50 protein-coding genes and 1 pseudogene (2 of these 51 running past the window's edge) are annotated in these 56,616 nt (G+C 66.1%); 23 read left to right on the plus strand and 28 right to left on the minus strand.

The genetic code is table 11. The annotated features are described in order from the left end of the window. Positions 1–1,066, minus strand: partial view of an ExeM/NucH family extracellular endonuclease gene (locus IM760_RS01075; RefSeq protein WP_204426695.1) — the 5' portion only. Its footprint begins 1,349 nt before the window's first position; the window shows 1,066 of its 2,415 coding nt (coding positions 1–1,066); the start codon lies at positions 1,064–1,066; its stop codon lies beyond the left edge, outside the window. A 288-nt stretch (positions 1,067–1,354) separates the two neighbouring features. On the opposite strand from IM760_RS01075, the gene IM760_RS01080 reads away from it, so the two are divergent. Further along, on the plus strand, positions 1,355–2,725 hold the full coding sequence (locus IM760_RS01080) for a WS/DGAT/MGAT family O-acyltransferase (protein ID WP_204426696.1): 1,371 nt from the start codon (positions 1,355–1,357) through the stop codon (positions 2,723–2,725). A 206-nt stretch (positions 2,726–2,931) separates the two neighbouring features. Further along, a complete protein-coding gene (cspE, locus tag IM760_RS01085) occupies positions 2,932–3,135 on the plus strand; it encodes a transcription antiterminator/RNA stability regulator CspE (protein WP_204426697.1) in 204 nt (67 codons plus the stop codon). A 93-nt stretch (positions 3,136–3,228) separates the two neighbouring features. Here cspE and gdhA read toward each other — a convergent pair whose 3' ends face one another. The 6 genes from gdhA to IM760_RS01115 form a co-directional block, all read right to left on the minus strand. Then, on the minus strand, positions 3,229–4,560 hold the full coding sequence (gene gdhA, locus IM760_RS01090) for an NADP-specific glutamate dehydrogenase (RefSeq protein WP_204426698.1): 1,332 nt from the start codon (positions 4,558–4,560) through the stop codon (positions 3,229–3,231). A gap of 84 nt (positions 4,561–4,644) precedes the next feature. Next, positions 4,645–5,319, minus strand: coding sequence for a M48 family metallopeptidase (locus tag IM760_RS01095; RefSeq protein ID WP_204426699.1), 675 nt, complete (start codon positions 5,317–5,319; stop codon positions 4,645–4,647). Next, the gene (locus IM760_RS01100) at positions 5,319–6,416 is read right to left on the minus strand and encodes an efflux RND transporter periplasmic adaptor subunit (protein WP_204426700.1); all 1,098 of its coding nucleotides are present in this window, start codon (positions 6,414–6,416) and stop codon (positions 5,319–5,321) included. The genes IM760_RS01095 and IM760_RS01100 overlap by 1 nt, the downstream gene beginning before the upstream one ends. A 192-nt stretch (positions 6,417–6,608) precedes the next feature. After that, positions 6,609–8,243, minus strand: coding sequence for a fatty acid--CoA ligase (locus tag IM760_RS01105; protein ID WP_204426701.1), 1,635 nt, complete (start codon positions 8,241–8,243; stop codon positions 6,609–6,611). Positions 8,244–8,457: 214 nt separating this feature from the next. Next, positions 8,458–9,834: a class II fumarate hydratase gene (locus IM760_RS01110; RefSeq protein WP_204426702.1), complete on the minus strand. Its 1,377-nt coding sequence runs from the start codon at positions 9,832–9,834 to the stop codon at positions 8,458–8,460. A gap of 116 nt (positions 9,835–9,950) precedes the next feature. Next, entirely contained in the window at positions 9,951–10,982 is a 1,032-nt protein-coding gene (locus IM760_RS01115) for a GGDEF domain-containing protein (protein WP_204426703.1), read from the minus strand. A 348-nt stretch (positions 10,983–11,330) separates the two neighbouring features. Here IM760_RS01115 and IM760_RS01120 point away from each other — a divergent pair, with 348 nt between their 5' ends. Continuing rightward, entirely contained in the window at positions 11,331–12,623 is a 1,293-nt protein-coding gene (locus IM760_RS01120; protein ID WP_204426704.1) for a nitrate- and nitrite sensing domain-containing protein, read from the plus strand. A gap of 36 nt (positions 12,624–12,659) precedes the next feature. Here IM760_RS01120 and IM760_RS01125 read toward each other — a convergent pair whose 3' ends face one another. Continuing rightward, entirely contained in the window at positions 12,660–13,136 is a 477-nt protein-coding gene (locus IM760_RS01125) for a MaoC family dehydratase (protein WP_204426705.1), read from the minus strand. A 113-nt stretch (positions 13,137–13,249) separates the two neighbouring features. Here IM760_RS01125 and IM760_RS01130 point away from each other — a divergent pair, with 113 nt between their 5' ends. Then, on the plus strand, positions 13,250–14,509 hold the full coding sequence (locus tag IM760_RS01130; RefSeq protein WP_204426706.1) for a DUF2254 domain-containing protein: 1,260 nt from the start codon (positions 13,250–13,252) through the stop codon (positions 14,507–14,509). Positions 14,510–14,527: 18 nt separating this feature from the next. On the opposite strand, the gene mnmE is transcribed toward IM760_RS01130, so the two are convergent. From mnmE to rpmH, 5 genes and pseudogenes are all read right to left on the minus strand, one after another. Beyond that, positions 14,528–15,904: a tRNA uridine-5-carboxymethylaminomethyl(34) synthesis GTPase MnmE gene (gene mnmE, locus IM760_RS01135; protein WP_204426707.1), complete on the minus strand. Its 1,377-nt coding sequence runs from the start codon at positions 15,902–15,904 to the stop codon at positions 14,528–14,530. 95 nt (positions 15,905–15,999) lie between these two features. Then, positions 16,000–17,739 carry a membrane protein insertase YidC gene (yidC, locus tag IM760_RS01140; protein WP_204426708.1) on the minus strand — a complete coding sequence of 580 codons (1,740 nt, stop codon included), beginning with the start codon at positions 17,737–17,739 and terminating at the stop codon, positions 16,000–16,002. Between the two features lie 42 nt (positions 17,740–17,781). Beyond that, on the minus strand, positions 17,782–17,919 hold the full coding sequence (locus tag IM760_RS18780; RefSeq protein WP_239549550.1) for a hypothetical protein: 138 nt from the start codon (positions 17,917–17,919) through the stop codon (positions 17,782–17,784). A gap of 3 nt (positions 17,920–17,922) precedes the next feature. Further along, positions 17,923–18,171: pseudogene (locus tag IM760_RS18785) on the minus strand (ribonuclease P protein component); the annotation flags it as partial. A 42-nt stretch (positions 18,172–18,213) separates the two neighbouring features. Continuing rightward, positions 18,214–18,348, minus strand: a complete 135-nt coding sequence (gene rpmH, locus IM760_RS01150; protein WP_204426710.1) for a 50S ribosomal protein L34 — start codon at positions 18,346–18,348, stop codon at positions 18,214–18,216. Between the two features lie 484 nt (positions 18,349–18,832). On the opposite strand from rpmH, the gene dnaA reads away from it, so the two are divergent. From dnaA to gyrB, 4 genes are all read left to right on the plus strand, one after another. Beyond that, positions 18,833–20,224 (plus strand): chromosomal replication initiator protein DnaA, encoded by a 1,392-nt coding sequence (dnaA, locus tag IM760_RS01155; protein WP_204426711.1) that lies wholly within the window; start codon positions 18,833–18,835, stop codon positions 20,222–20,224. 29 nt (positions 20,225–20,253) lie between these two features. Next, positions 20,254–21,354, plus strand: coding sequence for a DNA polymerase III subunit beta (gene dnaN, locus IM760_RS01160; protein WP_204426712.1), 1,101 nt, complete (start codon positions 20,254–20,256; stop codon positions 21,352–21,354). Positions 21,355–21,432: 78 nt separating this feature from the next. Then, positions 21,433–22,530, plus strand: a complete 1,098-nt coding sequence (gene recF / locus IM760_RS01165) for a DNA replication/repair protein RecF (RefSeq protein ID WP_204426713.1) — start codon at positions 21,433–21,435, stop codon at positions 22,528–22,530. A gap of 9 nt (positions 22,531–22,539) precedes the next feature. Continuing rightward, positions 22,540–24,954 carry a DNA topoisomerase (ATP-hydrolyzing) subunit B gene (gene gyrB, locus IM760_RS01170; RefSeq protein WP_204426714.1) on the plus strand — a complete coding sequence of 805 codons (2,415 nt, stop codon included), beginning with the start codon at positions 22,540–22,542 and terminating at the stop codon, positions 24,952–24,954. A 55-nt stretch (positions 24,955–25,009) separates the two neighbouring features. Here the strand turns inward: gyrB and IM760_RS01175 are convergent, their stop codons facing one another. From IM760_RS01175 to IM760_RS01205, 7 genes are all read right to left on the minus strand, one after another. Continuing rightward, a complete protein-coding gene (locus IM760_RS01175) occupies positions 25,010–25,375 on the minus strand; it encodes an H-NS histone family protein (protein WP_204426715.1) in 366 nt (121 codons plus the stop codon). Between the two features lie 86 nt (positions 25,376–25,461). Then, a complete protein-coding gene (locus IM760_RS01180; protein WP_204426716.1) occupies positions 25,462–26,223 on the minus strand; it encodes a lysophospholipid acyltransferase family protein in 762 nt (253 codons plus the stop codon). Beyond that, a complete protein-coding gene (gene gmhB, locus IM760_RS01185) occupies positions 26,220–26,771 on the minus strand; it encodes a D-glycero-beta-D-manno-heptose 1,7-bisphosphate 7-phosphatase (RefSeq protein WP_204426717.1) in 552 nt (183 codons plus the stop codon). Before gmhB ends, IM760_RS01180 begins: the two co-directional genes overlap by 4 nt. Positions 26,772–26,828: 57 nt before the next feature. Then, positions 26,829–27,623, minus strand: coding sequence for an SDR family NAD(P)-dependent oxidoreductase (locus IM760_RS01190; RefSeq protein ID WP_204426718.1), 795 nt, complete (start codon positions 27,621–27,623; stop codon positions 26,829–26,831). Between the two features lie 79 nt (positions 27,624–27,702). Beyond that, positions 27,703–28,467, minus strand: coding sequence for a GntR family transcriptional regulator (locus tag IM760_RS01195; protein ID WP_204426719.1), 765 nt, complete (start codon positions 28,465–28,467; stop codon positions 27,703–27,705). Continuing rightward, positions 28,464–29,363, minus strand: coding sequence for a polysaccharide deacetylase family protein (locus tag IM760_RS01200; protein ID WP_204426720.1), 900 nt, complete (start codon positions 29,361–29,363; stop codon positions 28,464–28,466). Before IM760_RS01200 ends, IM760_RS01195 begins: the two co-directional genes overlap by 4 nt. Further along, entirely contained in the window at positions 29,360–29,800 is a 441-nt protein-coding gene (locus IM760_RS01205; protein ID WP_228232713.1) for a nuclear transport factor 2 family protein, read from the minus strand. Before IM760_RS01205 ends, IM760_RS01200 begins: the two co-directional genes overlap by 4 nt. A gap of 277 nt (positions 29,801–30,077) precedes the next feature. Here IM760_RS01205 and IM760_RS01210 point away from each other — a divergent pair, with 277 nt between their 5' ends. From IM760_RS01210 to IM760_RS01220, 3 genes are read left to right on the plus strand one after another with little or no spacing between them, the layout of a single operon-like run. Further along, positions 30,078–31,262, plus strand: coding sequence for an ABC transporter substrate-binding protein (locus IM760_RS01210; RefSeq protein WP_204426722.1), 1,185 nt, complete (start codon positions 30,078–30,080; stop codon positions 31,260–31,262). Positions 31,263–31,272: 10 nt separating this feature from the next. Next, a complete protein-coding gene (locus IM760_RS01215; protein ID WP_204426723.1) occupies positions 31,273–32,157 on the plus strand; it encodes a branched-chain amino acid ABC transporter permease in 885 nt (294 codons plus the stop codon). Then, complete coding sequence (locus IM760_RS01220; RefSeq protein WP_204426724.1) at positions 32,154–34,655, plus strand: branched-chain amino acid ABC transporter ATP-binding protein/permease; 2,502 nt, start codon at positions 32,154–32,156, stop codon at positions 34,653–34,655. Before IM760_RS01215 ends, IM760_RS01220 begins: the two co-directional genes overlap by 4 nt. Here IM760_RS01220 and glyS read toward each other — a convergent pair. Both glyS and glyQ read right to left on the minus strand, forming a co-directional pair. Further along, positions 34,636–36,714 (minus strand): glycine--tRNA ligase subunit beta, encoded by a 2,079-nt coding sequence (glyS, locus tag IM760_RS01225; protein ID WP_204426725.1) that lies wholly within the window; start codon positions 36,712–36,714, stop codon positions 34,636–34,638. The two genes, IM760_RS01220 and glyS, sit on opposite strands and share 20 nt — an antisense overlap. Beyond that, positions 36,711–37,697 carry a glycine--tRNA ligase subunit alpha gene (glyQ, locus tag IM760_RS01230; RefSeq protein ID WP_204426726.1) on the minus strand — a complete coding sequence of 329 codons (987 nt, stop codon included), beginning with the start codon at positions 37,695–37,697 and terminating at the stop codon, positions 36,711–36,713. Before glyQ ends, glyS begins: the two co-directional genes overlap by 4 nt. A 115-nt stretch (positions 37,698–37,812) precedes the next feature. Between glyQ and IM760_RS01235 the strand changes: the two genes are divergently transcribed. From IM760_RS01235 to rloA3, 6 genes are all read left to right on the plus strand, one after another. Continuing rightward, complete coding sequence (locus IM760_RS01235) at positions 37,813–38,373, plus strand: DNA-3-methyladenine glycosylase I (protein WP_204426727.1); 561 nt, start codon at positions 37,813–37,815, stop codon at positions 38,371–38,373. Positions 38,374–38,465: 92 nt separating this feature from the next. Beyond that, entirely contained in the window at positions 38,466–39,188 is a 723-nt protein-coding gene (locus IM760_RS01240; RefSeq protein ID WP_204426728.1) for a glutamine amidotransferase, read from the plus strand. Between the two features lie 117 nt (positions 39,189–39,305). Further along, a complete protein-coding gene (locus IM760_RS01245) occupies positions 39,306–39,926 on the plus strand; it encodes an acyltransferase (RefSeq protein WP_204426729.1) in 621 nt (206 codons plus the stop codon). A 92-nt stretch (positions 39,927–40,018) separates the two neighbouring features. Continuing rightward, positions 40,019–40,660, plus strand: coding sequence for a TetR/AcrR family transcriptional regulator (locus tag IM760_RS01250; RefSeq protein ID WP_204426730.1), 642 nt, complete (start codon positions 40,019–40,021; stop codon positions 40,658–40,660). Continuing rightward, positions 40,657–42,528 carry an MFS transporter gene (locus IM760_RS01255; protein WP_204426731.1) on the plus strand — a complete coding sequence of 624 codons (1,872 nt, stop codon included), beginning with the start codon at positions 40,657–40,659 and terminating at the stop codon, positions 42,526–42,528. Before IM760_RS01250 ends, IM760_RS01255 begins: the two co-directional genes overlap by 4 nt. A 19-nt stretch (positions 42,529–42,547) precedes the next feature. Then, on the plus strand, positions 42,548–43,102 hold the full coding sequence (rloA3, locus tag IM760_RS01260; protein WP_228232727.1) for a retropepsin-like aspartic peptidase RloA3: 555 nt from the start codon (positions 42,548–42,550) through the stop codon (positions 43,100–43,102). A 60-nt stretch (positions 43,103–43,162) separates the two neighbouring features. On the opposite strand, the gene IM760_RS01265 is transcribed toward rloA3, so the two are convergent. Next, positions 43,163–43,852: a fumarylacetoacetate hydrolase family protein gene (locus tag IM760_RS01265; protein WP_204426733.1), complete on the minus strand. Its 690-nt coding sequence runs from the start codon at positions 43,850–43,852 to the stop codon at positions 43,163–43,165. Next, a complete protein-coding gene (locus tag IM760_RS01270; RefSeq protein ID WP_204426734.1) occupies positions 43,845–45,239 on the minus strand; it encodes an FAD-binding oxidoreductase in 1,395 nt (464 codons plus the stop codon). Before IM760_RS01270 ends, IM760_RS01265 begins: the two co-directional genes overlap by 8 nt. Before the next feature lie 115 nt (positions 45,240–45,354). Here IM760_RS01270 and serA point away from each other — a divergent pair, with 115 nt between their 5' ends. From serA to IM760_RS01300, 6 genes are all read left to right on the plus strand, one after another. Then, on the plus strand, positions 45,355–46,584 hold the full coding sequence (gene serA, locus IM760_RS01275) for a phosphoglycerate dehydrogenase (RefSeq protein ID WP_204426735.1): 1,230 nt from the start codon (positions 45,355–45,357) through the stop codon (positions 46,582–46,584). Between the two features lie 105 nt (positions 46,585–46,689). Then, positions 46,690–48,051, plus strand: coding sequence for a COG3014 family protein (locus IM760_RS01280; RefSeq protein WP_228232730.1), 1,362 nt, complete (start codon positions 46,690–46,692; stop codon positions 48,049–48,051). Beyond that, positions 48,048–48,437: a YcfL family putative periplasmic lipoprotein gene (locus IM760_RS01285; RefSeq protein ID WP_204426736.1), complete on the plus strand. Its 390-nt coding sequence runs from the start codon at positions 48,048–48,050 to the stop codon at positions 48,435–48,437. The genes IM760_RS01280 and IM760_RS01285 overlap by 4 nt, the downstream gene beginning before the upstream one ends. A 33-nt stretch (positions 48,438–48,470) precedes the next feature. Beyond that, on the plus strand, positions 48,471–49,064 hold the full coding sequence (gene lpoB, locus IM760_RS01290; RefSeq protein ID WP_204426737.1) for a penicillin-binding protein activator LpoB: 594 nt from the start codon (positions 48,471–48,473) through the stop codon (positions 49,062–49,064). A gap of 34 nt (positions 49,065–49,098) precedes the next feature. Then, the gene (locus tag IM760_RS01295; protein WP_204426738.1) at positions 49,099–50,406 is read left to right on the plus strand and encodes a CsgG/HfaB family protein; all 1,308 of its coding nucleotides are present in this window, start codon (positions 49,099–49,101) and stop codon (positions 50,404–50,406) included. 4 nt (positions 50,407–50,410) lie between these two features. After that, entirely contained in the window at positions 50,411–52,186 is a 1,776-nt protein-coding gene (locus IM760_RS01300) for a monovalent cation:proton antiporter-2 (CPA2) family protein (protein WP_204426739.1), read from the plus strand. Between the two features lie 96 nt (positions 52,187–52,282). On the opposite strand, the gene IM760_RS01305 is transcribed toward IM760_RS01300, so the two are convergent. The 4 genes from IM760_RS01305 to IM760_RS01320 all read right to left on the minus strand — a co-directional run. Continuing rightward, entirely contained in the window at positions 52,283–52,708 is a 426-nt protein-coding gene (locus tag IM760_RS01305) for an SRPBCC family protein (protein ID WP_204426740.1), read from the minus strand. Between the two features lie 98 nt (positions 52,709–52,806). Then, complete coding sequence (gene ggt, locus IM760_RS01310) at positions 52,807–54,507, minus strand: gamma-glutamyltransferase (protein WP_204426741.1); 1,701 nt, start codon at positions 54,505–54,507, stop codon at positions 52,807–52,809. A gap of 45 nt (positions 54,508–54,552) precedes the next feature. Beyond that, positions 54,553–55,044, minus strand: coding sequence for a pantetheine-phosphate adenylyltransferase (gene coaD / locus IM760_RS01315; RefSeq protein WP_204426742.1), 492 nt, complete (start codon positions 55,042–55,044; stop codon positions 54,553–54,555). A gap of 75 nt (positions 55,045–55,119) precedes the next feature. Then, positions 55,120–56,616, minus strand: the 3' portion of a protein-coding gene (locus IM760_RS01320; protein ID WP_204426743.1) for a GMC family oxidoreductase. 117 nt of this gene lie beyond the right edge of the window; 1,497 of the gene's 1,614 nt are visible here — the last part of the coding sequence; the start codon falls outside the window, past its right edge; it ends in the stop codon at positions 55,120–55,122.

The following is a 56,616-nucleotide window of genomic DNA, read 5'->3' on the forward strand; positions in this document are numbered from 1 at the left end:
TGGGGTTGAACAGGCGGCCGTCGCTCAGCGTCACGCTGCCGTAGCGGGCCAGCTCGTAGTTGTCGCTCACGGTCAGCGGCTGCTCCACGCTCACCAGCATGCCCTCCAGGGCCTCCCGGTTGGCCAGGTCATCGAACGGCAGGGTCAGCACCACCGGCGTCACGGTGACATTCTGCTCGCAGACCGCCCGCTGGTCGGCGCTGATCTGGGTCAGGCCGTAGTACTCGCCGACGGTGCCGCTCACCCGCACCCGGTCACCGGCGACCACGTCCGCGTCCGGCTGATAGACGAACAGACCTTCAGAGGTGGCCGGGTCGTCGTCCCGATGCGCCTCGGTCTCCATCACATAGAAGCCATCGAAGGCCGGGTACACGGCGGTCACCACCGCCTCGATCACCTGGCCCTCGCCGTCCAGGGGGGAGACATCGCCGTCGCCCTGAATGGCGGCGATGCGGGTCACCGCCTCGCCGCAGGCGCCCAGGGGCACCGGCTCACCAGCGTCGCCACCGCCGCCGGTGCCCGGCTCACCCAGGCCGTCCAGGGTGTCCGAGGGGAAGCCCACCCACTCCACCGACGGATCGAAGGCATCGTCGATCACGGTATCGCCACCGGTGACGCTGGCCTTGCGGCGCAGGGTGCGGTCCGCGGTGCTCAGGCCACCGCCGGTCCAGGCGCTGCCCGGGTCCTCGCCCACCCGGCCGAAGCTGTCCACCACGCCGTCGGCGTTACGCAGCACATAGGCGTCGTCGCCGTTGTGGTTGATGGTGGCGCTGGTGATGTCCGCCAGCCCGGCCAGGCTGCCGGAGGCCTGGCTGGTGGCGATCACCAGCACATCACCGCCGGCCAGGGTCCGGCCGTCCAGGGCCAGGCTGCTGCTCACCGTGGTGGCGCCGTTGCTGTAGCGCTCCAGCACATAGCCGTTCAGGCTCTGGCTGGTGTCGCCGGCGTTGTACAGCTCCAGCGCTTTGTTCTGGCCGCTGCCTTCCACGTACTCACTGATCAGGATATTGCCCTGGGCGCTGCAGGCCATTCCCAGCCCGGCCAGCCCCATGATGAAGATGCGCATGACCCGCTCCACGAAAATTGGTGGGAGTACCCTGACAAGGGGCCATGACCAAACCATTTCACGGGTATGGCAACCTTCTTGCAGGCACTTTGGCATCGGCCATGGCAGCGGCATTGGCAAGCTCCTGATCAAGGTGTAATCGCGCATACCGTGGTGGGCTCCAGGGCCAAGCCTCGTTTACCACAAGGCACATTCAGGACCCGGGTCGCTCTGCTAAGATGACCCGTAACGCCAAGGAGATAGCGCGTCCTGTTCCCGAGCGGGACGGCGATAAAAAGTGAGGATGGCATGAAAACCCTGAGTCCGGTGGATCAGTTGTTCCTGTATCTGGAAAAACGACAGCAGCCCATGCATGTGGCGGGTCTGCAATTGTTTTCCTTCCCCGAGGGCGCCGGCCCCAAATACGTCAGTGAACTGGCCCAGTCGATCCGTGATTATTGCCGTCCCGAACCGCCCTTCAACCAACGCTTGCGGCGCCGCTGGGGCCAGTGGCACTGGGACGAGGACAAGCAGTTCGACATCGATCACCATTTCCGCCACGAGGCGCTGCCCAAGCCGGGCCGTATCCGCGAGCTGCTGTCGCTGGTGTCCGCCGAGCATTCCAATCTGCTGGACCGGGAGCGTCCGCTGTGGGAGGCGCACCTGATCGAAGGCATTCGCGGCCGCCAGTTCGCCCTCTACACCAAGGTGCACCACTCCATGGTGGACGGCATCTCGGCCATGCGCATGGGCATGCGGGCCCTGTCCCCGGACCCGGACGAGCGGGATTTGCCTCCGGTGTGGGCCTACAAACCCAACAAGCGCGGGCGGGGCGTGAGCAGCCCGGTGGACGCGGTCAGCAGTCTGGCGCGCCTGACCGCCGGCGCCAGCCGCCAGATCGCCACCGTGCCGGCGCTGACCCGGGAAATCTACCGGGTCACTCAGAAAGCCAAGGACGACCCCAATTTCGTGTCCATCTTCCAGGCGCCGGACACCATCCTCAACCAGTGCATCACCGGCTCACGGCGGTTCGCCGCCCAGAGCTATTCCCTGCCGCGCCTGAAAAAGCTGGCCGGAGCCTTCAACTGCACCCTTAACGATGTGGTGCTGAGCATGTGCGGCCACGCGCTGCGCGAGTACCTGATCAGCCAGAATGCCCTGCCCGACCAGCCGCTGATCGCCATGGTGCCCATGTCCCTGCGCAAGGACGACAGCGCCGGCGGCAACCAGATCGCCATGATCCTGGCCAACCTGGGTACCCATGTGTGCGACCCCGCCAACCGGCTGCGCGTGGTGCAGGCCTCGGTGAAGGAGGCGAAGCAGCGCTTTTCGCAGATGAGCCCGGAGGAGATCCTCAACTTCACCGCCCTGAGCATGGCTCCCACCGGGCTCAATTTGCTCACCGGCCTGGCGCCGCGCTGGCGGGCGTTCAATGTGATCATTTCCAACGTGCCCGGCCCCAAGGAGCCGCTGTACTGGAACGGCGCCCAGTTGAAGGGCCAGTACCCGGTGTCGGTGGTGCTGGACCGCATCGCCCTGAACATGACGCTGACCAGCTACCGGGATCAGATCGAGTTCGGACTGATCGCCTGCCGCCGTACCCTGCCCTCCATGCAGCGCCTGCTGGACTACCTGGAACAGTCCATTCGCGAGCTGGAAATCGCCGCTGGCCTGCGCTGAGCGGGTCGTCGGCGGGTGCCCGGGAGAGCCGCCAAAAAAAGGTTGGTGTGGCGGCATAAAGGGGGTAAAGTCAAAAAGGCTGCAGATTGTGGCAGTGGTTTGTTTTGGTAGTTGCCTTCCTCCGCGTGAAGCTCAAGAAGTCTCCGAACACCCCTCCCCTGGTTTGCATGCACACCCTATTGAAAAGTTTTGAGGTATAGATTCACATGGCTACTGGTACCGTTAAATGGTTCAACGAATCCAAGGGTTTCGGTTTCATTTCCCAGGATGACGGCGGCGCGGATGTCTTCGTTCACTTCAGCGCGATCACTGGCTCTGGCTTCCGTACTCTGGCCGAAGGCCAGAAAGTAAGCTTCGATATTCAGCAAGGTCCGAAAGGTCCGCAGGCGGCCAACGTCGTCGCTGAGTAAGGCCTGAACGCGCGGGCCGGGGTCGGCCCGCCGCCCGCCGTTTTCAAGGTCGGAAAAACCCCGCCGAGGCGGGGTTTTTTTTGCGGTTCCGGCTCAGAGAATACCCTGGCCGACCATGGCTTCCGCCACCCGCAGGTAGCCGGCCATGTCCGCCCCCACCAGATAGTCCGGCCGCTCCCCGTCACCGCCGTGATCCAGACAGCGCTGGTGCACCCGGGCCATGATGTCGCGCAGCCGACGATCCACTTCCTCGGCGCTCCAGCTTTCCCGACGGCTGTTCTGGCTCATTTCCAGACCGCTCACCGCCACGCCGCCGGCGTTGGCCGCCTTGCCCGGGCCGAACACCACCCCGGCGTCGCGCAGCCGTTTCACGGCCGCGCCGGAGCAGGGCATGTTGGCGCCCTCCACCACCCAGCCGCAGCCGTTGTCGATAAGCCGGTCCGCGTCCTCTTCTTCCAGTTCATTCTGGGTGGCGCAGGGCAAGGCGATGTCACAGGGAAGATCCCAGGGACGTTCGCCGTCCCGGTATTCCACCCCGTCGAAGCGATCCGCCAGATCACCGACCTTGCCGCCGCCGTTCTTGATCTCCGCCACCGCCTCCAGGTGGTCCCGGGTGAAGCCGTCCTTGATGTAAATGCTGCCCCGGGAGTCGGACAAGGTGACCACCCGGGCGTCACGCTCCAGCGCTTTCTCCAGAGCGTGACGGGCCACGTTACCGGCCCCGGAAATAGCCACCGTGCGGCCCTCCAGCGTCTGATCCCGCTGGTTCAGCATGGCCTCCAGAAAGTAGATCAGCCCATAGCCGGTGGCCTGGACGCGCAGGGCGCTGCCGCCAAAGGAGAGCTGCTTGCCGGTGAAGCCGCCGTCGTGCCGACGGCCGAGCTTGCGGTACATGCCGAACAGGTAGCCGATTTCCCGGGGGCCCACGCCCATGTCACCGGCCGGCACGTCGGTGTCGGCGCCCATATGGTGGTGAAACTCGGTCATGAACGCCTGACAGAAACGCATCACCTCGGCATCGCTGCGGCCCTTGGGATTGAAGTCCGAGCCGCCCTTGCCGGCGCCCAGCGGCAGGCCGGTAAGGGCGTTCTTGAGGGTTTGTTCCAGCGCCAGAAAGGTGAGCACATCCAGGTTCACCGAGGGGTGGAACCGCAGGCCACCTTTATAGGGCCCCAGAGCTCCGTTCATCTGCACCCGGAAGCCGCGGTTCACCCGGGTACGGCCGTCGTCGTCCACCCAGGGCACCCGGAACACCAGCGTGCGTTCCGGCTCCAGCAGTCGCGTCATCAGCGCGTCGTCGTCGACGTCCGGGTGGTCCCTGAGTGGCCCCTCGATGCTCTCCAGCAGCGACCGGGCGGCCTGCTGAAAGTGCGTGTGGTGGGGGTCCCTTTCCTTGATGCGGTCGAGTATCGATTGAGTATCCATGGCCCCCATGAAACCGGCCCGGCCATCAAAGACAAGTCATCGCCGCTTCAAAAAAAGTAAAAAGCCTCGGGGCCGGGCGCGGATTCAGCCCTCCAGCAGGGTCTTGCGGCGGCGCCAGTCGGGCATGCGGCGGTCCATCAGGGCGTGAAATTCCGGCCCGTGGTGCATGTGCTCCAGATGGCAGAGCTCGTGCATCACCACATAGTCGATGGCCGCCGGCGGGTACTTCATCAGCAGCAGGTTGAGGTTGATGTAGCCCCGTGGCGACAGGGACCCCCAGCGGGTGCGCATTTTCTTGACCCGCAGCGTGGGGCGGCGATGGCCGCCCTCCGCGAACCAGGGAAACTGGCGTTCGATGCTGTCCTGAAAGAAGGCCCGCGCCTGAGCGCGCCACCATTCGTACAGCGCCTCCCGCACCTGACTCTCATCGTCGGGGCGGGGCACGGCGATGCACAGCCGATCGTCCTCCAGATTCACGCGACCCCGGGCCGGGCCGGTGGACAAGGCACGCACATCCAGCGTGCGCGGCGTTCCCAGGTGCGGGCAGGGCTCGCCGTGGCGCCAGTGCTGGCGCGGGCGGTGGGCCATGTCGCGACGCTGGCGGGCAATCCAGTCACGGCGTTCGTCGACGAACGCTTCGATATGGCGGCCCGCGAGGCGCAGCGGCGCGCGCACCTGAACGCGCCCGTCCGGGAACACCCGCACCTCCAGCGAACGGCGCCGTGAACGAACCAGTTCATATTCCACCGGCCAGGTCATCAGACCGGCGCTTCCAGCGGCGTTCTCCAGGACGGCAACCACGCGCCCCGGTCCAGGCCGTCGGGCAGAACGGTGACCGGGGCGCCGCTGCCCAGCCCGAGATGGCCGCTGACGATGACCGGCTCCGCCTCGCTCAGGCCGGCGACCACTTCCACCCAGCCGTCCCGGCGGCCGCCCAACTGCACCGCGCGGCGCTCGGCGCGCTGCGTCGTGGTGATGGTGAACACAAAGCTCCGCGCGCCAGAGGTGACGATGGCCTGCTCCGGCACCAGCAGGGCGGCGTGCTCACCGAACAGCATCGAGACCCGCAGAACCTCGCCGGGACGCAGCAGCGCCTCGCCATTGTCCAGCATGGCCTTGATGGCAAGACCGGCGCCGTCGCCATCGGCCTGGCCGTTGAACACCATCACCTTGCCGGCGAATTGTTTGTGTGGATGGGCGTCGCTGCTGAAGGTCACGTCCAGTCCGGGGCGCAGCGCCACCCGGTAACGCTCCGGCGCCTGAAAGCTCACCTCCAGATTGCGCACGCTGTCCAGGGTGGCGATGGGGTCGCCGCTGCGCAGGTAGGCGCCCGGGTGCACCTGACGCAGCCCCATGACACCGTCGAACGGCGCGCGGATGCTGTGGTCCTCCAGGGCCACCCGGCGGGCATCCAGCCCGGTCCGGGCGTCTTCCAGGGCGGTTTTCAGCGTGTTCACCTCGGCCTGGGAGACGGCCCGGGTGCCCAGCCGGCGGGCGGCCTCCTGATAGTCGGACAGCGCCCCCTGGTAATCAGCACGTGCCCGTTCCAGATCCATCCGGGCCTGACGGTCGTCCAGGGAGACCAGCAGGGCGCCGGCTTCCACGCTCTGCCCTTCATGGAAGTGCAGTTCGGTGACGCGCCCGTCCACCTCCGTGACCAGGGTGATGGCGCGACCGGCGCGGGCGGTGCCCGTTACTTCCAGACGGTCGATCAGAGGACGTATCACCGCCGCGGTGACATTCACCTCGGCGGGCGGCCCGGTCACCGCGTCGTCGTCGGGCGTACCCTGGTACCACCCGGCGATACCCAGGCCCAGGGCGGCCACGATCAGCAGGCTGGCGATCACTCGCAGCATGGTCTTCTCCAGAATGGGGAGCACGCCGGTTCCGCGAAGGGGCCAGCCCAGGGCGGGGGAGACACGGAGTGTCAGCGTTGTCGGTGGCCGATCGGCGGGGACACCGGGCGGCTTCGGGCAGGGTACACGCTTGCCGGGCGGCGGGATAGGAGGCGGGAAAAGAACGGGGCCGGGTTGACCGGCCCCGTGGGATCACACCAGTTCGGCGCGCATTTTCTTCTTGTCCAGTTTGCCCACCGAGGTGCGCGGCAGCTCGTCCACGAACACCACCCGGTCGGGCACGCCGTAGCGGCTGATCACCCCATCGTCCGCGTAGCCGCTGAGCAGCGTCTTGATGGCGTCCTCGTCCACCTCGCCGCTCTTGACCACCAGGGCCACCGGGCGCTCGCCCCATTTCTCGTCGGGTACGCCGACCACCGCGCACTCGGCCACGGCGTCGTGCTGCAGGATCAGGCCTTCCAGGTCCAGGGAGGACACCCACTCACCGCCGGTCTTGATCACGTCCTTGATGCGGTCGGTGATCTTCAGCCAGCCGTCGCCGTCGATCACACCGATGTCGCCGGTGTGCATCCAGCCGCCGCGCCACAGTTCCCGGGAGTTGTCCTCGTCCTTCAGGTAGCCCTGGGTCAGCCAGGGGGCGCGCAGCACCAGCTCGCCCTGGCTTTTGCCGTCGTGGGGCACATCGTTCATGTCGGTGTCGACGATGCGCCACTGCACCATGGGCACCGGCCGGCCGGTGCGGCTGCGGTAGTCCGCCTGGGTTTCCGCGTCCGCCTTCTCCAGTTCCGGCGTCAGCAGCGCCACGGAGATCAGCGGGCAGGTTTCGCTCATGCCGTAGCCGGCATAGATGTCGATGCCCCGGGCCAGGGCCGCCTTGGCCAGGGGCTTGGGCAGCGCCGAGCCGCCAATGATCACCTTCCAGCCGCTCAGGTCGATGCTCTTGGCGGCTTCCGCCTGCAGCAGCATCTGGATGATGGTGGGCACGCAGTGGGAGAAGGTCACCTTTTCGGTGAGCAGCAGCTTGAGCAGGGTTTCCGGCACATAGCGGCCCGGGTACACCTGCTTCACGCCCAGCAGCGTGGCCACGTAGGGCACGCCCCAGGCGTGCACGTGGAACATGGGCGTGATCGGCATGTACACGTCGTCCTGGTTGAACCGGCCGTGGCCGGAACCGGACAGCGCCGCGCGGCCGGCGAAGGTGTGCAGCACCAGCTGACGGTGGGAGAAGTACACGCCCTTGGGCAGGCCGGTGGTGCCGGTGGTGTAAAAGGTGGTGGCGCGGGTGTTCTCGTCCAGCAGCGGAAAGTCGTACTGGTCCGGTGCCTTCTGCAGCAGCGCTTCGTACTCGCCGGCCAGATCCAGCTTGCTGTCCAGATTGCCGCCTTCGTCGTCCAGCAGAATAAAGGTCTTGGCGGTTTCGATGCGGTCCTTGAGCTCTTCCAGCACCGGCAGGAACTCGCGGTTCACCAGGATCACGTCGTCCTCGGCGTGATTCAGGGTGTAGAGAATCTGCTCCGGGCTGAGACGCACGTTCACGGTATGCAGCACGGCGCCCATCATCGGGATGGCGAAGAAAGCTTCCAGATAGCGGTGGCTGTCCCAGTCCATGACCGCCACGGTGTCGCCGGGCTTGACGCCGCAGGCGGCCAGGGCGCCGGCCAGCCGGTGCACGCGGCGCTCCAGTTCCCGATAGCTGTAGCGGCGCTGATCGGCGTAGACGATTTCCTGTTCGGGGGCGGAGCGGACGCCGGATTCGAGAATGCCGTGGATCAGCAACGGCGACTCCACCGCCTCCGGGGTGCGATCAATGGTCAGGTCTTTGCTCATGCTTGCTCTCCATCACCAAAAAGTCCGAGCCGAAGCGGAGCCACGCGGCGCCGGATAAACGCCGGCGACCCTCGCCGTCCGGCCCGGGATTGCTTTGTTATAGCAGGCTGCTGAAACACCCTTGGGGTGCTCAGCCTGGCCTGCGGGGCGGGCAAAAGATTGGCACAGCCCGCCGCCGGCGTCACCCCGGCGGCGTGACCGGTGCGTCGCGTGGTCAGGAGCCGGACGGACCGGTGAGCTTGAGCGGGTCGAGCAGTTTTTCCAGTTCGTCGCGGCCCAGGTCGGTGTGTTCGGCGGCCACGTCGATCACCGCCCGGCCGCTGGCGAACGCTTCCTTGGCGATGGCGGCGGCTTTCTCATAACCGATCACCGGGTTGAGGGCGGTGACCAGGATCGGATTGCGCCCCACGCCCTCGGCCAGGCGCTCCTTGTTCCAGGTCATGCCGTGGATCGCCTGGTCGGCCAGATTGCGGCAGCTGTTGGCCAGCCATTCGGTCATGTCCAGGAGGTTGGTGGCCACCAGGGGCAACATCACGTTGAGCTGGAAGTTGCCGCTCTGGGCGGCCACCGTATTGGCCTGGTCGAGACCGATCACCTGGGCCGCCACCATGGTGGCGGATTCGCAGATCACCGGGTTGACCTTGCCGGGCATGATCGAGGAGCCGGGCTGGGTGGCGGGCAGCTGCAGCTCGCCCAGGCCGTGGATCGGGCCGGAGTTCATCCAGCGCAGGTCGTTACTGATCTTCATCAGCACCACCGCCAGCCCGCGCAGGGCGGCGGACAGGTGCAGCGGCGCATCCACCGCGCTCTGCGCCAGGGCCGGGTGCGGCAAGGCGGTGAAGGGCCGGCCGGTGTCGTCGGCGAGGGCCTCGGCGAAACGCTCCGCGAAACGCGGATCCGCGTTGATGCCGGTGCCCACCGCGGTACCGCCCTGGGGCAGCGCCTGCAGGTCGTCCCGGGCGCGGGCCAGGCGCTCGCTGGCGCTTTGCAGCTGCAGCACCCAGGTGCGCAGCTCCTGCTCCACGGTCACCGGCATGGCGTCCATCAGATGGGTGCGGCCGGTCTTCACCAGGGTTTTGCCCTCGCCGGCGCGCAGCCCCAGGGTGGCGATCAGATGTTCCAGATCGGGCAGCAATTGCTCGGTGACCGCCATCACCGAGGACAGGTGCAGGGCGGTGGGAATGGTGTCGTTGCTGCTCTGCCCCAGATTGACGTCATCGTTGGGGTGGATCTCCGTGCCCGCCTCGCGGCACAGGTGGGCCACCACCTCGTTGACGTTCATATTGGTGCTGGTGCCGGAGCCGGTCTGGAACACGTCCACCGGAAACTGGTCCAGGTGATGGCCGTCGAGCAGCTCATTGCAGGCGCCGACGATGGCGGCGCGCTTCTGCTCATCGAGCAGTTCCAGGTCCGCGTTGGTCTGCGCCGCGCAGCGCTTGATGCGAACCACCGCCTGGATGAAGCGTGCCGGCAGGCCCCGGCCACTGATGGGAAAGTTGTTCACCGCACGCTGGGTCTGGGCCCCCCAGCGGGCTTCCACGGGCACTTCGATTTCACCCAGGGAATCCTTTTCCACTCGTGTGTCGCTCATCACCGTTCTCCTGCGCCGCGATCGGGTCCCTCAGTATCGGCAAGCGCCGGGAGGCCGTCCAGGGAGACGGCCACGGCGCGGCGGCGGACGATGCAAAATGACGAAAAAGACCGGCTTCAGCCTTCCCAGACCACCTGATTGCGACCCTGCTGCTTGGCGATATAAAGACGCTGATCGGCGGCCTCCACCAGCTCGTCCAGACTGTCGCCGTCGGTCCCCCATTCCGCCACCCCGATGCTGCACGAGAGCGGCACGCTCACGCGGCCTCTCTGGTAGGGCTGGCTGGCGATCAGCTCGCGCAGACTTTCCGCCACCAGGATCGCCTCGTCGCGGTTGGTGTCCGGCAACAGCACGGTGAATTCCTCACCGCCCACCCGGCAGGGCAGATCGGTGGCGCGCAGCCGTTCACGAAGACGCTGCGCCACGTGAATCAGCACCAGGTCGCCAATGCGGTGGCCGTGGTTGTCGTTGACCGCCTTGAACAGATCCAGGTCCAGCACCAGCAGGCTCAGCGGTGTATCGAGCCGTTGAGCCCGGCTGCGTTCATGCACGAACGCTTCGCGGAAGCGGTACAGATTGGCCAGCCGGGTGAGCGGATCGGTGGAGGCCATCACCACCAGATCGGAACGGGAACGGTGGCTGCCACGTTCATAGATATAGGCGAAGGCGAGCGTCACCGACAGGGACAGAACGATATTGGCGATCTCGGCGAAGCCGCTGCGGTACAGGTAATCCGGGTATTTATAAAGAAACAGTGCCAGCGCCACGAGAATAAAGAACACCGACACCGACAGGCCCAGGCGCGGACCCAGCAGAAGATGGCAAAGCACTGGAACGATGTAGATCCACAGAAATACCGTGGGCGAGGCCTGGGGCAGATGGAGCGCGACCATCATGATGGTGAGAAACGGGAACAGATAGATCAGTGTCCAGAAGCGCAGACGCGGCGTACGACGCACCACCACATACAGCAACAGCGACGCGATGGCGGCACCCAGCTCGATATAAGCCAGCACCATCACCCCGCGTCGGGTGTTGATAACGAAGAACAGAGCGCCACACCCCGCGGTGAGAATCAGCAGCGCCTTGAGCAAAGCGCGACGCTGCGACTGACCGCTGTGGTCGCCTACCTGAAAATCAGTCCCCATGTGATATACACCGGATCGTTTTTTGTCGACTTTTTCCGGAGAGCTACTAGCAAATTGCCAGCAGGCACCATACCCGATTTCAGACGATTTACCGATACGTGGCAATCAAAAATGCCACCCCCACTTCCCTGCTCCGCCGCCGTCCTGGTGCCGCGCGGCCCCCCGCTCGTGGTCCGATCCGGTGCACCCGATGCACCAAGGCACGGCACGACCGGGTGTCAGGTCGGCGGAAGGTCTCGTCCCGGCGACCGCCGTGGCGGGTGACCGCCGGTTTTCCAGGGGCACCGGGGAGATGGAACATAACTTGCCTGGATCCCGTCAGGCCGCTCCATCAGGAGGACTTCGGCGATGGCTTCCCCCGCGCCCACTTCGGACGCTTTCATACTGGCCGCCAAGCAATGCGAGATCGGGATTCTCGAGGAGCTGACGGAAACCTGCGACGTGGTCACCGCGATCAGCGAACTGGTGCACGAGCTTCAGCGCGAGCGGGCGCTGTCCAACATTCATCTGGTGTCCCACGGCGAACGCCTGGTGCCGCAGCGGCGACAACAGATCGAACGCTGCCGACATCAGGAAGACCGGCTGCGCCATCTTCTGAGCCGGCGTTATCTGAATCATCCGCCCGGTCATACCGGCATGCCGCTGCTGAACACCATCGCCCTGGTCTTGCAGGGCATGGACGGGCTGCCGGCACTGCGCAATAAAATCAGCGATCTGGGCATGAGCCCCGAGGACGCCACCTTCGCCTTTCGACGGTTGATCGCCGGTCTGCTGTCGGTGGTCTTTCACGCCGCGGACGTGGCCAGCGAACCGATCATCACCCGCACGCTGGTGGCGCTGTTCAACTTCATGCAGGGCAAGGAGTACGCCGGCCAGGAGAGGGCCTGGGGTTCCATCGGCTTCGCCACCGGACAATTCAACCGTGAATGGGGCGAGCGCATCGAACAGCTCCAGGAACTTCAGAATCGCAGCTTCGAGGATTTTCGTCGCTTCATCGACGAAGCTCTGGAAACGCAGTGGCGGGCCCATGAAGCGGACGCCTGCAACACGGATCTGAACCGGCTGCGATCGCTGATCGAACGGCTTTGTCAGGGCGACTCCATCGATTCGGAAATCAGCGAAGTCTGGTACGAGGTGGCCACCCGGCGCATCGACGGCCTGCGCGCCATCGAGACGGCCCTGACCGCGGCCCTGCAGCAAACCTGCCGGGAACAACTGACACGGGCCCGGCACGATCTTCGTTCTCAGCAGTCCCGGCTTTCCGATCTGGTCCATCATCAAACGCCGCTGACGCTGCTGTTCGACACCCGGGCCCTGCCCTTCACCGATCATTTCCAGCGCCGGGACATTGGCTCGCCGGAACAGGCCCGCTCGGTCTACGAGCTGATGCTCGGCCAGGCCGAACAGATCAAGCAAATGGAGGAGGCCCTGGAGGATGCCCGCCGCGCGCTGCGCGAACGCAAGCAGATTGAAAAAGCCAAGGGTCTGCTGATGAGTGAACTGGGCTTGAGCGAAGAGCAGGCCTATGCGCGCATGCGGGAGAAGGCGATGCGGAACAACCAGAAATTGGCGGAGCTGGCCGTCACCTTGATCGACGCCGCCGACGCCGCCCGGGAGAACGGACGCGCCCCGAAAAACTGAACGCGCCCCTCCGGGCCCGGCGGCCGGCGCCCGACGTCAGGCCGGGCGCTTGCGAATCAGGTTCATGCCCTTGAAGCTGGCCACCACCTCGCCGTCCTGATTGATGCTTTCCATCAGCGCGAAGATCACGCCCCGGTCCGCCTTCGACCGGGACGGCCGCGCCTCCAGCACGGTGGCGCGCAGGGTCAGCCGGTCACCGGGCCGCACCGGCCGCAGCCAGCGCACCTCATCGACGCCCGGCGAGGCCAGGCCGGCCACCTTGGACACATAGTGGTCCACCATCAAACGCATCATCAGACTCAGGGTGTGCCAGCCACTGGCGATCAGCCCGCCGAACGGCCCCGCCGCCGCCGCCTCCGGATCGATGTGCATGGCCTGGGGGTCGAAGCGCCGCGCGAACGACAGCACCTCCTCTTCCTCCACCTCGATGGGGCCGAACTCATAGACCGCCCCCTCGGGATAGTCCTCGAAGTAACGGTCGCTCTGTGGCACCGCGAAGGTCGTCACGGCCATGGCCTCTCTCCGATCAGGTGAAAAGCACGATGATAACGCCCCCGCCCCCGGAATAACGAGACCGGCCGGACTGCGCTATGCTGGGCCCGGCGAGCAACAAGGAGCGGGCCCGGATGTTTTCAAAATGGCAGTGGTGGTTGATGCAGTTTTCCCGGGCCCTGTGGGTGCGCGCCACCGCCTTCGCGATTCTGGCCGTGGGCACCTCGCTGCTGGCCATCGTCGGCCAGCGCTGGCTGCCCGCCGATCTGCCGGTCACCGTGGGCGCCGACGCGGTGGACACCATCCTCAATGTGCTCGCCTCCAGCATGCTGGCGGTGACCACCTTTTCGCTGAGCGTGATGGTCAGCGCCTACGGCGCCGCCACCAGCAACGTGACGCCACGGGCCACCAAACTGCTGATGCAGGACAGCACCACCCACAACGCCCTGGCCACCTTTATCGGTTCGTTTCTGTTCAGCCTGGTGGGGCTGGTGGCGCTCAGCACTGGCGCCTACGGCGAAGGCGGCCGGGTGATTCTGTTCCTGGTCACCCTGCTGGTGATCGTGCTGATCGTGATCACCATTCTGCGCTGGATCGACCACCTCTCGCGGCTGGGCCGGGTGGGCGAAACCACCGACCGGGTGGAACAGGCCACCCGCGCCGCCCTGCGACAGCGCGCCGCCCACCCCACCCTGGGCGGCCACCCCCGGGACCCGGACCAGCCGCCGCCCGCGGCGGCGCGGCCGGTGTACCCGGATCGTATCGGTTATGTGCAGCATGTGGACGGCGACGCGCTGTCCGACTGGGCGGATCGACAGGACGCCGAGCTCTACCTGGCGGCCCTGCCCGGGCACTTCGCGCATCCCCACCAGCCGCTGGCTTGGGTGGTCGGCGGCGGCCGCGATCCGGAGGCGTCGGTGCGCGCCGGTTTTACCGTGGACGACGAGCGCACCTTCGACGAGGACCCGCGTTTCGGCCTGGTGGTACTCTCGGAAATCGCCTCCCGGGCCCTGTCCCCGGCGGTCAACGACCCGGGCACCGCCATCGACGTGATCGGCCGGTCGGTGCGCATCCTGGCGGAGTGGCGGCGGGTCGGCGAGCAGGCCGCCGCCGAGCATGGCGGTGACCCGGTGCGCCGACCGCGCCTGTGGGTTCCGCCGCTGAATGAGGCGGATTTCTTCGACGATCTGTTCAACCCCATCGCCCGGGACGGGGCGTCACTGGTGGAGGTGCAGATCCGCCTGCAGAAGGCCCTGGCCGCCCTGGCGGCGCTGGGCTTTCCGGAGCCCGCCCGCCGGCACGGCCGGCTGGCCCTGGCCCGGGCGGAAGCGGCGCTGGTCTCGGAGGAGGACAAGGCGCACCTGCGCCAACGGGCGGACTGGCTGAGCCGTTAGCGGTGCGCTCCGGCGGCGCTATTTGCCGATGCAGAAGGACGAGAAGATGCGCCCCAGCAGATCGTCGGCGGTAAAGGCGCCGGTGATTTCCTCCAGGGCCTGCTGGGCGGCGCGCAAATCCTCCGCCAGCAGTTCGCCGGCGGCGTGCTGGTAGAGCTGTTGGCGGCCCTTTTCCAGGGCGGCCAGGGCCTGTTCCAGGGCGGTGATGTGGCGGCGGCGGGCGGAGAAGCGGCTTTGCCCGGTGCCCTGATAACCGGCCACGGTTTTCAGGTGATCGCGCAGCGCTTCAAGCCCCTCGCCGGTGGCGGCGGACAGGGCGAAGGTGTCCGCCGGGGAAGGCCGTGGCCCCGCCGGCAGGCCGCTCAGGTCCGCCTTGTTGAGCACCCGGGTCACCGGCAAATTCAGATGGTCCAGCTCCTGCTGGCTGCGCGGCAGCAGGGTCGCCAGATCGGTGAGGTCCACGTCCGTCTCCTGGGAATCCACCACCACCAGCAACCGGTCCGCCTTGCGGATTTCCTCATAGGCGCGGCGGATGCCTTCCTGCTCCACCCGGTCCGGGCTCTCGCGCAGCCCGGCGGTGTCGATCAGGTTCAGGGGCAGACCGTCCAGCTGAATGGCTTCGCGCAGCACGTCCCGGGTGGTGCCGGCCACTTCGGTGACGATGGCCGCCTCGTGGCCGGCCAGGGCGTTCATCAGCGACGACTTGCCGGCGTTGGGTTTGCCGGCGATCACCAGGGTCAGGCCCTCGCGAATCAGCCGGCCCTGACGGGCGCTGTCCAGCACCGTGCCCGCCTGGGCGATCAGGTCGGTGAGATCGTCCGCCACGCCCCCTTCGGAAAGGAAGTCGATTTCCTCTTCCGGGAAATCGATGGCCGCCTCCACGTAGATGCGCAACTGGATCAGCTGCTCCACCAGGGTATTCACCTCCCGGGAGAAGGCGCCCTGCAGGGAGCCGAGCGCGGCGCGGGCGGATTCCCGGGTGCCGGCGTCGATCAGGTCGGCGATGGCCTCCGCCTGGGTCAGGTCCATCTTGTCGTTGAGGAAGGCGCGCTGGGAAAACTCCCCGGCCAGCGCCGGGCGGGCGCCGTGATGCACGCAGGCGGCCACCAGGGTATCCAGAATCACCGGGCCGCCATGGCCCTGCAGCTCCACCACGTCCTCGCCGGTGAACGAACCGGGGCCGGGAAACCAGAGCACCAGCCCTTCGTCGATCAGCTGGCCCTGCCCATCGCGGAAGCGGGCGAAATGGGCGGTGCGCGGCGTCAGGGCCCGGTCACCGATCAAAGCACCGGCGATACGCCGGGCGTCCGGCCCGGACAGACGCACCACGCCGACACCGCCCCGGCCGGGGGCGGTGGCGACGGCGACGATGGTATCGGGAGCGGTAAGCGGCATGGCGGAATTATAGAAAGGGCCGGGGCGCGGAGGCCAGAAAGAAAAAGGCCGGTCACGGGGACCGGCCTTCGCGGATCGGTGACGCCACGGGATCGCTAGCTTTCGCTTTCGATCTTGCGGGTGATCACGTACTGCTGGCCGATGGACAGCAGGTTGTTGGTCAGCCAGTACAGCACCAGACCCGCCGGGAACCACAGCATGAACACCGAGAACACCAGCGGCATCCACTTCATCACCTGGGCCTGGGTGGGGTCCGCCGGGGTCGGGTTGAGGCGGGTCTGCAAGAACATGGACGCGCCCATCAGGATCGGCAGCACGAAGTAGGGGTCCATCACCGACAGGTCGTTGATCCACAGGAAGAACGGCGCCTGGCGCAGCTCCACGGATTCCAGCAGCACGTAGTACAGGGAGATGAACACCGGCATCTGCACGATCATCGGCAGACAGCCGCCCAGCGGGTTGATCTTCTCGCGCTGGAACAGCTTCATGGTTTCCTGCTGCTGTTTCTGGCGATCGCTCTTGTACTCTTCCTTGATGCGCTGCATCTCCGGGGCCACCTTGCGCATCTTGGCCATGGAGCGGTAGCTGGTGGCGCTGAGCTTGAAGAACAGCATCTTGATGATGAACGTCAGCAGGATGATGGCCACGCCCCAGTTGCCGACGCCCACGCCCAGATCAATGTCCAGGCCGAACAGATCCAGTTCGCCGCTCTGCAGGAACACCAGCACGTGGAAAATGGGCTGGGCGATGAACCACAGCCAGCCGTAGTCCACGGTCATGTTCAGGCCGGGGCTGATGGCTTCCAGATTGTCCTGGATTTTCGGGCCGGTATAGAACTCGGCGTAGAACACCTTCTCTTCACCCGGAGCCACTTCCTGGTTGGCGCCGACGAAGCGCAGCAGGTACTCGTTGCGGTTCTGGCGGTACAGAGTGGAGTAGGTGTAGCGGCCCTGGGCGTCGGGTACCCAGGCGGACACGAAGTAATGCTGCAGCATGGCGATCCAGCCGCCATCCTGGGTGAGCTTCAGCGGCTCTTCCTGGATATCGTCGAAGGGCAGCTTGTTGTAGGGCTTGTCCGCGCTCCAGTAGGCGGCGCCCAGATAGGTGGGCATGGGGATGATGCCCTGGCTGCTCTTGCCCGGGTCCTCGCTGCCGTCACGCTTGATCTGGCCGTACAGGGCACCCTGCCAGGGCTCGCCGCTGTTGTTGCGAACGATATGGCTGACCCGCACCAGGTAGCTGCCGCGCTCGAAGGTATAGCGTTTGATGATCTCCACACCGCCGGCCTGCTGCAGCGTCAGATCCACGTTCAATTCCTTGTCACCGTCACTCAGCCGGTAGCTGGACTGGGCGGCCTGCCAGGTGGGGCGGCCGTCCTTGGTGTCGGTGCCGTTGCGGCCCACCAGGCCGCTTTGCGCCACATAGGTCCGCGCCTGGTCGTTCTCCAGCAGCACGAAGGGCTGGTCCGGGGTGTCGGCATGACGCGGGTATTCCGGCAGCGCCACCCGCACGATGTCGCCGCCCACCGGGTTGATTTCCAGATTCAGGACGTCGGTGTTGACCTGGATGCGCTGGCCCGGGTTGGCCGGCGTATCCGCGGTGGCCGGGGCCCGGGGTTGTTCACCGCCGGTGTCGGGGACGCCGCTGTCATTGGCGACGTCCGGCTCGGGCAGAGGATGGGCGGAATCCTCGTCGCCGGAGGGCCCGGCGTCCGCCGGAGCCTGCTGCTGGGTCACCGGAGTCGTCGGTGCCATGTAGTCCTGCTGCCAGGCCTGGATGAGCAGGTAGGAGACAACGGCAATGCCGGTGATCACTAACGCGCGAGGGATATCCATAGTCAGATTTAATTCTGGCGAGAAAAAGCGGACGGCAGTTTCTCAGTCTTGCTGGCGCTTGGCAAGCAGCTTGTCCAGCAGCGACGCCAGCAACGGCGTGGCGGAACGGCCGCCATCCGGCGGACAGGGGGCCCGCAGAAGGACGATCAGATCCAGGCCGGCCAGAGCATGTTGGCGCAATCGGAATTGCTCGCGGGCACGACGCTTAATGGCACCCCGGTCCACCGCCCGACGGGCACGACGGCGTCCCACCACCAGGCCAAGGCGGGCCTGCGGCAAGTTGTTGCGCCGGGCAAGAATCAGGATATAGCGGTCGGAGACACGGAAGTCCGGGGCATCGAAGACGGCCCGGAATTGATCACCGCCAAGAAGGCGTTGATCGCGGGTAAAGGAAAGCGAGGGAGAATCTGGAAGCGCTGACCGGTGCACCATGGAAAAACAGCAGTGACAGAACGGTCAGCGCCGACGGCCGACTCAGACGGTCAGCCGCTTGCGGCCCTTGGCGCGACGGGCGGCCAGTACCTTGCGGCCGTTTTTGGTGGCCATGCGGGCACGGAAACCGTGGTTGCGCTTGCGCTTCAGATTGCTCGGTTGGAATGTCCGTTTCATGGCGTCATCCCCAAAAGTGGATTCAGGTGTCTATAAGAGGGCGCGGATAATAGCCCTGGCGAGGAGGGCTGTCAACCGATCCGCGAGTCCGGTGGGTTCGGGCCGGCACGGCCTGGGTAGCCGGTTATCAATAGATTTAAGAATTTAAATTTCTTTTTAGAAGCAGTGGTAGTAATAGGGGAAAGCGGTTTCTGTGGAAAAGACTGAAAAGTCTAATGTATTCAACGAGTTGGCATGTTGTTAACTGCCTTATAACTGTGTGTAACCCCTGGTGACGGCACGCGGACAGCCTGTCGAAGGTTGTGGAACAGATTCATGCACGAGGTTATCCCCAGGGTTTTCGCCCCGTCGGCGCACAGGGTTGTGGACCCACTTATCCACAGCTGGCACGAAAAGAAAAACACCGGTCAAGCTGTGGATAATTGGGCGCGCGGGGGTATAGAATGCGCAGTCTTATTTCATGGATTCAGGCAAAGGCGGGGACGTGTCCGAGGAGCTTTGGCATCGCTGTTTGACGCGGCTGGAGGACGAATTGCCTTCGCAGCAATTCAATATGTGGATCCGGCCGCTGCAGGTGTCGGCGTCCGCGGACGGGGGAGAAATGACCCTGTTCGCGCCCAATCGCTTCGTGGTCGACTGGGTTCGCGACAAATACCTGGAACGCATCGGCGAGGTGCTGGGCGAATTGCAAAGCGGCCCCCTCCCCCAGGTGCGTCTGGAAGTGGGCAGCTCCCGGTCCCGCCCGGCGCCGCCGGCCCAGCCCTCCGCCCCGGCGCCCGAGCGGCGCGCCACGCCCTCGGTGGAGCCGCGCCCGCGGGCGGTGTCCACGGAACTGGGGGGCGCGGCCAAACATCGCAGCAACCTCAATTCCAGCTTTACCTTCGTCACCTTCGTGGAAGGCAAGTCCAACCGCATGGCCAGCGCGGCGGCCCAGCAGGTGGCCGAGAACCCGGCCAGCCACGGCTACAACCCCCTGCTGCTGTATGGCGGCGTGGGGCTGGGCAAGACCCACCTGATGCACGCGGTGGGCAACGAGCTGCTGCGGCGCAACCCCAACGCCAAGGTGGTCTATCTGCACAGCGAGCGGTTCGTGGCGGACATGATTTCGGCGCTGCGCAACAAGACCATCAATGAGTTCAAGCGCTTTTACCGGTCGGTGGACGCGCTGCTGATCGATGATATTCAGTTTTTTGCAGGTAAGGAGCAGTCCCAGGAGGAGTTCTTCCATACCTTTAATGCCTTGTTGGAAAACGGCCAGCAGATCATCCTGACCTGCGACAAGTTTCCCAAGGAGGTGGATGGCCTGGAGGAGCGGCTGAAGAGCCGGTTCGGCTGGGGGCTCTCCCAGCCGCTGGAACCGCCGGAGCTGGAGACCCGGGTGGCGATCCTCAAGAAGAAGGCCGAGGAAGCCCGGGTGGAACTGCCCAATGACGCTGCCTTCTTTATCGCCCAGCGTATTCGCTCCAACGTGCGCGAGCTGGAAGGCGCCCTGCGCCGGGTGATTGCCCATGTGCGGTTCACCGGGGCGCAGATCGATATCGGTCTGATCAAGGAGGCGCTCAAGGACCTGATTGCCTTGCAGGCCCGGCAGATCAGTATCGACAATATCCAGCGCACCGTGGCGGAATACTACAAGATCAAGGTGCCGGACCTGCATTCACCACGGCGCACCCGGTCCGTGGCGCGGCCTCGCCAGGTGGCGATGGCACTGTCCAAGGAATTGACCAGTCACAGCCTGCCGGAGATCGGGGAAAGTTTTGGCGGCCGTGACCACACCACCGTGCTGCACGCCTGCCGCAAGGTGGCGGAATTGCGGGAATCCAACCCGGAAATAGAAGAAGATTACCAGAACCTCCTGAGGACCCTGACGTCCTGACGGATCCACTGATAACGGGAAAGCGAGACATGAAATTCTCCATCAACCGTGAACAACTGCTCAAGCCGCTGCAGCAGGTGGCCGCGGTGGTCGAAAAACGCCAGACGTTGCCGGTGCTGTCCAACGTGCTTATGGAAGTGGGCGACGGTCAGCTTTCCCTGACCGGTACCGATCTTGAACTGGAGCTGGTGGCCCGGTTGCCGCTGGAAGGCGAGCACCAGGCCGGGGAAACCACGGTGCCCGCCCGCAAGCTGGTGGACATCGCCAAGAGCCTGCCGGCGGAGGCGGACATTCGCTTTGAGATGGACGGCGAACGCATGCTGGTGCGCTCCGGCCGCAGCCGTTTCTCGCTGACCACCCTGCCGGCGTCCGAGTTTCCCAACCAGGACGAGGACAACGCCGGCTCGGTGCTGGAGATCGCCCCGTCCGCGCTGCGAGACCTGATCGACCATACCGCCTTCTCCATGGCCCAGCAGGACGTGCGTTACTACCTGAACGGCATGCTGTTCGAGCTGCGCCCGGGCATGCTGCGGGCGGTGTCCACCGACGGCCACCGGCTGGCCCTGTGCGACGCCAGCATGGAAGGCCAGAGCGAAGAGGCCTCGGTGATCCTGCCGCGCAAGGGCGTGATGGAGCTGGCCCGTATTCTGTCCGACGCCGGCGAGAGCGTGCGTCTGACCCTGGGCCGCAATCATGTCCGCATCGTAGCGGGCTCCATTACCTTTACCTCCAAACTGGTGGACGGCAAGTTCCCGGAGTACGAGCGGGTGATTCCCAAGGACGGCTCGCGCATTGTTCTGGCCGACCGGGAGACCCTGCGCCAGGCCCTGGCCCGGGTGGCGATTCTTTCCAACGAGAAGTATCGCGGCGTGCGGGTGCAGCTCTCCGAGGGCAGCCTGCGTATCGTGGCCAATAACCCGGAGCAGGAGGAAGCGGAGGAAGAAGTGTCCGTGGATTTCGACGGGGGCCCGTTGGAAATCGGCTTCAACGTCAGCTACCTGCTGGACGTGCTCAACACCATGGACGGCACCCAGGCCCGCCTGGAACTGGGCGACAGCAACAGCAGTGCGCTGATCACCGATCCGGAGCACGAGGCGGCCCTGTATGTGGTCATGCCCATGCGTCTCTGATTCTCCGTCCGTTACCCGGCCCGGCGACTCCGCCGGGCCGCCGCTCCCCGCCTCTTTGCCCTCGCCCCTGCCCCGTCCATGCTGACCGATCTGCGACTGACCGACTTCCGTAATTATCGGGAAGCCGAGCTGGCTCCGGCGCCGGGTCTGAACCTGATTTTTGGCGACAACGGCAGCGGCAAGACCAGCCTGCTGGAAGCCATCTATTTCATCGGCAGTGGTGGCCGCTCGTTTCGCGGTGGCCGCCTGTCCAGGCTGGTCCGGGACGGCGCGCCGGCGGCGACCCTGTTCGCTCGGGTGGCCCAGGGCGAGCTTGAGCATCGTCTGGGGGTGCGCCGCTCTCCCTCCGGTATCGATTCCCTGAAATTGAACGGCGCCACCCCGGGTGCGCTCAGTGACGTGGCGGCGTTGCTGCCGGTGTTGGCGCTGCATCCTCAATCGGTGGAGCTGGTGTTCGGCGCGTCCGCCCTGCGCCGGCGGTTCGTGGATTGGGGAATGTTCCACGTGGAACATTCTTTCCTTCCCGCTTGGAAGGAAGCGAACACCGCCCTGAAACACCGGAACGCCCTGCTCCGCAGTCGCCGTATCAGCCCTCGTGAGCTGACATACTGGGACCAGAAACTGGCGGCGACTTCTGGTAGTATTGAAGGGTTGCGAAGTGGGTATTTGCAACGTTTGAAGGCGGAGTGGAAAGCGGTGCTCGCACTGCTGGCGCCGGAGTTGAAAGGCGACCTGACGCTGCAGACCGGCCTCCGGGACGGCGAGTCCTATCTGGACGCTCTGACCCGCACCCGCGAAGACGATCTGCGTCGCGGGTTCACCCAAACCGGGTTTCATCGCTCGGAGCTGAAGATCACCGTGGGCGGCACCCTGGCCCGGGATCGTGTATCCCGCGGGCAAGCGAAGGTACTGGCCTATGGCCTGGTGCTGGCCCAGCTGCCGTTGATCGCGGCGGCGGGAAAGGTCTGCACCCTGCTGGTGGATGATCTGGGCTCGGAGCTGGATCAGGACCATCGGGCGACGCTGCTGGCGTTTCTGGCCCGGGGCGCGCACCAAACATTGATTACCGCGGTGGACCGGGAACAGCTGGGCCCCGCGGTGGTGGAAACGGGCGAAGCGGCAAGAATGTTCCACGTGGAACATGGCCGTGTTCGACGGATATCGGACGACCCATAGGATTAGGACATGGCGGAGAAAAACTACGATTCATCCAGCATCAAGGTGCTCAAGGGTCTGGATGCGGTTCGTAAACGTCCCGGTATGTACATCGGTGATACCGACGATGGCACCGGCTTGCACCACATGGTCTTCGAAATCGTGGATAACTCCATCGATGAGGCGTTGGCCGGCCATTGCTCGGAGATCAAGGTGATCATCCACCCGGACGAGTCGGTCTCCGTATCGGACAACGGCCGGGGCATCCCCGTGGACATGCACCCGGAGGAAGGCGTGAGCGCCGCCCAGGTGATCATGACGGTGCTGCACGCCGGGGGTAAGTTCGATGATAACTCCTACAAGGTGTCCGGCGGCCTGCACGGTGTGGGTGTGTCCGTGGTGAACGCCCTGTCCGAGCACCTCAAGCTGACCATCCGCCGCCACGGTAACGTCTACGAGCAGAGCTACCAGCACGGCGTGCCGCAGAAGGACCTGGAAGTGGTGGGCACCACCGACAGTACCGGCACCGCGGTGCATTTCCGCCCCTCCGCCGAGACCTTCAGCAACATCAAGTTCCACTACGATATCCTGGCCAAACGCCTGCGTGAGCTGAGCTTCCTGAACTCCGGCGTGCGCATCCACCTGATGGACGAGCGCAGCGGCGACGAGGACGTGTTCCAGTACGATGGCGGTCTGAGCGCCTTCGTCAGCTACCTGAACCAGAGCAAAAGCGCCCTGAACGAGGTGTTCCACTTCCAGATCGAGCGGGATGACGGCATTACCGTGGAAGTGGCCATGCAGTGGAACGACTCCTACCAGGAGAACATCTTCTGCTTCACCAACAACATTCCCCAGCGGGACGGCGGCACCCACCTGGCCGGCTTCCGCGCCGCCCTCACCCGCAGTCTCAACAACTACATGGACAAGGAAGGCTTCCTCAAGAAGGAAAAAGCCAACCCGTCCGGGGACGATGCCCGGGAAGGCCTGACCGCGGTGATTTCCGTGAAGGTGCCGGACCCCAAATTCTCCAGCCAGACCAAGGACAAGCTGGTTTCCTCCGAGGTGAAGACCGCGGTGGAGCAGACCATGTCCGAGCGGTTCCAGGATTACCTGCTGGAGCATCCCAGCGAGGCCAAGATGATCGTGCAGAAGATCATCGACGCCGCCCGCGCCCGGGACGCCGCCCGCAAGGCCCGGGAAATGACCCGCCGCAAGGGCGCCCTGGACATCGCCGGCCTGCCCGGCAAGCTGGCGGACTGCCAGGAGAAGGACCCGGCGCTGTCCGAGCTGTACATCGTGGAGGGTGACTCCGCGGGCGGGTCCGCCAAGCAGGGCCGCGACCGCAAGTACCAGGCGATCCTGCCTCTCAAGGGTAAGATCCTGAACGTGGAGAAGGCGCGCTTCGACAAGATGCTGTCGTCCCAGGAAGTAGCTACCCTGATTACCGCCCTGGGTTGCGGTATCGGCCGCGACGAATACAACGCGGACAAGCTGCGCTACCACCGCATCATCATCATGACCGACGCGGACGTGGACGGCTCCCACATCCGTACCCTGCTGCTCACCTTCTTCTTCCGGCAGATGCCGGAGATGATCGAGCGCGGCCACATTTATATCGCCCAGCCGCCTCTGTACAAGGTGAAAAAGGGCAAGCAGGAAACCTACATCAAGGACGATCCGGCCCTGGAGGACTACCTCACCACCCTGGCGCTGGACAAGGCCGCCCTTTACCCCGGCGACGGCGCGCCGCCGGTTAGCGGCGAGCCGCTGGCCAAGCTGATCGCCGAATACCGGCAGGTCATGCGCATCGTCGAGCGTCAGTCCCGGGTGTTCCCGGCGGTGGTGCTGGAGCAGATGATCTACATGGGCTCCCTGGACGAGAAGCGTCTGTCCGACCGGGCGGCCATGGAAGAGTGGTGCCAGCGCCTGGGTGCCCGGGTCGACGCCCTCACCGACGCCACCCAGAGCTTCACGGTGAGCGCCGAGGAAGACAAGGAACGCGGTCTTTTCCTGCCACGTGTGCAAGTAATCGCTCACGGGCTACCCCGCGAATACCGGGTTTCTCTGGAGTTCCTGCAGTCACCGGACTACGAGCGCATCAAGCACCTGGGGGAAACCCTGGAAGGTCTGCTGGCGGAAGACGCGGCGGTGGAACGGGGTGAGAGCCGGCGGCCGATCCGCCACTTCGCCGATGCCCTGAGCTGGCTGATGCAACAGGCCCGTCGCGGCACCAGCGTGCAGCGCTATAAGGGTCTTGGTGAGATGAACGCGGACCAGCTGTGGGAAACCACCATGGATCCGGAATCCCGACGTATGCTGCAGGTGACGGTGGAGGATGCGATCGCCGCCGACCAGATCTTCACCACCCTGATGGGCGATGACGTGGACCCCCGGCGCCAGTTCATCGAGTCCAACGCCTTGCAGGTGTCCAACCTGGATATCTGATCGACCGGAAAGGACGCGCGACCGGCGGGGCCGGTCGCGCCGAACAAGGCGGATTTTAAACCTCGAAGTCTTCCAGCTTGGCGCCCTGCTCCACTGCTTCGCGCAGCCACACCGGGCGTTTGCCACGGCCGGTCCAGGTCTGGGAGCTGTCCTTCGGATTGCGGTATTTGATCTTCGCCGGTTTACGCACGCCCGCCTTTTTCTTACGGGTGGTGGATTTGCGTGCGGTGGTCTTCTTCTTGCGACCCTTGTTCTCTTCCAGCAGGTCGTCCACGGAAACGCCCAGATCCTTGGCGATCTTGTTGATTTCCGCCTGAGCGTTCTTCACCGCTTCCATGCGTTTTTTCTCGAGCTTGCGCTCCGCCTGGCGGATCAGTTTTTCGAGATCGGCGACGGAGTAATCATCCAAATTAATGGTCATTTCGGGTGTTCCTTAACGGTAGCGACGAACATGAGTTATAAGCGGCTATCGCGGCCGACTGTAAGTATTATCCCGGGAAAACGCAATTAGGGCGTTGTATTTTTGTTTAACCGTCCCGGATAGTGATAAATAATCCACTGTTCGGCGGCGGCGGTCACGGTTTTTGCGTCCTTGCCATCGGTATTAATCACCGGACTGATACGCAGGGTGATTTCACCGGGAAAGCGCAACCAGGAGCGGGCCGGCCAGCAATCGCCACTGTTGTGCGCCATCGCCACCACCGGCACGCCGGCACGGCAGGCCAGCAACGCGCCGCCGTGATTAAAATGGCCCAGGGTGCCCGGTGATTGGCGCGAACCCTCCGGGTAAATGACCACCGGAACGCCCTCGTGCAGGCGCGACGTGCCCTGGCTGAGCAGTGCTTTCAGGGCCGCCCTTCCCTTGCCCCGGTCGATGCGGATGGGGCGCAACAACGCCAGTCCCCAGCCGAAGAACGGCAGCCACAACAGTTCCCGTTTCAGCACCGTGGCCTGTGGGGAAATCAATAATTGTAAAAAGAAGGTTTCCCAACTGCTCTGGTGATTGGCCAGCACCACGAAGCCGCCCGCCGGCAGATGCTCGCGGCCCTCCACGCGTACCCGCACGCCGTTCAGGTGGCGAAGCAGTGCCATGGAAAAACCGGTCCAAAGGTTCACGAAACGGTAACGTTTTCTAAACGGTAAAAATGGCCCGATCAGCACACAGAAAAAGCTGTGAACGACACCGGCCAGGTTATAGAGAATAAAAAACAGCACACTGCGAATGACGATGCCCGGAGTGGCGCGGCGGGCGCCGGCGGGTGGGTTCATGGAGCGTCCTTGAGAAACTGATCGACAAAGCGGGCCAGGGAGTCATAAACCACCACCGGGCCCAGGTTCTCGGGCAGGCCCTTGTCCAGGGTGCGCCGGCCCTTGCCGGTGAGCACCAGCACCGGGCGGCAGCCCCGGGCAACGCCGGCCTGCAGGTCTCTGAGACTATCACCAACCAGGGGCACGCCGGCCACCTCGCCATAATCGGCAACAATTTGGTCGATCAGTCCGGCGGCGGGCTTGCGGCAGTCGCAGCCGTCGTCCGGGCCATGGGGGCAGACGTAAATACCGTCGAGGCGGGCACCGGCCTCCGCGAGATGGTCGACCATGCGAGCGTGAATGGCCTCCAGGGTGGTGGTGTCGAACAGGCCGCGTGCCAGACCGGATTGGTTGGTGGCCACCACCACCCGGTAGCCGGCCCGGTTGAGCCGGGCGATGGCGTCCGCGCTGCCGGGCAGCGGGTGCCATTCGTCCGGGGTTTTGATGTAGGCGTCGGAGTCTTCGTTAACGACGCCGTCGCGGTCGAGAATAATCAGCTTATTGGTCATGGCGGCGAGTATACCAGCCGGACCCCGCCGCGGCGCCGGTCGCTGATCAGGCCATGATCAAGCCATGGTATCCACGATCCCACCTTCCACGCGCAGGGCCGCGCCGGTGGTGGCGGAAGCCTGCGGGGACGCCAGATAGACCACCATATTGGCCACTTCCTCCACATCGGCGACCCGCTGAATAATCGACGTGGGCCGGTTTTCCTTCACGAAGCGCTCTTCCATCTCCTGCTCGGAAAGGCCTTTTTCCTCGGCCATTTCATGCAGCATTTTGCCGACGCCTTCGGATCGGGTGGGCCCGGGCAACACCGCGTTGACGGTCACCTTGGTGCCGCTGAGCACCTTGGCCAGGCCCCGGGAGATGGACTGCACGGCACTCTTGGTCATGCCGTAGTGGACCATTTCGGTGGGGATATTGAGCGCCGATTCGCTGGACAAAAACAGCACCCGGCCCCAGTCCCGTTTTTTCATGCCCTGGGCGTAGTGGCGGGACAGACGGACCGCGCTCATCACATTGACCTGGAAAAACTGCTCCCAGTCTTCATCGGGAATATCAAAAAACGGGGTGGGCCGGAAAATGCCCACGTTATTGACCAGAATATCCGCTTCCGGATGGGCGTCGATCAGGGCCTGGCACCCTTCGGCGGTGCCCAGGTCCGCTTCCACGCCGTGGGCGGTAACGTCGGGCAGGTCGGCCTTGAGCCGCTCGATGGCCTGATCCACGCGCTGGCGGGTTCGGCCGGTGATCACCACCTCGGCGCCGGCGGCCGCCAGGCCCTGAACGATGCCAAAGCCGATGCCGGCGGTGGATCCGGACACCACCGCCTTCTTGCCGGACAGATCGATACGCATGCTCACACTCCCTTGCTGCTGTGGGTGAACTCGAAAATGAGCGAGTCTCCTTGTCTAGTGGCGACGGTCCGCGGCGATCTCAAGAGCGGGCGGACAGACCCAGCATATCCGCCAGGCTCAGATCCGTGTCTTCCTCGACCAGTTGAAGATGGGCTTCCAGGTCCCGCAGGTGGCGGTCGTTCTCGCGCTGGGCGCCGGCCACGTCGCCGGCTTCCAGGCAATCCACCACCCGCCCGTGCTCATCGTGCTCGCAGGTGGCGTTGCCCGGGGGCTGAAACAGCGCCACCACCAGGCAGCAGCGGGAAATGATCTCGGCCAGATAGCGGTGCAGCATGGGGTTGCGGGACAGCTCGCCCAGCCGCAAATGAAAGGCGCTGGCCAGACCCGCCCATTCGGTCTGGGCGTAGCGGTGCATGGCGTCCCGTTCCTTTCGTAACTGGCGGCGCAAGGAAGCGTAATCGGCACGGCTGGCGTGGGCCGCCACCAGCGGCAGCACCGCCGCTTCCAGGGCCCGGCGGGCTTCGAACAGCTTGCCCACGTCCTCACGGCTGGGCATGGCGACGATGGCACTGCGATTGGGGCGCAGTTCCACGATATGGTCGTGGGCGAGCCGCTGCAGCACTTTCTGAACCAGGGTCCGGCCCACGCCGAACAGTTCGCACAGGGCGGCTTCCGGCAGGCGGGTGCCGGGTTTGAGCCGCTGCTCCATGACCCGGTCGACGATAGCGGCGTAGATCCGCTGCTCCTTGTCGGCGGGTTTTTCCCGGGCCGCCGGCGCCTGGCCGGCCAGGGCCTGAGGGCGGACCTTGGGCCGGCCCCGGCCCTTGGGGGCGGTAGCGTTCATAGAAACAGACCGTCCATGTGGTCGCAGATGGCACCGGGGGTGGTCAGCCAGAGCGCGTCCCGGTGCGCGGCGATATGGGTCAAGGCCCGGCGCAGATGCCGCAGCCGGTAGGGCTGCCCCATTAAATAAGGATGCAGGGCGATGCCCATCACCAGCGGCTGCCTTTCCGACTGCGCCAGCATTTCGTCGAACTGATCCACGATCATATCCGCGAACGCCCGGGCGTCCAGCTTGCGGGCGATGATCATCGGAATGTCGTTCACTTCCTGGGGATAGGGAATCGCCCACAGCCCGCGCCCGTCGCGGGTGCGCATACGCACCGGCTGATCGTCGTGGCACCAGTTCAGGGTGTAGCGGTAGCCGGTTTCGGCGAGCAGGTCCGGAGTGTGTCGGGATTCCCCGATCCAGGGCGACAGCCAGCCGGACGGGGCGGTGCCGGCGGCCGCCGCCATGCGCTCGCGACAGTGGGCCAGCAGCGCTTTTTCCTCATCCTCCGCCAGGGTGCCCTGGTAGCTGGCGTTGCTGTGACCGTGGGCGATCAGTTCGTCACCGCGGGCGGCGCAGGCTTCCAGCAGCTCCGGGCAATGGTCGTAGAGCGCGGTGTTGGCGATGGTGCCGGCGGGCAGGCCCAGGGCATCGAACAGCTCCAGGCAGCGCCAGGCGCCCACCCGGTTGCCGTATTCCCGCCAGGCGTAATTGAGCACGTCCGGTTCGGCGAACCGGGCGCCGAGCTGGGCGCCCATGCCCTCGCCAAAGGCGAAGTGTTCCAGGTTGAACCCCAGGTACACCGCCAGCCGCTTGCCGCCGGGCCAGTGATAGTCCGGTCGCTGGTGGATGCCCTGGTAATCGAAGCGGCCGTGGTCGGCCAGCGGCGCGAAGGGTTGTGGTTGGTTCATGAGGCGTCCTGGGCCAGGCCGGCGCGGATCAGCAGCCATTCGGCGCTGTCGTTCCACACATCCATTTCGGTAATCCGTCCGTCGCGGACCACGTAACGGTCCACGTAGCGGTTGCCTTCAAAAGGCGTGCCGTCCGGCCATTCCCCGTACAGGGTGCCGATGTTGTAGACCACCGCCCGCTCCAGGGTGCCGCCGGCCACCACCTCGGTGGCTTCGAAGCGCTTTTTCACCCAGCCGTAGCGGCTCCGGTTGAAGGCCGTGCATTCCGCGGGGTCGGCCATGGGCCGGTTGCCGGTGAAGCGGATCACCAGGTCCGGCGCCACGAATTGGCGGGCGGTGTCCGGGTCCGGTTTCATCAGGATGCTCAGATAGGTATCGATAAGGGCGGCGGGGTCGCGAATGGGTGTATCGCTGTTCCACTCTGGTGCGTTGTCCATGGTCGGGTCTCCTTCTTGCCCCTTGCCTGTGCGCGCCGGACCGTGGGTTCGGTGGCCATCCGGGGTCCGTTCCGGGGCGCCGGGCGGCGGCATGGATCCGCCACGATCCGGGGATTTTTTGTCGACAATTAAAGGTTTAAGTGACGCCAGAAATTAAAGCAATTTGCGTGCCCGATACCGGAAAACCGCAACATGGCACGGGCTTTGCGTTGTCGGGGAAGCGGATCGGCGGCTGGCGCCGCGGTCCGGTTCATCCCAACACCTGAAGGGGAATCCCATGTTGCGTATCTCTCGCGTTTTAGTGGCCGCCGCGCTCACCGCGCTGCTGGCCGTGCTGCCGTGGCGCGCCGCCGTGGCGGCGGAGCCGGTGAAGATCGGCCTGATCACGGCGCTGTCCGGGCAGTCGGCCCTGGCCGGCCAGGCCATCTCCCGTGGCGTGCAACTGGCCATCGACGAAATCAACGCCGCCGGCGGCGTGCTCGGCGGCCGTGAACTGGTGCTGGTGCGCCGTGACGACGAGTCCAACCCGGCCAAAGGCGTGGTGGCCGCCCGCGAACTGATCCACAAGGAAAAGGTGGCGGTGCTGTTCGGCGGGCTGGATACGCCGGTGGCCCTGGCCATCGTGCCGCTGGCCAATCAGGCGAAGATGCCCTTTATGGACCCCTGGGCGGCGGGCACGCCGATTACCAAGAACGGCGCCGATCCGAACTTCGCGTTCCGGGTGTCCGCCATGGACGAGCTGGTGGACGTGGCCATGGTGGAGTACGGCCAGAAAACCTTCGGCTCGGAAAAATTCGGCCTGCTGATGATCAACAACCCCTGGGGTGAGTCCAACCACAAGGGTCTGGTGGCGGCCCTGGACGCCAAGGGCATGAAGCCCGCCGGCAGTGAAAAATTCGACGGCGACGCCATCGACGTGGTGCCGCAGCTGACCCGCCTGCGTGACGCCGGCGCCGACACCATCGCCCTGGTGGGCAACGTGGGCCCCTCCGCCCAGGTGGTGAAATCCCTGCGCCGCATGGGCTGGGACGTGCCCATCGTGTCCCATTGGGGCCCCGCTGGCGGCCGCTTCACCGAGCTGGCCGGTCCCGGCGCCGAGAAAGTCCACTTCGTGCAGACCTACAGCTTCTTCGGCGACCAGTCCGAAGTGGGCAAAAAGGTGATCGCCGCGCTGAAGGACAAGTACGACGACATCAACGGTCCGCAGGACATCACCCCGGCGGTGGGCGTGGCCAACGCCTATGACGCCATGCACCTGACCGCGCTGGCCATCGAGAACGCCGGTTCCACCGACGGCGACGCCATCCGCGAGGGCTACTACCAGATCGACACCTACCCGGGCCTGATCAAAACCTATCAAAGCCCGTTCTCCAAGGAGCAGCACGACGCCCTGGGCCCGCAGGATTATGTGTGGGCGCAATTCATCGACAACCGCATCGTGCCGGTTGGTCTGAGCGACTGACGGAAACACTATGGACACGCAGCTGGTATCGGCGCTGATCAGTGGCCTGGGCATGGGCAGCATGTACGGTCTCATGGCCCTGGGCTTCTACATCACCTTCGCGGTCTCGGGCACGGTGAACTTCGCCCAGGGCAGCTCGATGATGCTGGGGGCGGTGCTCTGCTACACCTTCGCCCAGACCCTGGGCTGGCCCATCGAGCTGGCGGTACCGGCGGCGCTGGCGCTGTGCGCGGTGTACGGCCTGCTGGTGGAGCGTTTGGCGGTGCGGCCGTTCGTGCGCCGCGGCTCCGACGCCTGGCTGATGTCCACGGTGGCCCTGGGCATCGTGCTGGACAACGTGGTGATGCACACCTTCGGCAAGGAGCCGCGCAGCCTGCCCTCTTCCCTGGCGGTGTCGCCGGTGGAAGTGGGCGGGCTGGGCCTGGGCGTCTACCCGCTGCAATTGATCATTCCGCTGGTGGGGCTGGCGCTGGCCGCCGCCCTGCATCTGGTGGCGCGCCGCACCCGTTGGGGCAGCGCGCTGCTGGCCACCAGCCAGAACCGCGACGCCGCCCGGCTGATGGGCATTCCCATCGGCCGCGCGGTGGCCGGCGCCTTCGCCCTGTCCACGGTGCTGGCCGGCGTGGCCGGCATGATGATCGCGCCGTTGGCCAATGTGAATTCGGACATGGGCACCCTGTTCGGTCTGAAGGCGTTCTCCGTGGCCATCCTGGGGGGCATCACCAGTGCCTGGGGGGTGATGATCGCCGGCCTGCTGTTCGGCGTGGCGGAAAGCGTGATCACCATGACTCTGGGTTCCGGCTACACCCACATCATCACCTTCGCGCTGGTGATCGTGGCCCTGGCCCTGCGCCCCAACGGCCTGTTCGGCCGCGCGGAGGTGAAAAAGGTATGAAGCGCCTGTCGATTCCGGCCGGCCTGGCGGTGCTGGTCGCCGCCCTGGTGATGGTCTTCTTTCTCAACAGTTACTACGTCTACGTGCTGGCCAATGTGGCGCTGATCGCCATTGTCGGCGTGGGCCTCAACGTATTGCTCGGCCTCACCGGGCAGATTTCCTTCGGCCATGTGGGCTTCTATGCCATCGGTGCCTATACCGTGGCGATCCTCACCAGCCAGGCGGGCTGGTCGTTCTGGCCGGCCTGGCTGGCCGGCGCGCTGGTGGCCACCGTGGCCGGTCTGATACTGGCCCTGCCCGCCCTGCGGGTGAAAGGGCCCTACCTGGCCATGGTCACCATCGCGTTCAGCTTTATCGTTCAGCACGCCATTATCGAAATGGAAGCGCTCACCGGTGGCCAGAACGGCATCATGGGCATCGCCGCGCCGACCTTGAGCGCGGACTGGAGTATTGAACAAACCGTGGCGGTGCTGGCGCTGCTTACCCTGGCGACGTCACTGGTGGCCTATACGCTGCTGGCCCGGGGCACCTGGGGCGCCGCCATGCGCGCGGTGAAGGACAGTGAAACCGCCGCCGAGTCGGTGGGCCTGGGACCGCTGGTGATCAAGACCGTGGCGTTCATGGTGTCGGCGGGTCTGGCTGGTCTGGCCGGCGGCCTGTTCGCGCCGCTGGCCGGCTTCGTGACGCCGGACACCTTCAGTTTCATGCAGTCGATCCTGTTCGTGCTGGTGGTGATCGTGGGGGGCGCCGGTTCGGTGATCGGGCCGGTGATCGGCGCCGCCATCCTGGGCATGCTGCCGGAACTGCTGGCCACCCTGGAGGCCTACCGGTTGCTGTTCTTCGGCGGCCTGTTGCTGGTGGTATTGCTGGTGGCGCCCAACGGTCTGATCGGCCTGGGCGCGGATTTACTGGCCCGGTTGCGTGGCGCGGGCGGCGCGCCCCGGGCGCGGGTGGTGACCGCCGGCGCCGGCCACTCGCTGTCCGAGCGTCCGCGCCAGGGGCTGCGTCTGAACGGCCTGAGCATGACCTTCGGCGGCGTGCGCGCGGTCAGCGACCTGACCATGGAAGTGCCGGCGGCGTCGGTGACCAGCCTGATCGGCCCCAACGGCGCCGGCAAGACCACGGTGCTGAACATGGTGAGCGGCTTCTACCCGCCCACCGCCGGCCACTTCGCCCTCGGTGAACGCACCCTGGGCGCCGGGCGCGCCTTCCGCATCGCCCGCCACGGCGTGGCCCGCACCTATCAGACCTCGCAGCTGTTCGACACCCTGTCGGTGGCCGACAACGTGGCCCTGGCCGCCTGCCGGGGCCGGCTCGGCAACCTGCTCGGCGCGCGCCGCTATCTGTCCAGGGCGGCACGCCAACGGGCCGCCGGTCTGTTGGCGTTCTGCGGCTATCAAGGGCCGCTGGACGTGCCCGCCTCGCAACTGCCCCACGTGGACCGGCGGCTGGTGGAAATCGCCCGCGCCCTGGCCACCGACCCGGACGCCCTGCTGCTGGACGAACCGGCGGCGGGCCTGTCCCGGGAAGACACCGACCGGCTGGCGGCGCTGCTGCGCGCCATTGCCGACGCCGGCGTGGCGGTGATGGTGGTGGAGCACGATATGGAATTGGTGATGCGGGTGTCCGATCAGGTGGTGGTGCTGGACACCGGCCGCCTGCTGGCCGCCGGCAAACCGGAGCAGGTGCGTGCCGACCCGGCGGTGCGCCGGGCCTATCTGGGCGAGGATCTGGGTGACGCGCGGCCGGTGGCGGCGCGGCCGCCGCGCACCGGCCCGGAATGGCTGGGCGTCAACAAGCTGGTGGCCGGCTACGGCGCCGAGCCGGTGCTGCACGGCATCAGCCTGAAGGTGCGCCAGGGGGAAATGGTGGCGCTGCTGGGCGCCAACGGCGCCGGCAAATCCACCTTGATGCGCGCCCTGGCCGGGCTCCATCCGGTGCAGGCCGGTGGTGTGCATCTGGACGGCCAGGCGCTGGAAAAAATGCCCGCCGAGGCCATCGTGCGTCAGGGTCTGGTGCTGGTGCCGGAGGGGCGGCAGGTGTTTCCGGAGCTGTCGGTGCAGGACAACATCCGCCTGGGCGCCTTCCTATGTCCGGCGGACCGGGAGACGCGCCTGGAGGAAATGTTCGAGCGCTTCCCGCGGCTGCGCGAGCGGCGCCATCAGCGCGCCGGTCTGCTGTCCGGCGGTGAGCAGCAGATGCTGGCGGTGGCCCGGGGGCTGATGAGCCGGCCCCGGGTGCTGCTGCTGGACGAGCCGTCCCTGGGGCTGGCGCCGAAGATCATCGATGAACTGTTCGCGGCGCTGGATCAGCTGCGCCGGGAAAACATGACCATCGTGCTGGTGGACCAGATGGCGGCGCTGGCCCTGTCCCTGGCGGACCGCGCCTACGTGATCGAAGGCGGCCGGGTGATGGCCGAGGGCACCGCCCGGGAGATCGCCGCCAGCCCGGAGCTGGCGGACGCCTACCTGGGTGCGTCTACTCCTGCAGCAGGCTGATGTCGGCCACGTTCAGGAACAGATCGCGCAGGAAACTGAGCAGGGCCAGGCGGTTGCCACGCACCGCCGGGTCCTCGGCCATCACCATGACGGTGTCGAAGAAGGCGTCCACCGGCTCGCGCAGTTCCGCCAGCAGGGCCAGCACCGCCTCGTAGTCGCCCGCTTCCAGCAGCGGCTCGCTGCGTTCGTAGGCGTCCACCACCAGATTGGTGAGGGTCTGCTCCGCTTCGTCTTCCAGCAGGGCGCCGTCGATTTCCTCCGGCGGCGCCTCGTCCAGTTTGGCGAGAATATTGGACACCCGCTTGTTGGCGGCGGCCAGGGCGGCGGCTTCCTCGCGCTGGCGGAAGGCGGCCACCGCCTTCACCCGGCGGTCGAAATCCAGCGGCCGGCGGCAGGCGTCGTCGATGGCCAGCACCGACAGGATCACCGGGGTGGCGATGCCCTGCTCCTGGTACATGGCCCGGTAGCGGCCCTTCACGAACTCGAACGCCTCGTCCACCTGACCGGCGTCGATGCGGCCTTCCAGCTGCTCCGCGGCCTGGGCCAGCAGGTCGCGCAGATCCAGATCCAGACCGCCTTCGATAATGATGCGCAGAATGCCCAGGGTGGCCCGGCGCAGCGCGTAGGGGTCCTTGGTGCCGGTGGGCGTCTGGCCGATGCCGAAGATGCCCACCAGGGTATCGATCTTGTCCGCCAGGGACACCGCCTGCCCGGTCTTGGTGTTCGGCAGGCTGTCGCCGGCGAAGCGTGGCAGGTACTGCTCGTGCAGCGCCTCCGCCAGTTCCTCCGGCAGCCCTTCGTTGCGGGCCAGGTAGTAGCCCATGATGCCCTGCATGGTGTCGAACTCGTAGACCATCTCGCTGTTGAGATCGGCCTTGCAAAGCGCGCCGGCGCGGCGCGCCAGTTGCTCGTCGCCACCAATATGACCGGCGATCACGCCGGCCAGGGCCCCGATGCGCTCGCACTTGTCGGCGAGCGTGCCGAGCCGCTGCTGGAACACCACCTGGGCCAGGCCCCGGGCGTGCTGCTCCAGCGGTTTTTTGCAGTCGTTGTCGTAGAAGAAGGCGGCGTCCGCCAGGCGCGGGCGGATCACCTTCTCATTGCCGGCGATCACCTGCTGGGGATCGCGGGACTGAATATTGCTGATGGTGATGAAGGTGGGCGTCAGCTTGCCGTCCGCGTCCAGCACCGAGAAATACTTCTGGTGCTCTTCCATGGCGCTGATCAGCGCCTCCTGGGGCACGCGCAGGAAGTCCTCGTCGAAGCGACCGGCCAGAGCCACCGGCCATTCCACCAGGGCGGTGACCTCGTCGAGCAGATCGTCGTCGATACGCGCCTCGCCACCGGCATCGCGGCCGGCCTGTTCCGCCTGCTGGCGGATCAGCTCCCGGCGGCGGGCGAAGTCGGCGATCACCTTGCCGTCCTGCTCCAGGCGGGTGGCATAGTCCCCGGCCTCGGCCAGTTCGATGGCGTCCGGCGCGTGAAAGCGGTGGCCGTAGGAGGCGCGGCCGGCTTGCTGATCCAGCAGCTCGAACTCGATCACCTCGGTGCCGAACAGGGCCACCAGCCAATGGGCCGGGCGCACGAACTGCACCTTGCGGCGTCCCCAGCGCATGCGCTTGGGAATCGGCAGCTTGTTCACCGCCTGGGTCACGAATTCCGGCACCAGCTCGGTGACCGCGCGGCCGGATTCCTCCAGCCGGGCGAACAGGCGCTCGCCCTTGTCGGTCTGCTGGCGGTCCAGCTGGTCCACGGTCAGGCCCACGGAGGCGGCGAAGCCCTCGGCGGCCTTGGTGGGGTTGCCGTCCTTGTCGAAGGCGGCCTGCACCGCCGGGCCCAGACGCTCCACCTGCCGGTCCGGCTGGCGGGCTTCCAGGTCGCGCACCAGCACCGCCAGGCGGCGCGGCGCGGCGAAGCTTTCCACGGCGCCATGGCCGAGGCCGGCGTCGTCAAGCTGGCGCACCAGCTCCTCGGTGAGGGCGGCGCTCAGGGCCGGCAGGGCCTTGGGCGGCAGTTCCTCGGTGCCCAGTTCGATCAACAGATCCCGTTGCTGGCTCATTGTTTGCCCCCCTTCTGTTTCTTCGCCGCCTTCTGATCCTGTTGCCGGAGCTGGGCTTCCACTTCCTCGCGGATGTCCGCGTCGGCCATCGGGAAGCCCAGCTTGCGGCGGGCGTCGAAATAGGCCTGGGCCACGGCCCGGGCCAGGGTGCGCACGCGCAGGATGAAACGCTGGCGTTCGGTGACCGAGATCGCCTTGCGCGCGTCCAGCAGGTTGAAGGTGTGGGAGGCTTTCAAAACATATTCATAGGCGGGCAGCGGCAGGCCCGCTTCGATCAGCTTGGTGGACTCCGCCTCGAACAGATCGAACTGGCCGAACAGCGCTTCCACATTGGCGTATTCGAAGTTGAAGGTGGACATCTCCACCTCGTTTTGCAGGAACACGTCGCCATAGGTGACGGTGCCGGACGGGCCCCGGGACCACACCAGGTCGTAGACCGAATCCACGCCCTGGATGTACATGGCCAGCCGTTCCAGGCCGTAGGTAATCTCGCCGGTGACCGGGTAGCAATCAATGCCGCCGACCTGCTGGAAGTAGGTGAACTGGGTCACCTCCATGCCGTTGAGCCACACTTCCCAGCCCAGGCCCCAGGCGCCCAGGGTGGGCGATTCCCAGTTGTCCTCGACGAAGCGGATATCGTGGGTGAGCGGATCGAAACCGAGCTGGCGCAGGGAATCCAGGTACAGTTCCTGGATGTTGTCCGGCGACGGTTTAAGCACCACCTGGAACTGGTAGTAATGCTGCAGCCGGTTCGGGTTCTCGCCGTAACGGCCGTCGGTGGGCCGCCGCGAGGGCTGCACATAGGCGCTGTTCCAGTTCTCCGGGCCGATGGCGCGCAGGAAGGTGCTGGGGTGAAAGGTCCCCGCGCCCACTTCCATGTCCAGGGGCTGCACGACCACGCAGCCCTGTCGGGCCCAGTATTGCTGCAGGGCCAGAATCAGGCCCTGGAAGGTGCTTACGTCCGCTTGCGGTTGATCCGCCATGGTGATTCCCGTTGTTCGTTCCGATCGCCGAGCATTGAAAATGAGGGGGGCAAGTATAGCGTCCCCCAGGGGCCGGTGATACCGTGCTCCGGTTCTTCCGAGGAGGGTTTCACCCATGGAACGCTGCCCCTGGTGCGGCACCGACCCGCTCTACGTGGCCTACCACGACAACGAATGGGGCGTGCCCGAACGCGATGCCGACCGGCTGTTCGAATTCCTGATCCTGGAAGGCGCCCAGGCGGGTCTGAGCTGGATCACGGTGCTGCGCAAGCGCGAAAACTACCGCCGCGCCATGGACGGATTCGACCCGCGCCGGATGGCGCGCTACGACGACGCCAAGGTGGCCGGCCTGCTGCAGGACCCGGGCCTGATCCGCAACCGGCTGAAGATGCGCGCGGCGGTGGACAACGCCCGCGCCTGGCTGGACCTGCAAGAAGCGGGCATCGACCCGGTGGCGCTGCTCTGGGACTTCGTGGACGGCGAGCCGCGCGTCAACCGGTTCCAAAGCCTGGCCGAGGTGCCGGCGGTGACGCCCACCGCCGAGGCCATGAGCAAGGACCTGAAAAAGCGCGGCTTCCGCTTTGTCGGCCCCACCATCATGTACGCCTTCATGCAGGCCGCCGGCCTGGTCAACGACCACCTGGTGAGCTGCCCGCGGCACCGGGATCTGGCCTGAATCACAGAACGGGCACCGGGGCGCAGCTTTTACATGCCCTTCACCGAAGCTGGTACGCCCTTTGCTGGGGAACCTTCTGAACGGAGGCACCCATGAAACCTGTACTGATTCTGAAAACCGGCTCCACCTTCCCGACCCTGCGGCAGCACTACGGGGATTTCGAACACTGGATAAGCAGTGGCCTGGGCGAACATACCCCGGTCCGCGTGGTGGACGCCCTGGACGGCGACGCCCTGCCCCACCCGGCGGAAGCCGCCGGCGTGGTGATCACCGGTTCCCATTCCATGCTCACCGAGGAGGCGCCCTGGATGCGCCGGCTGATGCGCTGGCTGGAGGACACCCTGGGCCTTGCCGAGGCGCCGCCGATGCTGGGCATCTGCTTCGGGCATCAACTGCTGGCGCGAACCCTGGGCGGCGACGTGGACAACCACCCGCTGGGCATGGAAGCGGGCACGGTGGCCCTGCGGCTCACGGCGGCGGCGCGCACCGACGCCCTGTTCGCCGGCCTCTGGGACCAGCCCTGGGCGCAGATGATGCACCGACAGTCGGTGCTGGTGGCGCCGCCCGGCGTGGACGTGCTGGCCAGCAACGGCCACGACAGCTGCCAGGCGTTTCGCTACGGCCACCAGGTCTGGGGCTGCCAGTTCCATCCGGAATTCAGCGCCGATGTGACCCGGGCCTATCTGCAGGCCCAGCGCGGCGCCTTGCTCTCGGACCAGCAGGTGGACGACGCCCTGCCCCGGGTGCGCGAATGCCCGCAGGCGTCGTCCCTGCTCGGCCATTTCGCGTCCCGGGTGGTGCCCGCCGCCGCCTGAGCCGGATCGTCGCGACGGAGGCCGCCCCTCCGCTCCCCGTAGGAGCGACTTCAGTCGCGATCATCCAACCCTTCGATTCGTGTAGCATGCGGGGTCCGCCCATCACCCCGTACGCCGATGACCGACCCCTACCGCGATCAGCACAAGCAGCGCCTGGCCTATATGCCCTGGCTGTACCCGCGTCTGAAGCCGCGCCACCGGGCCTGGGCGGAACCCTGGCAGCGGGCGCTGCAGGAGGAGTGGTCCAGATTGGAGACGGTGCGCTTCGGCGCGCACTGTTTTGTGGCGCCCCAGGCGCGCCTGTTCGCCGAACCGGGCCGTGACATCGTGATCGGCGATCACACCCACATCGCCGCCGACTGCGTGCTGCACGGCCCGCTGACCCTGGGAGAGCACGTCAGCCTCAATCACCATGTCACCCTGGAAGGCGGCGCCGCCGGCATCGTCATCGGCGACCATACCCGCATCGCCGCCTATGCCACGCTGTACGCCTTCGACCACGGCCTGCGCGCGGAGCGCCTGGTCCGTGAACAGCCGGTGACCTCCCGGGGCATCGTGATCGGCCGCGACGTCTGGCTGGGGGCCCGGGCCGGCGTGGTGGACGGCGTCACCATCGGCGACCACGCGGTGGTCGGCATGGGGGCGGTGGTGACCCGGGACGTGCCGCCCTGGACCCTCGTCGCCGGCAACCCGGCACGGCCCATCGGCCGCCGGCCCGGGGCGCCGGTGGAGGTTTGAGACGGGCGCCCCTATTTTTCTCTTGAACACTGTTCACCAATCATCGTTATAATGCCCGCCATCGATTCTTCAGGCGACGGACGGGATCCGCCATGGCACGACGCAACGAACACAGCAAACCGGAACTGCGCGCCCTGGCCATCGGCACGGTGCGCACCCTGGTGGCCGAGCAGGGCCTGGAAAAGCTCAGTGTCCGCGAGGTGGCGCGGCGGCTGGGCTATGCCCCGGCCATGCTCTACCACCTGTTCGACAACCTGGATGACCTGATCCTGCACGTCAACGCGGACACCCTGGACACCCTGCTGGACCGCATGGATGCCGCCGCCACCATGGAGAACCCGCAGGCCGCCCTGACCGCCATGGCCCACCATTATCTGGAGCTGTCCCGGGCGCAGACCCCGCTCTGGCAACTGGTGTTCGAGCACCGCATGAACCAGGGGGCGCCGGTGCCGGCCTGGTATCAGCGGCGTACCCGCAGCCTGTTCCTGATGGTGGAGCAGCAGCTGGAGCGGCTGGCGCCCTGGGCCACCGAACGCGAGCGTCTGCTCGGCGCGCGCACGTTGTGGGGCAGCCTGCACGGCATCTGCGTGCTGTATCTGGGCGACAAACTGGACGTGGCCGGCGACGTGGATCCCCGGGAAATGGTGGACTCGCTGCTGCGTCATTATCTGGCGGACTGGTCCGTCACCACCGATCACCGACCGCGGGGCGACCGGAAAGGAGCGCGCTCATGAAGGAAGGGACTTTTTCGCTGCTCGGGAAGCGCCGCTTCGGGCCGTTCTTTTTCACCCAGTTTCTGGGGGCCTTCAACGACAACGTGTTCCGCCAGGCGCTGATCCTGCTGATCGCCAGTGGCGTGGTGGCCGGCACCGAAGTGAACACCCTCAACAACGTGGCCCTGGCGCTGTTCATTCTGCCGTTCTTTTTGTTCTCCGCCCTGGCCGGGCAGGTGGCGGACAAGTACGACCGGGCCATGCTGGTGCGGCGCATCAAGTTCGCGGAGGTGCTGATCATGGGCTGCGCCGCCGCCGGCTTCTTTTTCAGCAGCGTCTATTTTCTGCTGGCGGTGCTGTTCCTCATGGGGCTGCAGTCCACCTTCTTCGGACCCATCAAGTACGCGATCATCCCCCAGCATCTGGGCCCCCGGGAACTGGTCACCGGCAATGCCCTGGTGGAGATGGGTACCTTCCTGGCGATTCTGCTGGGTTCCATTTCCGGCGTGCTGCTGAAGATGGACGCCGCCAGCCCGGCCATTGTTTCCACCGCCGTGGTGGGCCTGGCGCTGCTGGGTTACCTGGCGGCGCGGGGCATTCCGTCGGCGCCGGCGGCGGACCCGGGCAGCCGCCTGAACTGGAACCTGTGGAAGGAGACCTGGCGCATCGTCGGCTACGCCCGCGAGGTGAAGTCGGTATGGATGTGCGTGCTGGGCATTTCCTGGTTCTGGTTTCTGGGCGCCGCCTACACCACCCAGCTCAAGGTGTACGTGGACGATTATCTGCTCGGCACCGACGGTCTTTATGCACTGCTGTTGGGCACCTTTTCCGTGGGAATCGGCCTGGGCTCCTGGCTGTGCGAGAAGCTGTCCGGCCGCCAGGTGGAGCTGGGGCTGGTGCCGCTGGGTTCCATCGGTCTGAGCCTGTTCGGGGTGGATCTGTTCTTCTCCTACGCCGGCCTGCCCAAGGGCGTGGAGCTGGGCATCGGCGCCTTCCTGCAGGCCCCCGCCGGCTGGCGGGTGCTGGTGGACCTGCTCGGCATTGGCGTGTTCGGCGGTTTCTATATCGTGCCGTTGTTCGCGTTCATTCAGCAGCGTTCGGACCCGCGCCATCTGGCCCGCATCATCGCCGCCAACAACATTCTCAATGCCTTGCTGATGGTGCTGTCCGCCGCCGCCGGTATCGTGCTGGTGGGGCTGCTGGATCTCACCGTGCCCCAGTTCTTCCTGGTGCTGGCGCTGCTCAACGTGGTGGTGGCCGCCTACATTTACACGGTGGTGCCGGAGTTTCTGATCCGCCTGCTGGTATGGATGCTCACCAACGTGCTCTACCGGATCAAGCGCAAGGGTCTGGAAAACATTCCCGACGAGGGCCCCTGCCTGCTGGTGTGCAACCATGTGAGCTACGTGGACGCGCTGCTGCTCGGCGGCGCGGTGCGGCGCCCGGCGCGCTTCGTCATGTTCAAGCCGATCTACGACCTGCCGCTGATGAATCTGATCTTCCGGGGCGGCAAGGCGATCCCCATCGACGGCAAGTCGCGCAACCCGCAAGTGTATGAGGAAGCCTTTCGTCGTATTCGCGAGGAACTGGCCGCCGGCCAGGTGGTGTGCCTGTTCCCGGAAGGTCAGCTGACACCGGACGGAGAGGTGGGTGAATTCCGCAATGGCCTGGAAAAAATTGTAAAGGAAACGCCCGTGCCGGTGATTCCTATGGCACTTTCCGGTCTATGGGGTAGCTTCTTCAGCCACAAGGGCGGACGCGCGCTGACCCGGCTGCCTCGGCGGTTCTGGTCGCGGGTGGTGCTCAGCGCCGGTGAACCGGTGCCGCCGCAAGCGGTCGAAGCGGAAGACATGCGCCGCCGTGTGCTGGCCCTGCGGGAACAACCCTGACACTACAATGAGGAATGTTATGCGACGGATTCTTATCGTGATCGGCCTGCTTCTGGGCGCCTCGGTCACTCAGGCCAACACCGAGATTCAGAATGTGTTCGGCTGGGTGGAAAACGCCACGCTGGAACCCATGGGCGCCAAGGTCAAGGCCAAGCTCGATACCGGTGCGCTGACTTCTTCCCTGCACGCGGTGAACGTGGAGCGGTTCGAGAAAGACGGCGAGGAATGGGTGCGCTTCAAGGTCAAGGTGGAAGACCAGAAAGACAAGGAAATGGTCAGCGAAACCTTCGAGCGTCCGATCTACCGGGATCTGACCGTGCGCGGCGCCGGCGGCAAGGACGACCGCCCGGTGGTGCTGATGAAAATCTGTTTCGGCAACACCATCTATGAAGAGCAGTTCGGCCTGGATAACCGCAGCGACATGATCTATCCGGTGCTGATCGGCCGTCGCACCATTCAGCATCTGGGTGTGGTGGATGTGACCAACACGTTCATGCACGAACCCAAGTGCGATGAAGACAGCCCGGTGAAGGAATTCGACAAGGACAACACCGACGAGGACATCGGTGACTAGAGCCTGCCGCAAGCGCGACTTCAGCCGCGATCACTGGAACGATCGCGACTGAAGTCGCTCCTACGGTTGTGACGGGGCGTCTTGCACGCGCCCGAACACCTGAAGAATATTACCGAGACGGGCGGTGAAACTGTCGCCGCCGTTGAGCGGCCCCACGCCGGCCGGAGTGCCGGTAAACACCAGGTCGCCGGGCTCCAGGGTAAACACCCGATTGATGTCGGCGATCAATTCAAAGGTGGGAAACAGCATCTGGCCGGTGTGGCCGTGCTGCCGCATCTCGCCGTTGATCTCCAGGGACACTTCCAGATTCTGCCGCACGGAAACACCGCGCGCGTCCACGAACCCGGACACCGGCGCGGCGCCGTCGAACGCCTTGGCCCGCTCCCACGGCTGCCCCTTTTCCTTGAGCCGCGCCTGCACGTCGCGCAGGGTCAGATCCAGGCCCACGCCGTAGGCGGCGATGGAATAACGGATCACGTCCAGATCGGTTTCGCCGCTCAGGCGCTTGCCGATCATCACCACCATTTCCACTTCATGGTGCACCTCGCCCTGCCCCTCCGGCAGTGCCAGCGGTTCGTGCAGGGTGCGCAGCGCATTGGCGCCCTTCATGAACAGCAACGGCGAATCCGGCACCTCGTTGCCGAGCTCCCGGGCATGGTCCGCGTAGTTGCGTCCCACGCAGACGATCTTGCCCACCGGCAGATCCATTTCCGACCCGTCGATCCAGCGGTGTACGTAACGCTCAGACATCGAACAGCTTCCCGGGATTCATGATGTTGTTGGGGTCGAACACCGCCTTGATGGCCTTCATGGCGTCGATGTCCTCCTCGCTGCGCGAGTAGCCCAGGTAGGGCTTCTTGGTCATGCCCACACCGTGCTCCGCGGAAATGGAGCCGTTGTAGCGCGCCACGATTTCGAACACCCATTTGGAGACCTCGCCGCAGCGCTGGAAGAATTCTTCCTTGGCCAGGTCCGCCGGTTTCAGAATATTCAGGTGCATGTTGCCGTCGCCGATATGACCGAACCAGACGATCTCGAAATCCGGATAGGCGTCCTGCACCACCTTGTCCACGTCCTCGACGAAATCCGGCACCTTGGAAATGGTCACCGAGATATCGTTCTTGTAGGGGGTGTGCGGGGCGATCGATTCGGAGATCCGCTCGCGCAGCTGCCAGAGCTGCTGCAGCTGGCCCAGGGACTGGCTCATCACGCCGTCCAGCACCCAGCCCTGCTCCACGCAGTGTTCGAAGATTTCCATGGCGCGCTCGCCGACCTGCTCGGACAGCTGCTCGAACTCCAGCAGGCAGTAGAACGGACACTCGGTGTCGAACGGTGCCGCCACGCCGTGCTGCAGCACATGGCCCATGGCCTTGTCGGAGAAAAACTCGAAGGCGGTCAGGTCGATGTCCTTCTGGAAGGCGTGCAGCACCTTCATGACCTCGCGGAAGCCCGGCGCGCCCAGCACCAGGGCGGTCAGATCCCGGGGCGCCCGGGTCAGGCGCACGGTGGCCTCCACCACGAAGCCCAGGGTGCCCTCGGAGCCGATGAACAGGTGGCGCAGGTCGTAACCGGTGGCGTTCTTGATCAGGCCCTTGTTCAGGTCCAGCAGATCGCCCCGGCCGGTGACCACCTTGAGCCCGGAAATCCAGTCGCGGGTCATGCCGTAGCGGATCACCTTGATGCCGCCGGCGTTGGTGTTGATGTTGCCGCCGATCTGGCTGGAGCCGGTGGAGGCGAAGTCCACCGGATAGAACAGGCCCTGCTGCTCGGCGAACTCCTGGAGCTGCTGGGTGACCACGCCGGGTTGCACGGTGACGGCCCGGTCGTACTCGTTGAAGTCCAGAATCTTGTTCATCCGGTCGAACGCCACCACCAGCTCACCGTCGGCGGCCACCGCCGCCGCCGACAGGCCGGTGCGCCCGCCGGAGGGCACCAGGGGCAGGCCGTGCTCATTGGCGATCTCGACGATCTGCTGGACCTCCTCGGCGGTCTCGGGCAGCACCACGGCGCAGGGCGCCGGCGCCCACACCTTGGTCCAGTCCACCCCGTAGCGCGCCGCGCTCTCCGCGTCGGTCAGGCAGCGGCTGCCGAGCAGCTCGGTCAATTGGTCCAGCGCGGCATGGGCCAGGGCGGTCATAGGCAACTCCAGGCTTGTTCAAGTCGACTTGAAGACAACGATCAGCGGGATGGGTCTCATCCGGGGCGGGCTATGATACCATACGCGCCCATTTAACCCGCTACCGAGAGCACCCATGGCCAATACCTCTCTTGAGAAGGACAAGATCCGTATTCTCCTGCTCGAGGGCGTCCACCAGAACGCGGTGGATAATCTGAACGCGCACGGTTACAGCAACATCGAGCTGCTGCCCACCGCGCTGACCGGCGATGACCTCAAGAAAGCCGTGAAGGACGCCCACTTCATCGGCATTCGCTCGCGCACCCAGCTCACCGAGGAGGTGTTCGAGGCCGCCGACAAGCTGATGGCCGTGGGTTGCTTCTGTATCGGTACCAACCAGGTGGACCTGAACGCCGCCCTCAAGCGCGGTATTCCGGTGTTCAACGCCCCCTACTCCAACACCCGTTCGGTGGCGGAGCTGGTGATCGCCCACACCATCAACCTGATGCGTGGCATCCCCGAGAAGAACGCCGTGGCCCACCGGGGCGGCTGGCTCAAGTCCGCCAAGGACAGCTACGAAATCCGTGGCAAGAACCTGGGCATCGTCGGCTACGGCAACATCGGCGCCCAGGTGTCGGTGCTGGCCGAGTCCATGGGCATGAAGGTGTACTTCTACGACGTGGTGCCCAAGCTGCCGCTGGGCAATGCCCACCAGGTGCAAAGCCTCAATGAGCTGCTCAGCCTGTCCGACGTGGTCAGCCTGCACGTGCCGGACACCGCCGGCACCCGCTGGATGATCCAGGAAGAGCAGATTCGCGCCATGAAGCCGAAGAGCTACCTGATCAACTATGCCCGCGGCAAGGTGGTGGACATCGACGCCCTGGCGGCGGCGATCCAGGACGGCCATCTGCTGGGCGCGGCCATCGACGTGTTCCCGGAAGAGCCGAAGGGCAACGACGACGAGTTCGTCAGCCCGCTGCGCGAGTTCGACAACGTGATCCTGACGCCGCACATCGGTGGCTCCACCCATGAGGCCCAGGAGAACATCGGCACCGAGGTGTCCGAGAAGCTGATCCGCTACTCCGACAATGGCTCCACCCTGAGTGCCGTGAATTTCCCGGAAGTGGCCCTGCCGTCGCACCCGGACATGCACCGGCTGCTGCACATCCACAAGAATATCCCGGGCATTCTCAGCCAGATCAACGCGATCTTCTCCGAGAACGACATCAACATCTGCGGCCAATACCTGCAAACCAATCAGGACATCGGCTACGTGGTGATCGACGTCAACAAGGGCTACAGCCAGCTGGCCCTGGACAAGCTGCGCACCATCGAAGGCACCATCCGCACCCGGGTGCTGTTCTAGCGCCTTTTCGGCGCGCCGGTGCCTCGACAAGAAACCGGAGTCGGGCTAACTTGCCCACTCCGGTTTTTTTCTGTCTGGCCGTTGGGGAATAAGGATGCCTCGCCCTTGATCTGGTGGTTCACCCGTCACGCGCTGCTGTGCCTGCTGGGCGCGGCGCTGCTCTCCGGCTGCGCCACCCGCTCCCTGTTTCAGCCCTACCCGGACCAGGCCCGTGACTGGAAAAACGGCCTGGGCGCCGGCGCCGCCCCGGTGGCGCTACTGGACAAGGGCGTGGACAGCGCCGACGGCGTGCTCTATCTGCAGGAGCTGGGCCGGGTGGAGCAGCTCAACGGCGACATCGACACCAGCCGCTCCGCCTTCGCCCGCGCCATCGACCACTACCGGGACACCGACGAACAGGCGCGCCTGCGCGCCTCCGGGCTGGCCGCCAACGCCGGCGCCCTGCTGGTCAACGACAACGCCCGCCCCTATGTGGCGCCGGACTACGAGCGCATTTACAGCCACGCCTACCAGGCGCTGAACTACTGGCGGCAGGGGGACGTGACCGGCACCGCCGTGGAACTGCGCGCCGCCGCCAACGAACAGCGGGTGGCCGCCAACCGGCGCGACCGGGAGATCGCCGAGGCGCAAAAGGAGGCGGACCAGGCGGACCTGGACACGGAGCGCTTCGACGGCTACTTCGCCGGTCTGGACGCCGCCGCCGGCGACGTCAAGGCCAGCTTCCAGAACGCCTGGACCTTCTATCTGTCCGCCCTGTTCTGGGAGGCCCACGGCGAGTACAACGACGCTCTGGTGGACTATAAAAAGGCGCTGGAAATCCACCCGGGATCGGACCTGCTCAAGGAAGACGTGACGCGGGTGTCCCGGGCCCAGGATGGCCACCGTCCCCGTGGCCAGGGCATGGTGGCGGTGCTCTACGAACAGGGCTATGTGCCGCCGCGCCGGGAGCTGAGCCTGCCGATCCCCACCATCCACGGGCTGTTCGCGGTGGCGTTCCCGACCTATTCCCCCGCCGACAAGCCGCGCCCGGCGCCGCTGACGGTCACCGCGCAAGGCGCCTCGGCACGCACCGAGGTGCTCACCGACGTGGGCGGCCTGGCCGCCAAACACCTCAAGGAACAGTTGCCCGGCATGCTGGTGCGCCAGACCCTGCGCGCCACCGGCAAGTACAATCTGCAGAAAAAGGCCAACGACGATTTCGGGCCGGTGGGCGCGCTGCTGACCCAGCTGTTCAATCTGGTCAGCGAGCGGGCCGATCTGCGCGCCTGGCTGAGCCTGCCCGCCTACGGCCAGGCCACCCGTCTGTTATTGCCCCCCGGTGAGCAGCGTCTCCAGTTGAGCACGCCCGGGGGCGGTGCTAGTTTGACCGTGCCCGTGGTGGAAGGCGGGCTCACCGTGATTCACGTGGTGTCGCTGCCCGATGGCCTGATCACCCGCGTGTTACCCGTTCAGGAGGGACCGCTATGAAATCCATTCTCGCGCCGCTGGGCGCCGTACTGCTGGCGGTGGCGCTGACCGCCTGTTCCACCTCGAACATGGCGCGCCCCGGCGACGACGGTGAGGTGGTGCTGCACTCCAACAGCACCCTGCTGGGCAACCGCCTGTCGGTGGAAAGGCTGCGGGAAAAAACCGTGGGCGACCTGATGTACGTGCAGGCCACCCTGGAAAACGGCTGGAAGGCTGAACTGGATTTTCAATACAAGATCAAATGGTTCGACAAGGACGGCTTTGAAGTGGCGCCGGAATCCCAGCCCTGGCGACAACTGGTGATGGCCGGCCGCAGCCAGAACAATGTGCAGGCGGTGGCTCCCAATCCCAGCGCCGTGCGTTACGAAATCTGGGTTCGCGAATAATCGCGCCCGGAACCCATGAAAAAGGAGAAGGTAATGGTTCGCGTACTGTCCATGGCGGTGCTGGCAACCGCGCTGCTGCTCACCGGCTGCGCTTCCAAGGTGGATTACGGCGACGCCCAGGCGCGGGAAACCGTGACCACGGACTTCGGTTCCACCGATCTGCAGATGATCGCCGCCAAGATGGTGGACGACATGATGGTGTTTCCGCCCGTGGTCGACATGACCCGCGACCGCCGCCCGGTGATGTTCGTGGACCGGGTCAAGAACAAGACCAGCGAGCACATCGACACCGAATCGATCACCGACACCATCCAGAGCAAGCTGATCAATTCCGGCAAGTTCCGGTTCGTGGACATGTCGGTGGTGGACCGGGTGCGCGAACAGCTGGAATACCAGCAGGACTCCGGCATGGTCGATCAGTCCACCGCCGCCCAGATGGGCCGCCAGGTCGGCGCCGAGTTCATGCTGTACGGCAATCTGTCGTCCATCGTGAAGCGCGACGACAGCACCAAGGACGTCTACTACAAGTTCACCCTGAAGCTGCTCAATATCCAGAGCGGCATCATCGAGTGGTCCGGCGAGAAGGAAATCCGCAAGACCCGCAAACGCAGCCTGTTCGGTCTTTGATTCCGGCCCGGTGGCCGTCGCCAGGGAGAGTCCCATGTTGAAGCGCTTTTCGTTGCACCGGTTTTCCACGCTGATCGTGCTTCTGGCGCTGGCCCTGGCCGGCCCGCTGCGGGCCGCGGAAACCGAAACCGTGACCGCCCGGGGCTACGGGCAGGACCCGGAGCAGGCGGTGGCCAACGCCCTGGTGGCGGCGGTGCGCCAGGCCGGCGGGGTGACCCTGGCGGTGGACCCGGCGTTCCGGCGCCAGGTCGGCCAATGGGTGGTGCAGCGTCAGGGCGACGTGACCACCTGGACCGGCACCCGCACCTCGGTGGCCGAGCCGCAACTGCCCACCCTGGGCAGCCTGCAAAGCTACCGGGTCACCGACGTGGCCCGCCAGGACGATGCCCTGTGGCGGGCCGAGGTGGAGGCGGTGATTCTGCGCCATCGGGCGCCGGGACCGGACCGCTCCCACCTGCCGGCCATCGTGGTGGCGCCGTTCACCACGTCCGACAGCCGCTACACCCTGGGTGAGACCACCCTGCCCGCCGCCGAGGTGCGTGCCCGCCTGCAGGCCAATCTGGTGGACGCCTTCGCCCAGTCCGGTCGCTTCCGGGTGCTGGACCGGGCCCACCTGGCCGCCCGCGAGGCGGAGCAGGCGATCCTGCGCAACGGCAGCGCCGAGCCCGCCGAGCTGCTGCGGCTGGGCAAGGCGAAGGGCGCCGACCTGTTGCTGGTGGGCCAGATCGAGGCCTTCGACATCGGTGACCAGGCGCGCACCTTCTACGGCGCCAGCTTCCAGGGCTACGAGCCCTATGTACGGGTCCGCTACCGGCTGATCGACGCCGCCGGCGGAGAGATACTGGCCGCCGGCCTGTTCGACTGGCAGCAATCCGAAGCCAGCGTGCGGCAGCTGGCCCGGCAGCAGAACCTGGATCAATGGCGCCACCCGGAACGGCTGGCCGACCTGGTGTACCCGCGCATCGCCCGGGCCCTGGCCGGGGCCGCCACCGACACGCTCTATCCGGTGATCGTGCTCAAGGCCGACGGCGACCGGGTGTGGCTGAGCCAGGGCGAGGGCCGTCTGGAGGCGGACACGGTGCTTAACGCCTACCGGCCGGTGGAGACCATCCAGGACCCGCAAACCGGCCTGCCGATCCGCATGGACAGCGAAGCCCTGGCCAGCCTGCGGGTGCTGGAGGTGCGTCCCGATTACGCGGTGGCGCGCGTCACCGAGGGCCGCGAACCGCTGCGGGCGGGCGACCGGGTGCGGCCGCCGGCCCGAATGGAAAGCCCCACGGCTCAGCCCGCCGGCCAACCGGACAGCCCCGGGTCGTCCGAAAAGCCGCTCTCCTGGGACTGAGTCCATGACCGGTTATTTCAACCAGGCGCTGGTGCTGCTGGCGGCGGCGGTGCTGTTGCTGCCCCTGTTCCAGCGCCTGGGGCTGGGCAGCATCCTCGGCTACCTGGCCGCCGGCATCCTGATCGGGCCCCTGGGCCTGGGGCTGATCCCCGGCGCGGAAGCGGTGCTGCACTTCGCCGAACTGGGCGTGGTGCTGATGCTGTTCCTGGTGGGCCTGGAACTGGCGCCGGATCAACTGTGGGCGCAGCGTAAACGCCTGCTGGGGCTGGGGCTCAGCCAGATGCTGTTCAGCACCGCCCTGCTCACCGCCTTCTTCCTGGTCTGGGGGCAAAGCACCCCGGCCGCCATCGCCATCGGCGCCACCCTGGCCCTGTCGTCCACCGCCTTCGCCGTGCAGATGCTGGTGGAAACCAACCAGCTGGGCACGCCCCAGGGCCGCAATGCCTTCTCCATTCTGCTGTTCCAGGATCTGGCGGTAATTCCGCTGCTGCTGTTGCTGCCGGTGCTGGCCGGTGGTGGCGGCGGCGAGGAAGAGCCGCAACTGCTGATCGGCCTGGGCGCGCTGGTGCTGATGTGGCTGGCCGGGCGCTATCTGCTCAACCCCTGGCTGGCCTGGCTGGCGCGGCTGCACAACCGGGAGCTGATGACCGCCACCGCCCTGCTGCTGGTGCTGGGGGCCGCGGAGCTGATGGAAATCCTGCATCTCTCCATGGGCCTGGGCGCCTTCGTGGCCGGCATGCTGCTGGCCAACTCGCCGTTCCGGGAGCAACTCGACACCGATATTCAGCCGTTCAAGGGGCTGCTGCTGGGCCTGTTCTTTATCGCCATCGGCATGACCATGGACCTGAAGCTGCTGGTCAGCGCGCCGCTGCGCATCCTGGCCATGGGGGTGGCGCTGCTGGTGGCCAAGACCCTGGTGCTGATGGTTATCGCGCGGGTCATGAAAGTGGCCTGGCGGGACGCCCTGCGCTTCGGGTTATTGCTCAGCCAGGGCGGCGAGTTCGCCTTCGTGCTGTTCACCCAGGCCGGTGCCCTGGGGCTGCTGGACGAGGGCATGATCGCGCGGCTCAATCTGGTGGTGGCCCTGTCCATGGCGGCCACGCCGCTGCTGCTGAAACTGGTGGCGCGGCTGTGGCCGGCGCCGGCGCGGACCAGCCGGGGCGTGGACGATGAACCGGCGCCCCACGGCCAGCCGCCGGTGATCGTGGCCGGGTTCGGCCGGTTCGGCCAGATCATCGGCCGGATTCTGGTGAACCGGCGGATTCCGTTCACCGCTTTGGACTCCAACCCGGAGCACATCGACACCGTGCGTCGCTTCGGCAACGAGGTCTACTTCGGCGATGTCACACGGCTGGACCTGCTGCGCACCGCCGGGCTGGAGCATGCCCGGGTGATGGTGCTGGCCATCGACGATGTGCAGGCATCCCTGCGCGCGGCGTCGATGATCCGCGAGCATTTCCCGCACATCACCCTGATCGCCCGGGCCCGCGACCGCTACCACGCCTATTCGCTGATGGCCGAAGGGGTGGAGCATGTGATTCGCGAGACCCTGGATTCCAGCCTGCGCGCCGCCCAGACCACCCTGGTGCAGCTGGGCGTGCCGGAAAGCACTTCCATCGAGGTGGTGCGCACCTTCCGCGACGTGGACGAACGGCTGCTGCGCGAGCAATTCCAGCACCGGGACCAGCTCGACAAGCTGATCGAGATTTCCGCCCGGGGCCGGGAAGAGCTGGAGTCACTGCTGGCGGCCAGCGTCGACGGCAAGAACAAGAACGAATGACGGTGCCATCGCGACGGAAGTCGTTCCCACGGTGCTGTCGACACGGTGCTATCGACACGATTGCAGGAGCGGCTTCAGCCGCGATAGCGGAGGGCGTTAAAGCCGCAGCTTGTTGAGCCCCCGGCGGATGCCGTTCTCCAGCGCCGGCTTCACCAGCGCCCCCACCAGCGGCAGCTTGCCGCGAAACACGATGGTGTATTGCAGCCGCGAGCCGCCCTCGCCATGGGGGGAGAACACCATCTCGCCGTGATGGTCGCGCAGCGGGCTGCCCCGGGTGATGCGGTAGGCGATGCGCTGGTCCGGCTCGAAATCGGTGACCGTCTCCTCGAACGCCGGCGCCAGCGGCAGGGTCATGCGGCGCACGGAACCCACGCCATTGGGATCGTCGATGCCGGTTTTCACCCGCCGCACCCGGATCGGGGCGAACAGCGCCGACAGGTTCTCGTGCTGGCTGAGATGGTGGAACAGACGGTCCACCGGATACGGAAAGGTCTTGTCGATCTCGATGCGCTGCAGGCCCATGGGCTCCCTCGTTGACGATGAACGGAACCCGGAGTCTGCCCGCTCAACGGCGCCGCGCCCAGGTTCCAACGGGCCAGACGCCGGTGAATGGTGGCCGGTCAGCGGGCGCTGGCGGCCTGGTCGGCCGGCGGCTGTTCGGCGGGGGCGCGCACCTCGGCGCTGCCGATGGCGCGGGGGTCGGCGGCGGCGGTGACCCGGTCGCCGTCACGCTGCCAGAGGATCGCCTGCATGTTGCCGTATTCCCGTTCCACCGAGACCAGATCATGGCCGCGCAGGGTCAGGCTCTTGGCTTCCGGGGTATCCAGGAACGCGGGCTCCACCTGCACCTGGTCGGGCAGATACTGGTGGTGGAAACGCACCCGGCCCACCCAGTCTTCCACCGGTTTGCCGGCGGCGGCTTCCATCACGCCCAGCATCACCATGGTGATGATGCGGCTGCCCCCCGGCGTGCCGAGGATCGCCACCCGGTCGTCGAACTCCACGAAGGTGGGGGTCATGGACGACAGCGGGCGCTTGCCCGGGGCAATGGCGTTGGCGCGGCTGCCCACCAGGCCGTAGGCGTTGGGGCTGCCGGGCTTGGAGGAGAAGTCGTCCATCTCGTTGTTGAGGATCACGCCGGTGCCCGGGGGCATGAAACCGGAGCCGAACGGCAGATTGATGCTCAGGGTGGCGGCCACCCGGTTGCCGTCCGCGTCGAGCACGGACAGGTGGGTGGTATGGAAGCCCTCCTCGCTGACCACCGGTTCGCCCAGCTCGCTGCTGGGGGTGGCCCGGTCCAGCTCGATGGAGGCGGCACGCGCCTTGGCGTAGGAATCGCTCAACAGGTTATCCACAGGCATGTCGACAAAATCCGGATCGCCCAGATAGCGGCCGCGATCCTGGTAGGCGCGCCGCCAGGCTTCCACGGTCAGGTGTGGGAGTAAGTCCTCACTAATCTCGCCGCCATTGAATTGGCTGAGGATGTTGAGCGCTTCCATCATCACGATGCCGCCGGCGGAGGGCGGCGGCGCGCTGATCACCCGGCCGCCGCGGAAGTGCCCGACGATGGGTTGGCGCTCTTTGACCTGATAGTTTTCCAGGTCCTTTTTGGTCCAGATACCCCCCGCTTCGCGGACGCCGCGCACCAGCTTGTCGGCCACCTCGCCTTCGTAGAAGCCGTCGCGGCCGTCCTCGGCGATGGCCTCCAGCACGTCGGCCAGATCCGGCTGCTGGATCAGGGTGCCGGTGGCGGGAATGCGGCCGCCGTCCAGGAACACGCCGGCGGCCACCGGGTAGCGGTTGAGCACTTCCCGGCGATAGCCGGCCAGGGTGCGGTAGTGCTGCTCCACCGGGAAGCCTTCCCGGGCCAGGCGGATCGCCGGCGCCAGGGTCACGGACAGCGGCAGTGTGCCGTAGCGCCGGGCCAGGTGTTCGAAGGCGGCGGCCTGGCCGGGAATGCCGGCGGCCAGCGGGCCGTTGATGGCGCGGTCGCGGACCACCTCGCCGCTGTCGTCCTGGTACATGTCCTCGGTGGCCGCCGCCGGGGCGGTCTCGCGGGCGTCCACCATGGTCTGGAAGCCGTCGCTCTCCCGGTGCAGCAGCCAGAAGCCGCCGCCGCCCATGCCCGCGGAGTAGGGTTCCACCACCGCCAGGGCGGCGGCCACCGCCACCGCCGCGTCGAAGGCGTTGCCGCCCCGGTCGAGAATCTCGAAGCCGGCCTCGGTGGCCAGCGGATGGGCACTGGCGATGGCGGCCTTGCCCGGCGCGGCGGCCTGGGCGGTGGCGGTGAACAGCAGGACGAGCAGGATCAACCCGCGCATTGCGATCTCTCCTTGAAAGGGGTCAGCCGGAGTCGGTGGTGGCGGTCAGCCGCCCCGTTGCTGCTTTTTCAGTTCCAGTGCCTCCACCACATGGGCGGGCACGAAGTTGCGCACGTCGCCGTCCAGCAGGGCGATCTCGCGCACCAGGGAACTGGAAATGAACGACAGATGCTCCGCCGGCGTCAGGAACACGGTCTCCAGTTCCGGCGCCAGCTGCCGGTTCATGTTGGCGAGCTGGAATTCGTATTCAAAGTCGCTGACCGCGCGCAGGCCGCGCAGCAGGATGTTGGCGTTCTGCTCCCGGCAGAAATGCGCGAGCAGGCGGGAGAAACCCACCACCTCCACATTGTCCAGGTGGCGGATGCTGTCTTCCACCAGCTTGACCCGCTCGTTGAGGGAGAACAGGGGACCCTTCTTCTCGCTGGCGGCGATCGCCACCACCACCTCGTCGAACATCTTCGAGGCGCGTTCGATCAGGTCCTTGTGGCCATTGGTGATGGGGTCGAAGGTACCCGGATAGATCACACGATTGGTCATGCTCGGCTCGCTTTGTCCCGACAGAGGGCGCAAGCATAACGCAAGCGTCGCGGGAGTGCAGGGGGCGGACCGGCCTCAGGCCGGTTTCAGCCGGTCCGCCAGGGCCTGGGCGTTGCGCGCGGTGAGACCGTAGATGGACAGCTGCGGATTGACCCCCAGACTGGTGGGGAACACGGAGCCGTCGAACACATACAGGTTGTCCAGGTGCCGGTAGCGGCCCTGGTTGTCCACCAGCCCGTGCTGTTCGTCGCCCATGGCGCAGCCGCCCATCACGTGGGCGCTGCCCAGGACCACTTCCAGGGGCTGGTAGGGCAAGGTCGCCATGGCGTCGCGGGCCTGTTTCCAGCTGTTGTAATAGGGGGCGCGGGTGTGGCCCGGCCGCACCGCCCGGGCGCCGGCGGCGAACTGCATTTCCACCTGGCTGAGCAGGCTGCGGCGGGCGCCGTCCAGCACATAGTCGCTGAGCGGGTAGTCGAGCTGGGGCTCGCCGTTGTCGCGCAGACTGACAGTGCCGCCGGGGCTGTCGTCGTGGAAGCCGTCGCGCAGCAGCGCGATGGAGGCCGCCAGCCGGGGCAGTTCGGTGATCTGCTGGCGGGCCGGTTCGCCGAAGCCGCCCAGCAGGGCGGCGGTGAGCCCTGGGTGCAGCGGCATCATCTCCAGCTTGTAGCCGATGGCGCCGTCGACGCCGTCGGCGAAGGTGAACTGGTCGGAGTGCAACGACTGGGGCGCGCCGTAATACGGCGCCACTTCCTGGTCGTAGTGACCGAAGGCGAAGCTGGTGACGTGCAGGAAGGTGCGTTTGCCGACCCGCTCCGCCGGGTCTGGGGCCTCGGAGCGCAGCAGCAGGGCCGGGGTCTGGATGCCGCCGCCGGCGGCGATCACGGTGGGGGCGCGCACCGTGAGCAGGCCGCCGGTGGGTTGTTTGCGGTGATCCAGCGGGCGCACTTCCACGGCGGTGACTTTCTGGCCGTCATGAATCAGGCGCTCGGCGCGGGCGCTGTGGATCAGGGTGGCGCCGGCGTCCATGGCCGCCGGCAGGGTGGTGACCAGCATCGATTGTTTGGCGTTGGTGGGGCAGCCCATGCCGCAGTAGCCGATGTTCCAGCAGCCGCGCACGTTGCGCGGAATCACCGACCAGTCCCAGCCGAGTTTTTCGCAGCCCCGTTTGATCACGTCGTTGTTGGCGTTGGGCGGCATCGCCCAGGGTTCCACGCCCAGCCGTTCCTCCATGCGCTGGAAGTACGGGTCCAGATCGGCGCGGGCGGTGCCGGTGACGCCGAAGCGGTCGCGCCAGTGATTCAGCGTTTCGGTGGGGGTACGGAAACTGGAGGTCCAGTTGACCACCGTGGTGCCGCCCACGGTGCGCCCCTGCAGAATGGTGATGGCGCCGTCCTGGGTGGCGCGCAGGGTGCCCTCTTGATAAAGCTCCCGATAGGCGTCGCCCTCGTTGAGGGTGAAGTCCCGGGAGCTGCGCAGCCGGCCGGCCTCGATCAGGATCACCTTGAGGCCCCGCTGAGCCAGGATCTCGGCGCTGACCCCGCCGCCGGCGCCGGTGCCGATGATCACCACATC

This window comes from Alloalcanivorax marinus (assembly GCF_016906305.1).
Classification (GTDB): domain Bacteria; phylum Pseudomonadota; class Gammaproteobacteria; order Pseudomonadales; family Alcanivoracaceae; genus Alloalcanivorax; species Alloalcanivorax marinus.

Coding starts and splice junctions, on each gene's coding strand:
- IM760_RS01080 (WP_204426696.1), top strand. CDS start 1,355: ATGAAAACCCTGAGTCCGGTGGATCAGTTGTTCCTGTATCTGGAAAAA.
- cspE (WP_204426697.1), top strand. CDS start 2,932: ATGGCTACTGGTACCGTTAAATGGTTCAACGAATCCAAGGGTTTCGGT.
- gdhA (WP_204426698.1), bottom strand. CDS start 4,560: ATGGATACTCAATCGATACTCGACCGCATCAAGGAAAGGGACCCCCAC.
- IM760_RS01095 (WP_204426699.1), bottom strand. CDS start 5,319: ATGACCTGGCCGGTGGAATATGAACTGGTTCGTTCACGGCGCCGTTCG.
- IM760_RS01100 (WP_204426700.1), bottom strand. CDS start 6,416: ATGCTGCGAGTGATCGCCAGCCTGCTGATCGTGGCCGCCCTGGGCCTG.
- IM760_RS01105 (WP_204426701.1), bottom strand. CDS start 8,243: ATGAGCAAAGACCTGACCATTGATCGCACCCCGGAGGCGGTGGAGTCG.
- IM760_RS01110 (WP_204426702.1), bottom strand. CDS start 9,834: ATGAGCGACACACGAGTGGAAAAGGATTCCCTGGGTGAAATCGAAGTG.
- IM760_RS01115 (WP_204426703.1), bottom strand. CDS start 10,982: ATGGGGACTGATTTTCAGGTAGGCGACCACAGCGGTCAGTCGCAGCGT.
- IM760_RS01120 (WP_204426704.1), top strand. CDS start 11,331: ATGGCTTCCCCCGCGCCCACTTCGGACGCTTTCATACTGGCCGCCAAG.
- IM760_RS01125 (WP_204426705.1), bottom strand. CDS start 13,136: ATGGCCGTGACGACCTTCGCGGTGCCACAGAGCGACCGTTACTTCGAG.
- IM760_RS01130 (WP_204426706.1), top strand. CDS start 13,250: ATGTTTTCAAAATGGCAGTGGTGGTTGATGCAGTTTTCCCGGGCCCTG.
- mnmE (WP_204426707.1), bottom strand. CDS start 15,904: ATGCCGCTTACCGCTCCCGATACCATCGTCGCCGTCGCCACCGCCCCC.
- yidC (WP_204426708.1), bottom strand. CDS start 17,739: ATGGATATCCCTCGCGCGTTAGTGATCACCGGCATTGCCGTTGTCTCC.
- rpmH (WP_204426710.1), bottom strand. CDS start 18,348: ATGAAACGGACATTCCAACCGAGCAATCTGAAGCGCAAGCGCAACCAC.
- dnaN (WP_204426712.1), top strand. CDS start 20,254: ATGAAATTCTCCATCAACCGTGAACAACTGCTCAAGCCGCTGCAGCAG.
- recF (WP_204426713.1), top strand. CDS start 21,433: ATGCTGACCGATCTGCGACTGACCGACTTCCGTAATTATCGGGAAGCC.
- gyrB (WP_204426714.1), top strand. CDS start 22,540: ATGGCGGAGAAAAACTACGATTCATCCAGCATCAAGGTGCTCAAGGGT.
- IM760_RS01175 (WP_204426715.1), bottom strand. CDS start 25,375: ATGACCATTAATTTGGATGATTACTCCGTCGCCGATCTCGAAAAACTG.
- IM760_RS01180 (WP_204426716.1), bottom strand. CDS start 26,223: ATGAACCCACCCGCCGGCGCCCGCCGCGCCACTCCGGGCATCGTCATT.
- gmhB (WP_204426717.1), bottom strand. CDS start 26,771: ATGACCAATAAGCTGATTATTCTCGACCGCGACGGCGTCGTTAACGAA.
- IM760_RS01190 (WP_204426718.1), bottom strand. CDS start 27,623: ATGCGTATCGATCTGTCCGGCAAGAAGGCGGTGGTGTCCGGATCCACC.
- IM760_RS01195 (WP_204426719.1), bottom strand. CDS start 28,467: ATGAACGCTACCGCCCCCAAGGGCCGGGGCCGGCCCAAGGTCCGCCCT.
- IM760_RS01200 (WP_204426720.1), bottom strand. CDS start 29,363: ATGAACCAACCACAACCCTTCGCGCCGCTGGCCGACCACGGCCGCTTC.
- IM760_RS01205 (WP_228232713.1), bottom strand. CDS start 29,800: ATGGACAACGCACCAGAGTGGAACAGCGATACACCCATTCGCGACCCC.
- IM760_RS01210 (WP_204426722.1), top strand. CDS start 30,078: ATGTTGCGTATCTCTCGCGTTTTAGTGGCCGCCGCGCTCACCGCGCTG.
- IM760_RS01215 (WP_204426723.1), top strand. CDS start 31,273: ATGGACACGCAGCTGGTATCGGCGCTGATCAGTGGCCTGGGCATGGGC.
- IM760_RS01220 (WP_204426724.1), top strand. CDS start 32,154: ATGAAGCGCCTGTCGATTCCGGCCGGCCTGGCGGTGCTGGTCGCCGCC.
- glyS (WP_204426725.1), bottom strand. CDS start 36,714: ATGAGCCAGCAACGGGATCTGTTGATCGAACTGGGCACCGAGGAACTG.
- glyQ (WP_204426726.1), bottom strand. CDS start 37,697: ATGGCGGATCAACCGCAAGCGGACGTAAGCACCTTCCAGGGCCTGATT.
- IM760_RS01235 (WP_204426727.1), top strand. CDS start 37,813: ATGGAACGCTGCCCCTGGTGCGGCACCGACCCGCTCTACGTGGCCTAC.
- IM760_RS01240 (WP_204426728.1), top strand. CDS start 38,466: ATGAAACCTGTACTGATTCTGAAAACCGGCTCCACCTTCCCGACCCTG.
- IM760_RS01245 (WP_204426729.1), top strand. CDS start 39,306: ATGACCGACCCCTACCGCGATCAGCACAAGCAGCGCCTGGCCTATATG.
- IM760_RS01250 (WP_204426730.1), top strand. CDS start 40,019: ATGGCACGACGCAACGAACACAGCAAACCGGAACTGCGCGCCCTGGCC.
- IM760_RS01255 (WP_204426731.1), top strand. CDS start 40,657: ATGAAGGAAGGGACTTTTTCGCTGCTCGGGAAGCGCCGCTTCGGGCCG.
- rloA3 (WP_228232727.1), top strand. CDS start 42,548: ATGCGACGGATTCTTATCGTGATCGGCCTGCTTCTGGGCGCCTCGGTC.
- IM760_RS01265 (WP_204426733.1), bottom strand. CDS start 43,852: ATGTCTGAGCGTTACGTACACCGCTGGATCGACGGGTCGGAAATGGAT.
- IM760_RS01270 (WP_204426734.1), bottom strand. CDS start 45,239: ATGACCGCCCTGGCCCATGCCGCGCTGGACCAATTGACCGAGCTGCTC.
- serA (WP_204426735.1), top strand. CDS start 45,355: ATGGCCAATACCTCTCTTGAGAAGGACAAGATCCGTATTCTCCTGCTC.
- IM760_RS01285 (WP_204426736.1), top strand. CDS start 48,048: ATGAAATCCATTCTCGCGCCGCTGGGCGCCGTACTGCTGGCGGTGGCG.
- lpoB (WP_204426737.1), top strand. CDS start 48,471: ATGGTTCGCGTACTGTCCATGGCGGTGCTGGCAACCGCGCTGCTGCTC.
- IM760_RS01295 (WP_204426738.1), top strand. CDS start 49,099: ATGTTGAAGCGCTTTTCGTTGCACCGGTTTTCCACGCTGATCGTGCTT.
- IM760_RS01300 (WP_204426739.1), top strand. CDS start 50,411: ATGACCGGTTATTTCAACCAGGCGCTGGTGCTGCTGGCGGCGGCGGTG.
- IM760_RS01305 (WP_204426740.1), bottom strand. CDS start 52,708: ATGGGCCTGCAGCGCATCGAGATCGACAAGACCTTTCCGTATCCGGTG.
- ggt (WP_204426741.1), bottom strand. CDS start 54,507: ATGCGCGGGTTGATCCTGCTCGTCCTGCTGTTCACCGCCACCGCCCAG.
- coaD (WP_204426742.1), bottom strand. CDS start 55,044: ATGACCAATCGTGTGATCTATCCGGGTACCTTCGACCCCATCACCAAT.